This is a genomic window from Streptomyces sp. CNB091 (assembly GCF_000377965.1).
This window is the reverse complement of the sequence record NZ_KB898991.1, coordinates 56,031-113,701: the sequence shown is the minus strand read 5'-3', so window position 1 is coordinate 113,701 and position 57,671 is coordinate 56,031. Positions and strand designations below refer to the sequence as shown.

The window sequence follows — 57,671 nt, the reverse complement described above, 5'->3', positions numbered from 1 at the left end:
GGAGTCGGCGGCCTCGCGGAACCAGACGCCGAGCTTGTCGGCCTCGGTCTCGGGGAGGGAGTCGTAACCCTGCGCGCGGGCCAGCTCGACGATGGTGCCCGGCCGCAGGCCGCCGTCGAGGTGGTCGTGGAGCAGCACCTTGGGGGCGCGCCGGATCTGGTCGGAATCAGGGACGTTCGGGGTCTGGCTCGTCATCTTGGCACTCTAGCGCCTACGCGCGTAGAGCGCCCGGTGTCGATGCGTAACAGTGACCGCGAAGTCGGGTGGAGTACACCTCTCCTTCTGACACTGTTCTGTCATGGGACAGCGCGCACTCTCCTCGCCCGACGCCAGGCTGGGACGGGCCGTTCGGACGGCCGGAACGATGGACGAGGTCAGCGGCGTGGTGCTGCTGCTCCCGGGCGGCGGGGCCGACGCGCACCGTCGCCCCTCCCCCCTGTCGTACGCGGCACAGCTGCCGTTCGCCCGCTCCCTGGCCCGCGCCGGGGCGGGCGACGGGCTCGCGGTGCACGTGCTGCGCTACCGCCGCCGGGGCTGGAACGCGGGCGACGCGCATCCCGTCGAGGACGCCGCGTGGGCGGCCGACGAGGTCCAGCGCCGGTACGGCGACGTACCGGTCTGCCTGGCCGGCCACGGGATGGGCGGGCGGGCCGCGCTGCGGGCGGCCGGGCACGGCGCGGTCACCTCGGTCCTGGCGCTGGCCCCGTGGCTGCCGGAGCAGGCGTCGGCCGAACCGGAGCCGGTGAGGCAACTGGTGGGCCGACGGGTGCTGATCGTGCACGGCACCAACGACGAGCGCACCGACCCGGAGTTGTCCTACCGGCTGGCCGAGCGGGCGAAGAAGTCCAACCGGGACACCTGCCGCTTCGAAGTCCATTCCGACGGCCACGCGTTGCGCCAGCACCGTTCCGAAGTGATGGCGCTGGCCGCCGACTTCGTGCGTGGCTCGCTCTTCGCCCGGTCCTATGCCCGCCCGGTCGCGGACGCGCTCGCCGCTCCGCCGCCGCTGGGGCTGCGGATGCCGCTGGCCGCCGGGTTCGGCCGGTCGCTGCGGCACTGAGCGCACGCCCCGCCGGGCGTCCGCTCAGTCCGGCAGCAGGTGGCCGCGGCGCGAGAGCAGGAAGCGTTTGAAGGCGGCGACCGGCGGGGTGTCGGGGTGGCCGTCCAGCCAGGCGACCCCGATCTCGCGGGCGGCGCGCGGTGCGGTGACCGTCAGCTCGACGACGCCGGGGCGGGCGACCGCGGGCGGCGGCAGCAGGGCCACCCCGAGCCCGGCGGCGACCAGCCCGCGCAGGGTCTCCGCCTCCTCGCCCTCGAAGGCGACCCGGGGTGTGAAGCCCGCCTCCGCGCACAGGTCGTCGGTGATCCGGCGCAGCCCGTAACCGGGCTCCAGGGTGACGAACGTTTCGTCGGCGGCCTCCGCGAGCCGGATGCGCCGGCGGGAGGCCAGGCGGTGGTCGTCGGGGACCACGAGGCGCAGCCGCTGTTCGTCGAGGCGGCGGGCGACCAGGTCGGGGGCGTCGGGCACGGGTGAGGTGAGGCAGAGGTCGAGGCCGCCCGCGCGCAGCCGTTCGATCATCGCCTCGCCGTAGTTCTGCACGAGCTGGAAGCGGACCTTGGGGTGGTCGACCCGGAAGGCGCGGATCAGGGCGGGCACGGTCTCCGAGCCCATGGTGTGCAGAAAGCCGAAGGAGACCCGGCCCGCCGTCGGGTCGGCGTCCGCCCGGACCGAGTCGGCGGCCTTCTCCACCTCGGCCAGGGCCCGTTCCGCCGAGCCGAGGAAGGTGCGGCCCGCCGGGGTGAGCGAGACGGTGCGGCCCCTGCGGGCGAACAGTGCGACGCCCAGGTCCGCTTCGAGCCGGACCATGGCCCGCGAGAGCGTGGACTGCGGGACGCCCAGCTCCTGTGCGGCGCGGGTCACATGCTCGTGCCGGGCGACCGCCTCGAAGTACGCGAGGCGGGGCGCGAGCACGGCCCGGATGTCTTCTTCGTAACTACTGGGTGACAGCCGAGGCCCTGAGCTGCGTTCATGCGCCATGGGATTGATTATCGCAGTTCTGTGCATTGGACGCATGAAACGTCTCGCTCTACTTTCGACGTATGCCTCCCGCCAGTACCGGGGCATCCACCATCGTCGTGGATGCCTCTGCCCCGCAGTCCCCCGTCACCACCACCGCCGAGCCCGCCGCCGCCACCCATGAGCGTCTGGAGCCCGGCCGCCCCGGCTACCGCCGGATGAGCCTCGCCCTCTTCGCCGCCGGTGTCGCGGCCTTCGCCCTCCTCTACTCCACCCAGGCGCTGCTGCCCGCGCTCTCCGCTTCGTTCGACGCGAGTGCCGGGCAGGCGAGCTGGACGGTCTCGGCGGCGACCGGGGCGCTGGCCCTGTTCGTGCTGCCGCTGAGCGCGCTCTCGGAGCGGTTCGGGCGGCGGCAGCTGATGACGGCGTCGCTGGCGGTCGCGGTGCTCGTCGGGCTGCTGGTGCCCTTCGCCCCCTCGATGGGCGCGCTGATCGCGCTGCGCGCCGTCCAGGGTGCGGCGCTCGCCGGACTCCCGGCCTCCGCGATGGCGTATCTCGCGGAGGAGGTGCGGCCCAAGGCGCTGATCGCCGCGATCGGACTGTTCGTCGCGGGCAACAGCATCGGCGGTATGAGCGGGCGCATCCTCACCGGCTGGGTCGCCCAGGCCTGGGGCTGGCGCGCCGCACTGGCGGCGGTCGGGCTGCTCGCGCTGGCGTGCGCCGTCGCGTTCCACTTCCTCATCCCGAAGGCCCGGAACTTCCGTCCCGGTTCGCTGAACCCGAAGGCCCTCGCGAAGACCGTCGCCACGCATCTGGCCGACCCGCTGCTGGTCCGGCTGTACGCGATCGGCGCGCTGTTCATGACGGTGTTCGGCGCGGTCTACACGGTGATCGGCTACCGGCTCGTCGAGGAGCCGTTCAGCCTGCCGCAGGGCGTCATCGGCTCGATCTTCCTGGTCTACCTGGTAGGCACGGTCTCCTCCGCCGCCGCCGGACGTCTGGTGGCCCGCCTCGGCCGCCGGGGCGCGCTCTATCTGGCGGTCTCCACCACGGCCGCCGGGCTGCTGCTCTCGGTGGCCGACCGGCTGGCCGCCGTACTGCTGGGCCTGGTGCTGATCACGGCCGGCTTCTTCGCCGGGCACGCGGTCGCCTCGTCGTCGGTGAGCCGCACCGCGACGACGGGCCGGGCACAGGCCTCGGCGCTCTACCAGTCGGCGTACTACCTGGGCTCCAGCGCGGGCGGCACGCTGGGCGCGGTCGCCTTCCACGCCGGGGGCTGGACGGCGACGGTGGCGCTCGGGCTGCTCGCGGTCCTCGGGGTCGTCTCGATCACCTTGTACGGGACCCGGGTGGCGCGCGCGGAGCGGCGGGCGCTCGTCCCCGTCGCACGCTGAAGCACAGGCGGGCACTCGTCCCCGCCACGCGCTGAAGCACAACCGAGACATGCCGGCGCGCAACCACCGCCCCCCTTCGCGCGTCTACCATGCGTAACCAAGAACGCACTGTGGGCGAAGGGGAGTTGGCGCGCATGGGAGTCACGGCGAAGATATCCGGAAGACCTCTGCGACGAGGGGTGGCCCTGTCCGTCGCCGGACTGGTGGCCGCTCCGGCCCTGGTCCTGGGCACCGGCACCGCCGCCCACGCGGCATCCTGCACCACGTCGGTGGGACCGCACCAGAAGCAGGTCGAGAAGTTCCTGAAGCGGCCCGTGGACGGCAGGCAGTCGACTGCCGACTGCAAGGCGACCCAGAAGTTCCAGAAGAAGCACGGGATCACCCCCACCATCGGCTACGCCGGTCCGCTGACCTGGCGCACGATGAACACGATGCTCGCCCAGAAGGCGGCAGGGAAGAACCCCAACAAGGCGAAGAAGTGCCCCACCAACAAGGGGCGCATCGCCTGCGTCGACCTGACGCGGCAGCTGAGCTGGATCCAGGACGGCAAGAAGCTGAAGTACGGACCGGTGCCGGTGCGGACCGGCCGGAACGGCGTCGAGACCCGGACCGGGTCCAAGAAGATCTACTGGCGCAACATCAAGCACTGGTCGACCATCTACAAGGTCTGGATGCCGCACTCCCAGTTCTTCGACGGCGGCCAGGCGTTCCACTCGGTCACCAAGTCCATGTACAACCCGCCGGGCTCCGGCGGCTGCGTCAACATGCGCCCCGCCGACGCGAAGGCATACTGGAAACTGCTGAGGAACGGCGACGACGTCTACGTGTACGGGCGCAAGCCCGGGACCTGAGCGACGCGCCGGGAGCACTTCCCGAGGGGTGCCGGACTCCGTGGCCATGGCGTGGGGCACCCCTTGTCCTCTTTCCGCCCCGGCTGTCAGTGGCCTGCGGTAGCTTCCGACGTACCGGGTGACGGATGCCACAGCGCGGCTGCGCGCGACAGGGGTGGAGCGATGAGCGATCTGACCACGACGACGGCCACAGGAGCGGCGGCGGGCGCCGGGGGCGCCGCCGACGCCGCCGCGATCGACAGCCGCCTGGAAGGGCACCGGATCGAGCTGACGGGGTACTGCTACCGCATGCTCGGATCCGCCTTCGAGGCCGAGGACGCGGTGCAGGACACCCTGGTCCGGGCCTGGCGCAACTTCGACAAGTTCGAGGGCCGCTCCTCGCTGCGCTCCTGGCTCTACCGGATCGCCACCAACGTCTGCCTGGACATGCTGAACGCGGGCAACAAGCGGGCCCGCCCGGTCGACCTGACGGGCCCCACACCGCTCGCCCAGGCCGCGCTGAGCCCCCGCCCGGAGAACGTCTGGCTGGAGCCGATGCCCGACGGCCGGATCCTGCCCTCGGTCCAGGACCCGGCGGAGGCGGCCGTGGCGCGCGAGTCGGTGCGCCTGGCGTTCGTCGCCGCCCTCCAGCACCTGCCGCCCAAGCAGCGGGCCGTGCTGATCCTGCGCGAGGTCCTCGCCTGGAAGGCCGCGGAGGTGGCCGAGCTGCTGGAGACGTCCGTCGCCTCGGTCAACAGCGCCCTGCAGCGGGCCCGCGCAACGCTGACCGAGACGGAGGGCCGGGCGGGCGATGTGGCGAACCCCCTCGACGAGGAGCAGCAGAAGCTCCTGGAGCGCTATGTGAAGGCGTTCGAGGGATACGACATGACCGCCCTGACCGCGCTGCTCCACGAGGACGCGGTGATGACGATGCCGCCGTTCGACCTGTGGCTCCGGGGCACCGGGGACATCACGGGGTTCATGACCTCCATCGGCGCGGCGTGCGCGGGCTCCAAGCTGGTGCCCGTCCTGGCCAACGGCTCCCCCGGCTTCGCGCACTACAAGCCCGCCGAGGACGGGGACGGGTTCGTGCCGTGGGCGGTCCAGGTCATCGACATCCAGGACGGGGCGATCACCGGGATGCACTGCTTCCTGGACGTCCCGCGCTGGTTCCCGCTGTTCGGCCTGGCCGACCGGCTCCCGGCCGACGCGTAGCCGTAGCAGTCAGCGGCCGGGGCCCGGCACCCCGCGCCGCCCCGGGGCCCGGCACCCCGGGTCGGCGCACCCGGGGCGCCGGGCCTCCGCCGGCAGCCGTACGCGCGTAGGCGCGCGGCCGGCGGCGGTACGGGCCCGGCGCCCGTGCGCGCCCGACGTCAGCGCGGGTCGGGCACCCGTTCCTCCGGGCCCTCCTCCAGGGTCACCACGTCGGCCAGACCCACCAGGTCCAGCAGCGAGCGGAGTTCGGGGGGCACGCGGCGCAGCCGCAGCGTGCGTCCGGACCGGCGGGCGACGAGCGCGAGGCGGGCCACCGCCTCGACCAGGGTCAGATCAGGCCGGATCACCCCGCCCACATCGCACTCCACCGCCGCGCCCGGGGCGGGGGCAGCCCCGCGCGGCTCGGCGAGGGCACGCTCCAGCTCGCCGCAGAGGCCGGGTACGTCGGCGCGGCTGACCCGGCCGGTCACGGTCAGGGTGATCGGATTCTCGGTATCCACACCAGGCAGACCGGACCGGCGGGCGAAATTCATCGGCCCCTCCGTGCGCCCCCTCCGTGCGGCCCGCCACGGAGGGGCCGTTTTGCGACAACTGTGAACTGCTGACGCCTTGTGCGTGAACCAACTCACCCAGCCTTACCTCTAGTTCGGTGAACCGACGGGCCGCAGCCGTGGTTCCCGCGTCGCTGCGGACCGGCGGAACCGAGAAACCATCGAGTTCTCCAGGGGGAGAGTTGCGCAGACACGTGAGAACCGCGTGCATACCGGCGGTCGCCACTGCCGTGGCCGTGGCGCTGGCGGCGGGCATGACCTCGTCCGCCGTCGCCCAGCCGGATCCGAGGGCGTCGTCCGACGCCCGGGCCCAGGACCGTTCCCAGGACAGGGAGCTGCGTCGGCTGACCCTCGTCACGGGTGACCGCGTCACCGTCGACGGCCGGGGCAAGCCGGTCGCCTTCCGGCCCGCGAAGGGCCGGGAGAACATCCCGGTGCAGCGGATGAGCACCAAGGGGCACACACTCGTCGTTCCGGCCGACGCCCACCGGCTGATCGCCTCCGGCAAGCTCGACCGTCGGCTGTTCGACGTCACCGAGCTGAGCCGCCCGGAGAACCTCCGGGCCCAGCGCGACGGTCTGAAGCTGATCGTCGGCTACCGGGGCGAGCAGGCAGCCGCCGCGAAGGCGCAGGTCCGCGACGCGGGCTCCACCGAGGTGGGCCGGAGCCTGACATCGCTGAACGCCGAGTCGGTGACCACACCGACCGCCGACGCGCCGGCCATCTGGAAGGCGCTCACCGACCGGCGCGCGGGCGGTGAACGGGTCACCACCGCGGCCGGCATCGACCGGGTCTGGCTGGACGGGGTGCGCCGGGCGAGCCTGGACAAGAGCGTCCCGCAGATCGGCGCCCCGGCGGCGTGGAAGGCCGGGTTCACCGGCAAGGGCGTCAAGATCGCGATCCTGGACACCGGGACGGACGCCACCCACCCCGACCTCAAGGGCCAGATCCTCGCGGAGAAGAACTTCAGCGCCGCCAAGGACACCAAGGACCGGGTCGGCCACGGCACGCACGTCGCCTCGATCGCGGCGGGCACCGGCGCCAAGTCGGGCGGGAAGTTCAAGGGCGTGGCCCCGGACGCCAAGCTGCTCGCGGGCAAGGTGCTCGACGACGACGGGTACGGCGAGGACTCCGGCATCCTGGCCGGAATGGAGTGGGCGGTCGCCCAGGGCGCCGACATCGTCAATCTGAGCCTCGGCGGGACCGATACCCCGGAGGTGGACCCGCTGGAGGCCGCGGTCGACAAGCTGTCGGCCGAGAAGGGCGTCCTGTTCGCCATCGCCGCGGGCAACGAGGGCGGCGGCGCGGGCACGGTGGGCTCGCCGGGCAGCGCGGACGCCGCGCTGACCGTGGGCGCGGTCGACGACCAGGACAGGCTGGCGGACTTCTCCAGCCGGGGCCCGCGGGTCGGGGACGGGGCGGTCAAGCCCGACGTGACGGCTCCCGGCGTGGACACCACGGCGGCGATCCCGTCCGGCTCGCAGATCGCGAAGGAGGTGGGCGAGAACCCCGCCGGCTACGCGACGATCTCGGGTACGTCGATGGCCACCCCGCACGTCGCGGGCGCGGCCGCCCTGCTCAAGCAGCAGCACCCCGACTGGGCGTACAGCGAGCTGAAGGGGGCGCTGACCGCGTCCACGAAGCCCGGCGCGTACAACCCGTTCCAGCAGGGTTCCGGCCGGATCGCGGTGGACCGGGCGATCGCCCAGACCGTCGTCGCCGACCCGGTCTCGGTGAGCTTCGGTGTGCAGCAGTGGCCGCACACCGACGACGAGCCGGCCACCGAGAAGGTCACGTACCGCAACCTCGGCACGAGCGACGTCACCCTCGGCCTGAAGGCGACGGGCACCGGCCCGGCGGGCAAGCCCGCTCCGGCCGGCTTCTTCACGCTCGGCGCGGACAAGGTCACCGTCCCGGCGGGCGGCACGGCGGAGGTGACGCTGACCGCCGACACCCGGCTGGGCGGCACGGCCGACGGCACGTACTCCGCGTACCTGGTGGCCACCGGTGGCGGGCAGACCGTGCGCACGGCCGCCGCGGTCGAGCGCGAGGCGGAGAGCTACGACGTCACGATCAAGCACCTCGGGCGGGACGGCCGCCCCGCCGTCTACGCGGACAGCACGCTCTTCCGCTTCGACGCCGAGTCCGGCAACCCGTTCCTGAGCCCGCCGGTCGTCGACGGCACGGCGAAGATCCGGGTGCCCAAGGGCACGTACGTGGTCGACTCCATGGTCTACGACGACCCGGACGACGTGACCAAGGGCGCCGACTGGATCGCGCAGCCCAAGGTCGCGGTCACCAAGAACACCTCGCTGACGTTCGACGCCCGCAAGGCGAAGCCGGTGAACGTCACGGTGCCGGACGCGAAGGCGAAGGCTCAGCTGTTCGCCCCGAACTACGTGGTGGAGACGGCGAACGAAGCGGTCACCTTCAGTCGGATGACGGATTCGCCGGCCGGCCTCCGCACGCTGCACGTCGGTCCGCGGATCACCGACGGTTCGCTGGCCCAGCACTGGTCGGGCACCTGGACCAAGGGCGCGTCGACCGAGTACGGCATCGCGGTCGGCGGCAAGGTCAAGCAGCTCGCGACCGGCTACAGCCGGAAGTTCACCGCCGGACAGCTGGCCAAGGTGAAGATCGCCATGGGGGCGGCCGCGCCGAAGAAGAAGGGTTCGATCACCGCCTTCCCCCTCCTGCCCACACAGGGCGGCGGCTGGGTGACCTCGGTCGATCAGAAGCTGCCCGGCACCCGCACGCTGTACGTCTCCACCGCGGACAAGGTGGCCTGGAGCTTCGACTTCGACCAGAAGGGCCCGGCCGACGCGGACGGCTGGCCGACGTACGAGGCCAACTACCAGGTCGGCAAGGAGGCGACGTACAAGGCGGGCAAGACGTACACGAAGTCCGTGAACACGGCGGTGTTCGGCCCGCTGGTGGACAAGGACTACGGCATCGTCCGTGAGGGCAACGAGATCTTCGGCTTCCTCCCGCTGCTGGCCGACGGCCGGGGCAACGCGGGCGGGATGCTGTTCACGTCGGCCGAGACCGTCCTGTACCGCAACGGCAAGAAGCTCGGCCAGAACAGCGACCCCTTGGTCAGCGGCGAGCCCTTCCGGGTCCCGGCGGGCGCGGCCGACTACAAGCTGACGACCACGGTCCAGCACAGCGCGAGGGTCAACCCGCTCTCCACCCGGGTGGACGCGGCCTGGACGTTTCGCTCGAAGAAGACCGCGTTCACCATGCTGCCCGTCTCCACCGTCCGGTTCACCCCGGCCGTGGGCGAGGACGGCCGGGTCAAGGCGGGCAAGACCGTCTCGGTGCCGGTGAAGGTGCACGGCGCGGCCGCGGGCAAGAACCTGAAGTCGCTGAAGACGTACGTCAGTTACAACGGCGGCAAGAGTTGGAAGAAGGTCACGGTCAAGAAGGGGAAGATCTCCGTCAAGAACCCGGCCAAGGGTAAGGCGATCTCCTTCTCCGCCAAGGTCACCGACAAGAAGGGCAACACCTCGTCGGTGAAGATCTACAGCGCGTACTTCGGCAAGTGACCCGGTACGTCCGGTAGTTCACGCTCGCATGACGGCGGCCCGCCGCACGGATCCTGATCCGTGCGGCGGGCCGTCCGCGTGTCAGCTGACCGGGAAGACGCCGGTGTCGATGACCAGCCCGAACGGCTCGGGAAGGGTCAGCTTCCGCCCGTACTCGACCGTTTCCAGCACCCGGTACGTACCGCCCTCGGGATCGCCGTACAGCGTCGCGGTCGGGCGGCCGGAGTGCCAGGGATCGAGGAGCAGGAACAGCTCCACCCCGGCCTTGGCGTAGCCGTTCACCTTGCTGACGCGGTCGTGGTCGGCGTTGGCGCGGGAGGTGATCTCGGCGACGAGCCGGGCCTCGGAGGCGGGGACGGTGTGACCGGTCCCGACGAGCAGCGCTCGTTCCATGACCACGAGGTCGGGGATGTAGATGCCGCCCCGCCCCGGCAGCGCGAGGCCGAGGGTCTGGTAGATCCCCCAGTCCTCCGGAATGACGGTGTAGAGCCTGCGCTGGAGCAGGGCAACGGTGGTGTGGTGGTCCTTGGACGGCGGCGGCGACACGGTGACGATCTCCTCGATGATCTCCACCTTGCAGCCCCCGGGTGCGTCCGTCTCCTCCCAGATCCGGACGAGGTCGTCCCAGTCCTCACCTTGCCCCTGGCCCGGCACGGGTTCACCGGTGAGTGCGCTCATGACGGTCTCCTCCATCGGTACGTCACCTGGGCCTCGCGTCCGAGTCCAGCATGCCGAACGGGACCGGCGGCATTCCACCGGCCCCGTTCACCCGTACGAGGAAACCGCAGGTCAGGCGATACGTTCCCGCACCACCGGCAGCGGTGCGAACGACGTGCCGGCCGGGGCGATGTCGTACGCCTCGGGCAGCGCCTTCAGCGCGTAGTCGAACTTCTCGGGGGTGTCCGTGTGCAGCGTCATGAGGGGCTGGCCCTCGGTGACGGTGTCGCCGGGCTTGGCGTGCAGCTCGACGCCCGCGCCCGCCTGCACCGGGTCCTCCTTGCGTGCGCGGCCGGCGCCCAGGCGCCAGGCGGCGACGCCGACGTCGTAGGCGTCCAGGCGGGTCAGTACGCCGGAGGAGCGTGCGGTCACCACGTGCTGCTCGCGGGCGGTCGGGAGCGTGGCGTCCGGGTCGCCGCCCTGGGCGGAGATCATCCGGCGCCAGACGTCCATGGCGGAGCCGTCGGCGAGGGCCTTCTCCGGGTCGGCGTCCTTGAGCCCGGCGGCGTCCAGCATCTCGCGGGCGAGGGCGAGGGTCAGGTCGACGACGTCCCTGGGGCCGCCGCCGGCCAGCACCTCGACGGACTCGCGGACCTCCAGCGCGTTGCCCGCGGTGAGGCCGAGCGGGGTGGACATGTCGGTGAGCAGCGCGACCGTGCGCACACCGCTGTCGGTGCCGAGCGCGACCATGGTGGAGGCCAGTTCGCGGGCGTCCTCGATGGTCTTCATGAAGGCGCCCGAACCGACCTTGACGTCCAGGACGAGCGCTCCGGTGCCCTCGGCGATCTTCTTGGACATGATCGAGCTGGCGATCAGCGGGATCGCCTCGACGGTGCCGGTGACGTCGCGCAGCGCGTACAGCTTCTTGTCGGCGGGGGCGAGGCCGTCGCCGGCGGCGCAGATGACGGCGCCGGTGCTGTCGAGCACGTCGAGCATCTCCGCGTTGGAGATGTGGGCCCGCCAGCCGGGGATGGACTCCAGCTTGTCCAGGGTGCCGCCGGTGTGGCCGAGGCCCCGGCCGCTGAGCTGCGGCACGGCCGCGCCGCAGGCGGCGACCAGCGGGGCGAGCGGCAGGGTGATCTTGTCGCCGACGCCGCCGGTGGAGTGCTTGTCGGTGGTCGGGCGGGACAGCGCGTCGAAGTTCATCCGCTCGCCGGAGGCGATCATCGCTGCGGTCCAGCGGGCGATCTCGGTGCGGTTCATCCCGTTGATCAGGATCGCCATGGCGAGGGCGGACATCTGCTCGTCGGCGACCTCGCCGCGGGTGTAGGCGTCGATGACCCAGTCGATCTGCTCGGGGGTCAGCTCGCCTCGGTCCCGCTTGGTGCGGATGACGGAGATGGCGTCCATGGGAGTCCTTCCGGCCGGGTGCGTACGCAAGAGTAAGAGTCCCCATCGACTCTACGCGCATAGAGGGGGAGAGGAGCGGTGGCCCTTCCGGGAAAAGGGAAGGGCCACCGCCAGGAAATACGGGGTTCAGCCGAGGTGTTGCGGGCCGAAGGCCTGGGGCAGCATCTCGTCCAGCGTGCGCCGCCCGTCGGGCGTCTCCAGGAGCAGCTCCGGGCCGCCGAACTCGTACAGCAGCTGCCGGCACCTGCCGCACGGCACCAGGATCGCCCCGGTGCCGTCCACGCAGGTGAAGTGCGTCAGCCGGCCGCCACCGGTGGCGTGGAGCGCGGAGACCAGACCGCACTCGGCGCAGAGCGAGAGGCCGTAACTGGCGTTCTCCACGTTGCAGCCGGTGATCGTGCGGCCGTCGTCCACCCGGGCGGCGACACCGACCGGATAGCGCGAGTAGGGGACGTACGCGCGGGACATGACGTCCCGCGCGGCCTCCCGCAGGGCTTCCCAGTCGGCCTCGCCGAAGGCCGCGGCGGGCGGGCCCCCGGCAGCGGGCGGGCCCCCGGCGGCGGGCGGCGTCACTTGCCCTCGCCCTTGCGGTACGACACGCCGTTGGCCTTGGGCATCCGCAGCCGTTGCGCGGAGAGCGAGAGGACCAGCAGCGTGGTGACGTACGGGGCGGCGTCGACGAACTGGCTCGGCACCTGGTCGGTCAGGAAGTACCAGGTGAACAGCAGCGCCGAGACGGCCGCCGCGATCACCGCGGAGACGTACTTCTTCTTGTACAGCTGCCAGATCACCGCGATGACCAGCAGGATCGCCAGCAGGAGCAGCATCGCGTGGACGTTCTCCGCACCGCCGCGCAGCTTGAGGCTGTCGGTGAAGCCGAAGAGTCCGGCGCCGAGCGCCATGCCGCCCGGCATCCAGTTGCCGAAGATCATGGCGGCGAGGCCGATGTAGCCGCGGCCGCCGGTCTGGCCCTCCTGGTAGATGCCGGTGGCGACGATCGCGAGGAACGCGCCGCCCAGACCGGCCAGACCGCCGGAGACCGTGACGGCGATGTACTTGTACTTGTACACGTTGACGCCGAGGGTCTCGGCGGCCACCGGGCTCTCGCCGCAGGAGCGCAGCCGCAGCCCGAACGGGGTGCGCCAGAGGATCCACCAGGTGGCGGGGATAAGCAGCAGGGCGACGACGGTGAGCAGGGACAGGCCGGTGACGAGCCCGCCGATGATCCCCGCGAGGTCGGAGATCAGGAACCAGTGTTGTTGTTGCAGGTCCTGCATCCAGTCCGAGAGCCCTGGGACGGTGATCCTGTCGATCGGATCGATGCGCGGGGACTGCTTGGAGGAGCCGCCCTGGATGCCGTCGAAGGCGAAGTTGGACAGGTAGCGGGTGACGCCGACGGCGAGGATGTTGATGGCCACACCGGAGACGATGTGGTTCACGCCGAAGGTGACGGTGATGACGGCGTGCAGCAGGCCGCCGAGGCAGCCGCCGAGGATGCCGAAGAGGACACCCACCCACGGGCCCCACTGGAACCCGGCCCAGGCGCCGAACCAGGTGCCGAGGATCATCATCCCTTCGAGGCCGATGTTGATGACGCCCGCGCGCTCGGCCCACAGACCGCCGAGTCCGGCGAGGCCGATCGGGACGGCGAGTGACAGGGCGCCGCGGACCTGACCGACCGAGGTGATGTCGTCGGCGCCGCTGATGAGGCGCACCAGCGAGATGAGGGCGAGCGCGCCCGCGATGATCAGCAGGACGACGGGCAGGGAGAGCTTGCGGCGGCCGTTGCCCTTCTTGGGGGCGGGACGTGCGGCGATGGTTTTGCTGGTGCTCACAGGGCCGCCTCCTTCTCGGTCGTGAGGGCGTGTCCGGCGGCGAGCTCCTCGCCGACCTTCTGCTGCTGGCGGCGGATGCCGTAACGGCGGACCAGCTCGTAGGAGACGACGACCGAGATCACGATCAGACCCTGCATGATCGTGGCGATCTCCTTCTCGTACCCGTACTGGTCCAGCGAGGCCGAGGACTTGTCCAGGAACGCGATGAGCAGGGCGCTGAGGGCGATGCCGAGCGGGTTGTTCCGGCCCAGCAGCGCGATGGTGATGCCGGTGAAGCCGATACCCGTGGGGAAGTCGAGGCTGTAGGTGTGGGTGTCACCGAGCAGCGTCGGCATGCCGGCCAGGCCGGCGACCGCGCCGGAGATCAGCATCGAGGTGAGGATCATCTTCTTGGCGTCCACGCCGGATGCCTGGGCGGCGCTCTCACTGGCGCCGGTGGCGCGCAGGTCGAAGCCGAACCGGGTGCGGTTCAGCACGAACCAGTACAGGAGGCCGCAGCCGGCGGCGACGAAGGTGAAGCCGTAGATCTCCCCCGCCATGTCGCCCATCGGCAGCCCCGGGAACCAGCCGGACTCCGCGATCTCACCGGTGGTGAGGTTGTTGGAACCGGCCGGCTGTTCGCCGAAGTTCTTCGGCAGGATCAACCAGGCGACCAGCGCGGTGGCGATCGAGTTGAGCATGATCGTCGAGACGACCTCGCTGACGCCGCGGGTGGTCTTGAGGAAGCCCGCGATCCCGGACCAGAACGCGCCCACGAGCATCGCGACGATCACGATCAGCGCGATGTGCAGCGGTCCCGGCAGGCTGACGCTCGCGCCGACCAGGGCGGCCACCATGGCGGCGAGGCGGTACTGCCCGTCGACGCCGATGTTGAAGAGGTTCATCCGGAAGCCGACGGCCACCGCGAGTGCGGCGAGGTAGTACGTACCGGCCTGGTTGACGATCAGGACCTGTACGTCGGCGTAGCTGGCCGACTCGAACATGATCCGGTACGGCTCGAAGGGGTGCTGCCCGGAGGCGAGCAGCACCACGGTCGTCAGCACGAGGGCGACGACCAGGGCGAGCACCGGGCCGGCGAAGCCCAGGATCAGCCGGTCCTTGTCGATCTTCTTCATCGGGCCTCGTCCTCCGGGCTTTCGAGGTGACCGGCGGCGGCGCCGGTCATGGCCGAGCCCAGTTCCTCCGGGGTGATGGTGGCCGGGTCGGCGTCGGCGACCAGTCGGCCGCGGTACATGACGCGCAAGGTGTCGGAGAGCCCGATCAGCTCGTCCAGGTCGGCCGAGATCAGCAGGACGGCCAGTCCTTCGCGGCGGGCCTCGCGGATCTGGTCCCAGATCTGGGCCTGGGCGCCGACGTCCACGCCACGGGTGGGGTGGGCGGCGATCAGGAACTTGGGCGCGTGGCTCATCTCCCGGCCGACGATCAGCTTCTGCTGGTTGCCGCCGGAGAGCGAGGCCGCGGTGACCTCGATGCCGGGGGTGCGTACGTCGTACTCGCGCACGATCCGCTCGGTGTCGGTGCGGGCCGCACGGTTGTCCAGCAGCCAGCCGCGGCTGTTGGGCTTCTCGGTGACGTGGCCGAGGATGCGGTTCTCCCACAGCGGGGCGTCCAGCAGGACGCCATGGCGGTGGCGGTCCTCGGGGATGTAGCCGATGCCGGACTCACGCCGCTTGCGGGTCGGCGCGTGCGAGATGTCGTCCGTGCCGAGCGTGATCACTCCGGCGTCCGGGTCGCGCATGCCCATGAGGGCCTCGATGAGCTCGGTCTGGCCGTTGCCCTCGACTCCGGCGATCCCGAGGACCTCGCCCTGGTGGATGGTGAAGTCGATGCCGGCGAGCACGTCGCGGACGGTGCCGTCGGGGTCGGTGACGGTGAGCCTCAGGTCCTGGACCCGCAGCATCGGCACGTCGGTGACGGTGGACTCGCGGGTCTCCGGGGAGGGCAGCTCGCTGCCGACCATCAGCTCGGCGAGCTGCTTGGTCGTGGTGGAGGCCGGGTCGGCGGTGCCCACGGTCGTACCGCGGCGGATCACCGTGATCTCGTCGGCGACGGAGAGCACCTCGCCCAGCTTGTGCGAGATGAAGATGACGGTCAGTCCCTCGGCCTTGAGCTCGCGCAGGTTGGCGAAGAGCGCGTCGACCTCCTGCGGCACGAGGACCGCGGTCGGCTCGTCCAGGATCAGGATGCGGGCGCCCCGGTAGAGGACCTTGAGGATCTCCACGCGCTGCCGGTCGGCGACCCCGAGGTCCTCCACGAGCGCGTCGGGCCGGATGCCCAGACCGTACGCGTCGGAGATCTCCATGATCTTCTTCCGGGCGCCGGAGCCGATGCCGTACAGCTTCTCGCCGCCGAGGACGACGTTCTCCAGGACGGTGAAGTTGTCGGCGAGCATGAAGTGCTGGTGCACCATGCCGATGCCGCGCTGGATGGCGTCGCCCGGGTTGGAGAACGAGACCTGCTCGCCGTCGATCGCGATGGTGCCCTCGTCCGGCTTCTGCATGCCGTAGAGGATCTTCATCAGGGTGGACTTGCCGGCACCGTTCTCACCGACGAGCGCGTGGACCGTGCCCTTGCCGATGGTGATGTCGATGTCGTGGTTGGCGACGACGCCGGGAAAGCGCTTGGTGATGCCGTGCAGTTCTACGGCAGGGGGACTGCTGGACGCGTTGATGACGCACTCTCCTTGGCCGGACAGGAGCGGGGGCGGAGGGGCTGGGGGTGTCGGAGACCCCCCTGAGGGGCGGGGGTGAAGTTATCGCGCCGGAGGGCTGTCTACACGCGTAGCGCTGCCGAATCGTGAAACACGGGTGCACGTCACGGTCCGGACGCGCGGCCCGGGCCGGGTGGGAGAGCACTGCGAGAGGCGGATCTTCTTCGAGTGGCGCTGTGGGAGGCCCGGCCGTCGGGCGGGGATGGGCCCGGGCCCTGTCCCTCCGCCGGCCGGAGTGCGGCGCGGGGACGGACAGGGCCTGGGGAAACCAGCCGTTCGGCAGGAGGGGCCGCGTGCTTACGGAGCGGTCTTGACGGTGATCTTGCCGTCGATGATGTCCTGCTTGGCCTTGTCGACGGCCGCGATGACGTCCGTCATCTTGGTGAACGCCGGGTTGGACATCGACAGGCCGACGCCGTCCTTGTCCAGGCCGTAGCGGATCTCACCGGTGGTCGGCTTGCCGTCCTGGACCGACTTGATCAGGTCGAACACCGAGTCCTCGACGTCCTTGGTGACGGAGGTCAGGATGGACTCCTTGTAGGCCGCGAGGCCCTTCTGCTGGTACTGGTCGGAGTCGACGCCGATGTTCCACTTGCCCGCCTTGGAGACGGCCTCGATGGCACCGGAACCGGCCAGACCGGCGGCCGAGTAGATCACGTCGGCCTTCTTGTCGAGCTGCCCCTGTGCGGCGGCCTTGCCGAGGTCGGGCTTGGAGAAGCCCCCGAAGTCCGGCGGCTGCGTCAGGTACTGCGGAAGCACGTTGACCGAGGCGTCGGTGTCCTTGACGCCCTGGACGAAGCCCGCTTCGAACTTCTTGATCAGCGGGGTCTCGACACCGCCGATGAAGCCGACCGTCTTCGACTTGGTGACCTTGGCGGCCGCGACGCCGGCGAGGTAGGAGCCCTGCTCCTCGTTGAAGACGATGTTGGCGATGTTGTCGCCGGTCACCGAGGCGTCGTCGATGATGCCGAAGGTGGTCTTCGGGAACTTCGGCGCGACCTTCTTGATGGCGGGCGCGTAGGCGAAGCCGACGCCGATCACCGGGTTGTTGCCGGAGCGGGCCAGCTCGGTGAGGCGCTGGACCTTGTCCGCGTCGCCCTCACCGTCGGAGGGCTCGGCCTCGCTGCCCTTGACGTCGAGTTCCTTCTGCGCCTTGTCGAGTCCGGCGTAGGCGGCGTCGTTGAACGACTGGTCGCCCCGGCCGCCGATGTCGTAGGCGATGGCGGCCTTTTCGCCGCCCGAGTCGGAACCCGCATCCGACGACGATTTTCCGCCACAGGCGGTGGCACTGAGAGCAAGCGCCGCGGACGCGATGCCCACGGTGGTGATCCTGGTGATCCGGCGCAAGGGAAGGCTCCTTCAAACCTGACCGAAGCGCCTCTTCCGGCGCTGGTTTCGCGGCGATCGTAACGCGCGTAGATGTCAGATAAGAGCACGTACGGAAGCCGTTACCGGATCGTCGTGAACAGAAGGCCTCCCGCAGGTCCACGAACGGCCCACGAAGACTGTGTCAACGCTCCGCTAACGGTTCCCGTCGAACAGGGCCGCGGCGGTGAACAGCTCGACTCCCACGGTGATGGCTTCCTCGTCCACGTCGAAGTTGCCGCGGTGCAGGTCGAGCCCGCGCGTGTCGCCCGGGGTCCGGACGCCGAGGCGGGCCATCGCGCCGGGCACCCGCTCCAGGTACCAGGAGAAGTCCTCGCCGCCCAGGCTCTGCTCGGTGTCCTCGATCGCGTACGATCCGCGGCGCTCGGTCATCGCGGCGTCCAGCAGGCCGATGGACTCGGCGTCGTTCACCACGGGCGGCACACCGCGCACGTAGTTGATCACGGTCTTGGCCCGGTGCATTCCGGCCACCTCGTCGATGGCGGAGTGCACCAGGTCGGGGGCCGCGCGCCAGGCGTCCAGGTCCAGGCAGCGGACGGTGCCGGAGAGCTCGGCGTGCTGCGGGATGACGTTGGGGGCGTGCCCCGTCTCCAGCCGTCCCCAGGTCAGCGCGAGCCCGGAGCGGGCGTCGACCCGGCGGGCGAGCAGCGCGGGCACGTCGACGGCGATCCGGGCTGCGGCGGTGACCAGGTCGGTGGTCAGGTGCGGCCGGGCGGTGTGCCCGCCGGGACCGTCGAGCGTGACCTCCAGCCGGTCGCAGGCCGAGGTGATGGCCCCGATCCGCAGCCCGATCCGCCCGACGTCCACCTTCGGGTCGCAGTGCACGCCGATGATCCGCCCGACGCCCTCCAGGACCCCAGACTCGATCGCGTCGACCGCGCCCCCGGGCAGGACCTCCTCGGCGGGCTGGAAGATCAGCCGCACGGCGTGGGGCAGCAGCCCCTCCCGGTCGAGCCCGGCGAGCACGAGCCCCGCCCCGAGCACGGTGGTGGTGTGCACGTCGTGCCCGCAGGCGTGCGCCCGGTCGGGCACGGTGGACCGGTAGGGCACGTCCGCCTTGGTGTCCGGGATCGGCAGCGCGTCGATGTCCGCCCGCAACGCCAGCATGGGCGTCACCCCGTCCCACTCCCCCACGTCGCACATGAGCCCGGTCCCGACGGCGAGGACCTTCGGCTTGAGCCCGGCCTTCTCCAGCCGGTCCTTGATGGCCGCGGTGGTGCGGAACTCCTGGTTGCCCAGCTCGGGGTGCATGTGCAGATCCCGGCGGAAGGCGATCAGCTCGGCACGCAGTTCGTCGGAGAGCCTGCCGGGCAGCGCACCTCCCCCGGACTGGCCGGCCGGGTGGTGGGGGCGGGAGGCGCGGGACTTCAACTGGTTCACCTTATGAAGCGTAGGCCCCTTGCCCCCTCAACTGGCCACAGATCAACAAAACTTCAGCCGCTCAGGCGAACAAAGTTCCCGTGAGGACGTGTGACGCAGGGTGGTTGCGGGTATACCCGTTCGCCTTCCGGACCGGGGTCCGTGCGCCTTGCGAACAGGACCGGAGTGTCCCGAACCACAGTCGCTACTCATCCCACGACGCCTCCGGTTCCAGGACCTGCGGCACGCGACCGCCACCCAGCTCCTGGAGACGGAACATCACCTCACCGTCGGCGTCTACGCCCGCGCGATCTCGATCGCCTTCGCCGTCGGCAACGGCATCTGCTCCAGTTCCTCGTCTGTCACCGGGACCGTCTGGTCCTTCGCGATCTCGTAGCCCTTGCCGATCTCGTCCTGAGAGACGACCTGGTCGTCAAGCTCGCAGACCTTCCGGGTCCGCCCCCGGCCCATTTCCGCCGGGTAGGCAGGCTCGCCCGTCGGCGATTATTCGCCGGTTCCAGTCTCCGTTCTCCGGCGGCTGGAACGCAGCGGGGGCGATGCGGCTGTCCTGCAGCGCGACGGGGCGGCACCGGTGCTGCTGGTCCTGCGCGGCGTTTCGGCATCCTGCGCAAAGGGCTCCATCCGTGCGTGAAATCAAGTCCCTGTTTGGCGTGGACCGACTCATTGGCTTCTTTTCGGCATTCACTTATCGGCCCGCCTACTCGCGTGAATTTCCTTTCACGTGGCGACCCTCACGTCATTCTGGTCGGATCAAGCCGAACCCACAGGCTCGAGCAGCCGTCGGCCGGCGGAAATCCCGGGAGCGGAGAACACCCCTCCCCGGAGCCTGTCGCGTCCGGGAAAGCGGGGTAGCCAACTGCCTGGTGCCCGAGAACCCGCCTTGGGCGCCCCCCTGGCCTGTGGTGGCCAGAATGAGGTCACGCGGTCATGCGGGCTGCTTAGTGTCGGTCCACAGCGCGGGGCCGAACGCTGGTTCACCTGACCGCCGAGCGACTCCGGTCGGCGGTCAGGGCCCACCGGCGTTCGGTCTCACCGGGACGGCGATCCACCGCCCACGATGAAACACCCGCGTCCGTGACCGAGAAACGGAGTTCAAGAATGGAAACGCCATCGCCCCAGGGCGGCGGGCCCGACCGGCAAGGGTGCATGATCGGCCTGTTCTGGATAGAACAGGACAGGGTGTGCCTGGGCTCGCCTCCGACCGAGGAGGACCCCGGTGTATTCCTCTTCCCGGACCGGCTCTCGATCGGTGAAGGCGTTCAGCAACAAACATGGCCCTGGACCGATATCGCAGACCTGCAAGTCCTGGATGTTCCGGTCCGTTCATCCGCCGCCCGGTGGGCGACCCGAGTGACGAGCGTCGTCGCCGCAGCACTGAACGCCTGGGGCCCCGGCGGCCCGTCGATGATGACCGCAGTGGTGTGCGCCCGGGACGACCATCGCGTCGAAACGCCGGTCTTCTCCGGCGCGGCCACCGCGTACACCCAGAATGAGGTCGACCTCTCGCTCGGTCTGCTCTCCCACTTCGTGCGGGGCAGCGCCACACCAGCCCTGCTGACGCGGTGGTGGCAGGACAATCAGCCGTCCGACGTCCTGCACTCCCATGAGCGCGAAGCAGTCCTCGAAGACTGGATGTCACCCTTGATGTGAAACCCACGTACCCGCCGGCGCTTCCACACCCCGAGAACGGCCCAGCGGTGAAGGGCACGTCATGAACAACACCGCGGAGGGCGCCGACTGATGCCGGTCGAGCAGCGCGCCGACTTCCGCCAGCCGTCCGGCGAGATCTAGTGCTGCAACCGCGTTTGCTGTGACGATGTGACGTCGTGGTCGTTGCGCTTGTCATGGGTGGGGACCTCAAAATCAGTGCGGCTACGACGGCGGCAGCATCAAGACCTGGACGTGGTCGGCTCAGCCCAACCGCACCTTCGCCACATCCGTGAGCAGTCGGGGCGTGACCTCAGGGTTCAGCTTCGCCCGAGCCCACGTGCCGGAGCGGTACGGCAGCTGATCGACCAGGCCCGATCGATCAGCGTGTGAGGACGCATGGACCAAGATGTGACCACTGTGTGTTCGGACACATAGTGGTCACATCTCTATCCCGTGCTCTCCACACTCGTACGATGAGTGATCGTCGACAGGCATCACACGAACCTCTTGTGCTCCCCCCGTCGCACACGTATCGACGCGTGGGGCGCGAGGCCCGGCGTCCAGGCCTCGGAAGGTTCTTCCATGTCTTCTGTCTCGCGTCGTGCTGCCCTGGGCATTCTCGGGGTGGGGGCAGTGGGTGCCACCGGGCTGGTCTACGACTACGTGAACGATGACGTTCCGACCGATGTCCTGCCCACCCGCGCCGCCAGCCGCACCGGCACGAACCCCGTGGTCACCGAGAACGCCCGCAGCGGGACCCGCGCCTGGCAGATCGAGAGCGACGTGACGCGCGCGGCGAACGACCGGGACGGGCAGATCCAGGGGTACGCCTCGACCACTTCCGCCGCCGCCGGGGACTCGGTGGCGTTCCATGTGTCCGTCCGGCCGGCCCAGGAGTTCACGGTCACGGTGCACCGGATCGGGTACTACGGCGGGCAGGGCGGCCGTGAAGTGGCGCAGAGCCCCGCGTTGCGCGGTGTCGCCCGTGCCGTGCCGGAAGCCCATCCGGAGCACGGGATGATCGACTGCGGCTGGCCCGTCTCCTGGACCCTGGACATCCCGGACAACTGGGTCTCCGGTATCTATCTCGCCGTGTTCACGACGAAGGACGGGCACCGCGGCAGTACCCCGTTCGTCGTCCGGGAGACCGAGCGGGCGTCGGACATCCTGGTGGTTCTGCCCTTCACGACCTACCAGGCCTACAACGCCTGGCCGCAGGACGGGCGGACCGGCAAGAACCTCTACAAGGGGTTCGACGCCCGGGGGAAGAACGGCGGGAACACCGAGCGTGCCTTCAAGGTGTCGTTCGACCGCCCGTACTCCGACGGCGGACACCCTCTGTGGTTCGAGATGGACAGCAGTCTCGCCCGGTGGGCCGAGATGTCCGGCTACGACGTCACCTACGCCTCCAGCCTCGATCTGCACGAGGGCCGGGTCGATCCCACGAAGTACGCGGCCATGGTCTTCCCCGGGCATGACGAGTACTGGTCCCGGCAGATGCGTGACGTCGCCGAGAAGGCCGTCACCTCGCGCACCCATCTCGCGTATCTGGGCGCCAACAACATCTACTTCCACATCCGCATGGAGAAGTCGCCGTCAGGCACCGAGAACCGCGTCGTCGCCTGCTACAAGCAGGACCCCGACCCGACGCCGGACGAGCACGGTCCGACCGTGCGCTGGCGCGATCTGGAGAAGAAGCGCAAGCACGCCGAGCAGCGTCTGCTCGGCGTGCAGTACAACGGCATGCTCGCCAAGCCCGTACCGCTCGTCGTGCGCCGGTCCGACCACTGGCTGTGGAAGGGCACGGGACTCGCCGACGGCGACGAGATACCGGACCTCATAGGCGTCGAGGCCGACGGTCGCGACCGCAAGACCAAGCTGCCGCGCAGGGCGGCCCAGCAGTTGCTGTCCCACTCGCCCTACCCGGACAGCATGGGGCGCGGCGAGCGGATCCAGAACACCAGCCTGGTCCAGCACCGCGACGGGACCATGGTCTTCGTCGCCGGCACCTTCTTCTGGCCGCTGGCGCTCATCTCCCCCGACCACATCGACAGCCGGATACAGACGGCGACCAGCAACCTCTTCGACCGGATGCTGACCCGCACCGTACGGGCGTAGGTCCTGTCGTCGAACTCCCGTCGTCGCCCGGAGGGCGGCCCCGCGGGGAGTTCGACGACAGGGCCTGGCCCTCAGGTCGCCACCGACGACAGCCGCTGCACCCCCCGCGCCGTCTCCGTGACCCCGCTCAGGAAGCCCTGGGCGCGGGGCGAGGCCGTGGCGCGGAGCCACTCCGGGGCGATGTCGCAGACCGCGACGTTCACGCCCGTGCCGGCCAGGGCCAGCGGGAGGGTGTGGACGACCGTGGAGGGGAAGCTGACGATCGTGCGGCCGATGGGGCCGCGGCGGGCGATGAGCTCCAGGGGGAGGTCCGGGCGGACGATCTCCAGGCCGGTGGCGGCTTCCAGGGCGTGGAGCTTCTCGGCGGACTCGCGGCGGTGGGCGAAGTAGCGGGTGGCACCGTGGGCGCGGGCCAGGGCCGTGACCGCCTCCTGGTACGGGACGGGGTCGACGACGCCCGTCTCGACCAGGGAGGTGCCGACCAGGTCCGCGCCCTTGCCGATGCTGGGCGGGCCGAAGCGGGCGCGGGTCCAGGCGAAGGTGTTCGGGGTGACCGCGATGCCGGGCGGAGCCTCGACCGGCATCGCGGTGAACACCTCGACCGTGTGGTTCGCCGTCGGGGTGAAGCGGCGGCGGGCCGTCGCCGTGACCGGGGCCAGGACCAGCTCGCGCGGTCCTGTGCGGCCCCGGCGGTGCCAGCGCGTCAGCCGTTCGCCCCGGGCCAGTTGGGCGACGAACTCCATGGTGGCCGTGCCGTCGTCGACCACCGTGAGGCGGTCGGCGCGGACCAGGGTCAGCAGGAGTTGCACATAGCGGGAGAACGGGTCGCCGATCACTATGTGGTCCGCGCGCCGGACCAGGCCGGCCAGGGCGCGCAGGGCCTTCAGGGGCGCGCCGGACTCGCCGCGCGCCTCCTGCCAGCGGACGGTGACGCCCTCGTCGCGGGCCAGCTCCGCCATCCGGCGCAGCTGACCGCGCGACATCGGGTCGACCGGGGGGAGGACGACGACCGTGGTGTCGGCCGGATCGTCTCCCCCCTGGGTGTGAACCCACTCCAGGACGTTCAGGAGCTGGACCGGGCTCTCGACGAAGGCGAGGTTCACCGGTCGGCGCTCAGACCGCGACCGGCTCGGGGGCCGGCGCGTTCTCGGTCTCGGCGACGACGCCCGCGACCCGGCGGAGCTTCTTCATCGGGCCGAGCTCGGACTCGTACACCTTCTTGACGCCGTCACCGAGGGAGGCCTCGATGGTGCGGATGTCGCGGACCAGGCGGGTCAGGCCCTGCGGCTCGACGGAGGCGGCCTGGTCGGAGCCCCACATGGCGCGGTCCAGCGTGATGTGGCGCTCGACGAACGTGGCCCCGAGCGCGACGGCCGCGAGGGTGGTCTGGAGGCCGGTCTCGTGGCCGGAGTAGCCGATCGGGACGTTCGGGAACTCCTGCTGGAGGGTGTTGATGACCCGCAGGTTCAGCTCTTCGGCCTTCGCCGGGTACGTGGAAGTGGCGTGGCAGAGCAGGATGTTGTCGCTGCCGAGGACCTCGACCGCGTGGCGGATCTGCTTCGGGGTCGACATGCCGGTGGAGAGGATGACCGTGCGGCCGGTGGCGCGCAGGGCGCGCAGCAGCTCGTCGTCGGTGAGGGAGGCGGAGGCCACCTTGTGGGCGGGGACGTCGAACTTCTCCAGGAAGGCGACGGCCTCGGTGTCCCACGGGGAGGCGAACCAGTCGATGCCGCGCTTGGCGCAGTGCTCGGCGATGGCGGTGTACTCGGCCTCGCCGAACTCGACGCGGTGGCGGTAGTCGATGTACGTCATCCGGCCCCAGGGGGTGTCGCGCTCGATGTCCCACTGGTCGCGCGGGGTGCAGATCTCCGGGGTGCGCTTCTGGAACTTCACGGCGTCGCAGCCGGCTTCGGCGGCCGCGTCGATCAGCGCGATGGCGTTGTCGAGGTCGCCGTTGTGGTTGATGCCGATCTCGCCCGTGATGTAGACGGGGTTGCCGGGGCCGGCGGTGCGGGTGCCGAAGGTGCGCAGGCGGGAGGTGCTCATGGTGGTGCTTCCTTACTCGGTGGGGACTGTGGGGACAGAGGGAGTGGTGGTGAGGCTGGGGACAGAGGGAGTGGTGGCGAGGGTGGGGACAGAGGGAGTGGTGGTGAGGGTGGGGCCCAGCAGCCAGGCCGCGATCTCGCGGATGGCGCCGTAGCCCCCGGGGGTGGTCGTGACGGCGCGCGCCGCGGCGCGTACCGAGTCGTGGGCGCTCGCGACGGCGACGGGCCAGCCGGCAGCTACGAAACAGGGCAGGTCGTTGACGTCGTTGCCGACGTAGAGGACCCGCTCGGGGGCGATGGACTGTTCGTCGCACCACCGCTTCAGCGCCTCGTCCTTGCGGTCGATGCCGTGCAGGACGGGGATCTGGAGCTTGCGGGCCCTGGCCGCGACGACCGGGTTCTGCTCGGTGGAGAGGATCAGGAGGGGGACTCCCGCCTTGCGCAGCGCGGCGATGCCCAGTCCGTCGCCCCGGTGCACGGCGACCGTCTCGCGGCCCTCGGAGTCGATCAAGACCCGGTCGTCGGTCTGGGTGCCGTCGAAGTCCAGGACGACCGCGTCCACGTCCGCGAGGGAGGGCAGCGGAGAGGGGTCCAGGAGCGGCGCGAGCGCGCGGGCGCGGGCCAGGTCGTGCGGGTCGTCGATCTCCAGCACCCGCGCCGGGTCGGTGGGGACCAGGGCGGTGTGGCCGAAGAAGCGGTGGCGGTGGGTGCGGAAGCCCGCCGCGTCCATCGCGTAGGCGGCGCCGGTCTCCAGGTGGTCCTGGGGGCGGTCCTGTCGGCGGGGGCGTACGGACTTGTCATGGTTGACGCCGTACGTTCCCTCCTCGACCGCGTGCCCGTCGCGCCAGACGAAGCCGTGGAACGGGGCGACCGTGACGGCCGTGTCCGCGCCCTCGTGGGCCACCGCCCGGGCGACGCCGTCGATGTCCTCGCGGGAGACGAACGGGCTGGTGCACTGGACGAGGAGGACCACGTCGACGCTCCGGGCGCGCTCGGCCTCGTAGACGTCCATCGCGTGCAGCACGGCCGCTTCGCTGGTGGCGGTGTCGCCCGCGATGGCGGCGGGGCGCTCGACGCAGTGCAGCCGGTGGGCGGCCCGCAGGTCGGCGGCGGCGCTCCGGGCGGCCTCGGCGATCGCCCCGTCGTCGGTGGTGACGACGACGTCGGTGACCTCGGGGGCGGCGAGCGCGGCGCGGACGGCGCGGGCGACCAGGGGGATGCCGCCGACCTCGGCGAGGTTCTTGGCGGGAACGCCCTTGGATCCGCCGCGGGCGGGGATCACGGCGAGGACGGTCGGGGGCGGTCGCATCGTTGTCCCTGGGGTCATGGTGGCTGCTCCTGGAGTCGTGGGCCCCGAGGCCCCGGGGGATCCTGCGGCGGTGGTCACAGCTCCCCCATCCGGCGGATCACGGGGGCGACGCGCTGGACGCCCTGGCGGTAGGCGCCCCGGGCCGCGTTGCGGACGGTTTCGCGCACCGCGCCCCGGACCCGGCCGGGCTCCTGCGGTGCGGCGGCCCCGGGCAGGGGCGTGCCGTCGGGGGCCAGGTGGTGGCGGCCGAGGATGCCGGGGAGGTAGCCGGGGGCGGTGGCGGGTGTGTAGTAGGGGGCCAGTGGCGGGAGTTGGCCGGAGGCGAGGAGGGCGGTCACCTTGGCGCGGGCCGTGTCGTAGGCGGTGGCGTACGAGCCGTCGGCGGCGACGCCCTGGCCGGCCAGCCACGCCCCGTCGGGCCGGGGCCGGATCCCGCCGTCGAGCCGGTCCCAGGAGGTGAGGAGCCCGGAGCCGACGAAGTGGTGGTTGCCGAGCGTCTCGCGGACGCCGAGGTCGGTGAGGACCGCGGTCGGGATGCGGCGGTGCAGGGACTCCAGCGCGGCCGTCGAGGAGACCGTGACCAGGAGGTCGGTGCGGTCCAGCACCTCGCCCATGTGCCCGTACACCAGGCGGAAGTTGGGCGGCAGACCGCCGGGCAGCTTCTGCGCGAGCTTCTGGTAGGGCAGTTCCTCGATGTGCGTGGTGTGCTCGCCGGGCTTGGAGCGCAGCTTCAGCAGCACCTCCCGGCGCGGGTGCAGCCGGGCGTGCTCGACGAGCCTGCGGAGCAGGTACGTACGATCGGCGCGGGAGGCCGGCACGGAGGGCTGGGCGGCGAACACCACCGTGTCGCGGCCCTCTTCGGGGCGGTACGGGGCTCCGCCCAGGAAGGGGAGGGCGGCCTCCGTGACGGCCGAGGCGTCGGCGCCCACTCCCTCGTACACCGCGCGGAAACGCTCCGCGTCGTGGGCCGAGTTGGCGAGGACGACGTCCGCGCCGTGGCGGAGGAGGAGCCCGTCGGCGAGCTTCTCGTAGACGACGCCGACGTATCCGGTGACGACGACGGGCCGGCGCGGCAGGCCGAGGGCGGCGAGACCGTGCAGCATGGCCTGGACGCCGCCGCCGACGAGGGCGAGGACGACGAGGTCGTACCCCTCGTCGCGCACGGTGTGCAGGAACTCGACGGCGGTGACCTCGCGGACCCGCCCGGCGTCGATCCCGACCTCGCCGACCTCCGCGAGCTGGCGGGGCGTCGGGGTGGCCCGGCCGCGCAGCAGCAGCCCGCTGACCTCGACGGGCCGCGCGTCCGGGCCGTCCGCACCGGCGGTCAGGCGGCGCGCGGTGAGCGCGCCCCATTTCCACCGGGTGTCGGAGTCGGCGAGGACGGCGACCCGCAGCGCCGGTCGGGGCGCGGCGGGGGTTTCGGCCGGTACGGCCTCATTGCTGGTACGTGGGGGCACGTCCTAGAAGTTAGGAAGGCATTTCGATGCGCGGCCCAACGTGATGGCAACAGATGGTTAACAGCGAGCCGACGATTGGGGGGACGGACCGAAAAGGGCCTCAATTCCGGTTCCGGAAAAGGTGATTCACCTGAGCGACGGGCGTTGTTCACCTCCTGGGCGCATTACGGAAAAGGAATGAGCCGGAGCCGCACCTAACGTGATGCGCGTGGTTAAGCTCTCCGTCATCGTGCCGTTCTTCAACGTGCAGGCCTACGCGCCCGACACGCTCAGAAGTCTGCGGGCCAACGCCCGCGAGGACTTCGAGTTCCTTCTCGTCGACGACTGTTCGACCGACGGGACACCCCAGCTGCTGCGCCGGGCCGCCGACGAGATCCCCGGGGCCGTAGCCCTGCGGCACGAGGTGAACGGCGGTCTGGCGACCGCGCGCAACACCGGTCTGGAGGCCGCCCGCGGCGAGTACATCGCCTTCCTGGACGGCGACGACTGGCTGGCCCCCGGGCACTACGAGCGGCTGGTGGCCCGGACCGAGGCGCTGGGCTGCGACTTCGTGCGCACCGACCACGTCCAGGTGAACGGCAGGTCGCGGACCGTACGCCGGGTGCCGCACGGGCCGCACGGGGTGGTGAGCGACCCCCGGGCCGCGATCCTGCCCGCTCACCGCACCACGTCGGTGGACTACGCGTTCGCCTGGGCGGGCCTCTACCACCGGCGGCTGCTGGACCGCGGGCTGCTGCACTTCACCGACGGGCTGCGCACGGCCGAGGACCGGCCGTGGATCTGGCGGCTGCACCGGGAGGCGGAATCCTTCGCCGTCCTGGGCCTGCTCAGCCATTTCTACCGGCGCGGGGTGGCCACGTCGCTGACCCAGATCGGCGATGTGCGCCAACTCGATTTCCTGCGCGCTTTCGACCAGGTGATCGCCGAGACGGCCGCCGACCGGGACGCGGAAGCTCTGCTGCCGAAGGCCGTACGCACGTACTGCGCGGTCATAGCCCATCATCTGGGCGCCCTCGACAAATTCGAACCGGCCGTGGCCCGCGAACTGAAGTCGCGCGGCGCGACGGCCCTGGGACGCCTGCCGCAGCCGCTGCTGGACGAGGCTCTCGACGCCATGGACGTGACACGAGCGACCCGGGTGCGCAAGCTGCGCCGCCGCACGGTCGCCGCGAAGGGGGCCTCGGCCGCATGACCATCCGGATCTTCCACGCCTCCTCGCCCGCCGCGACGGTGCTGCTCGCCGCGGCGGTCGACGCGGGCTGCTTCACCGGGCCCGACCGCCGGATCCTGCTGCTGTCCCGGACGGGACCGGCCCCGGAGGCCGTCGCCGACGTCACGGAGACCGCCGGTTTCGAGCGGCTGCGCGCCCGGTTCGACAAGGTCCTCTCCTGGAACGACGCGATCTCCCCCTTCCACCCGGACGGCTGGAACCCCCGGGCCGACGACGCCCCGCTGTGGGAGCGCCACTTCCGGCGCGCCTGGGGTCTCGGCGACGAGGCGCTGGAGCTGGTCGTGGACTCCCCGCACGCCGGTCCCGCCCGCGCCCTCACCCAGATCTTCGCCGGTGTCCCGGTCGACGTGTACGCGGAGGGGCCCGGCGGCTACGGCCCGACCGGGGAGAAGATCCCCCCGCTGACCGGGGTCCGGGTGCGGCGCCTGCTCCATGCGGACCTGGTTCCCGGGGCGCGCCTGTTGTTGCTGGGCGAGTACGGGGTGGAGCAGCGGACCGTTCCGGCCGAGGCGATCACCAAGGTCGTCGCAGAACTGGCGGACGCGGCAGTGGAGTTGCCCGCCGTCGAGTCGCCCGCGCTGCTGCTCGGGCAGGATCTCGCGGGGGCCGGGCTGATCACGGTGGCCGAGGAGGCGGAGCTGCGGCTGGAGATGGTGCGCGGGGCCGCGGCCCTCGGCCACCGCCGGCTGGTGTTCGCGCCGGACCCGTACGCCCCCTGGGAGGACCCGGCGGGGCTGCGCGCCGAGGCGGACCTGCTGGGCGTCGAGCTGACCGTGCTGGACACCGCGCGGCCCGTCGTGGCCGATGTGCTGCTGCACCGGCTGCGGCCCGCGCTGGTCGTCGGCTGCACCTCGGCCGCCCTGTTCGGGGCGGCCCGGTTCCACGGCCTCCCGGTGGCGGCCGTCGGCACGGGGCTGCTCCTGGAGCGGCTGACCCCGTACGAGAACGCCGAGCGGATACCGGCGACGCTCGCCGACGCCCTGCTGCCGGGGCTCGCTGACGCGGAGGCGGTCGCCGCGCAGATGCCGTACGCCGGTGCGGAGTCTCCGTACTCCGGTGCGGAGATGCCATACACCGGCGCGGAAACGCCGTACGTCGTAGCGGAGTTGGACGGTCTGCTCGCGGCCGTCGGGTTCGCGATGCGGCCGAGGGTCCGCCCCGATCTGCGTCCGGCGGCCGAGCGCTATCTGTCCACGCACCTGGACGACCGCACCTGGCGCTACTTCAAGCGCCGCCGCCTGGCCTCGCTCGCGCTGCCCGGAGTGGTCCCGGCCCGGCTGGCGTTCCTGCGGAGCAGTCCGGCCCTGCGCCGGGTGGCGCGGCGGGCCAGGGCGTTGCGGAACGGGCGGGGCTGACCAGCGGCTGGCAGCGGCTGGGGGGTGAGGAGCCCCTCCCGGCGGGCGCGGCAGGTGCGCGGGGCGGTCAGCCCAGCACCTTGCTCGCGCCCGCGCGGCCCCACAGCATGGCCGCGCCGAACGACAGGGCCGTCGTGGCCACCGTGATCCCGGCCACGAGTGCGGCGGCGGCCGGGCCGCCCAGGTCCGCACGGACGAAGGCGTCGGTGAGGACGCCGAGCACGAGTACGTGCACCAGGTAGGCCCCGAACGACGCGTCGGCCAGCCGGGTCAGGATGGGGCGCAGCCGCTCCGGGACGCGCAGGCCGTGCAGGGAGATCAGGACGCCGCAGCTGAACAGGGCCACCAGGACGTGTGCGTACGGGATCGCGTAGTGCACCTCGTGCTGGTACGCGATCACCCCGGCCAGTCCGGCCGCCGCGAGCAGCAGCCACGGGAGCCGCCGTCGGCCGAACGTACCGGCAGGGGCGGCGAGCAGCAGCGCCCCGAGCACCGCGTAGATCAGCTGGTACGGACCGAACGCCCAGCCGAAGCGGGGCAGTTCGCGGCCGGTGGCCTCGGCCAGGTCGCCGAACAGCGACGGGGCGGACGCCAGGACCAGCAGGGCCGCGCCGAGGCCCCAGGGCCGCTTGCCCGACCTGACCAGCACGACCAGGCCCAGAACCATGATCACGGGGAGGTAGGCGTAGAGGTACCAGAGGTGGTAGGCGGGGCGGACCGAGGCGAACACGGAGTCCAGCGCCAGCTCGCCCACCGGGTCGTCGTTGGTGCCGCGCAGCCTGCCCCAGGCGAGGTAGAGCGCCGTCCAGACGGCGAGGGGTACCACGATCCGCACGATGCGCCGCCGCAGCCGCGCACCGTCCTTCGGCGGGGCCCCGACCAGGACCACCCAGCCGGCGATGGCGAAGAAGAGGGGCACGGCGAAGCGCCCGACGGAGTCGGCGGTCAGCCCGGCCCAGTAGGTGCCGGGCCCCTGCGAGGCCGTCCGGCCCACGGCGTTCACGAAGGCCGATCCGGCGTGCAGCCCGATCACGCCGAACGAGCAGAGCAGCCGGATGAGGTCGATGTCGTAGCGGTGGTCGCGGACGGGACGGGGCGTCTGGGGAACCGTCGGCGCCGGGGCGGGGGCTGGGGGTGTGGTCGGCATGGTCCTCAGGGGGTGGACGGGGCGCACAGCGGGGATACGGGCGGGGTCGGGCCGGGCGTCACGTCCGGCCCCCGGGGCGGGCGGCGTGGTCCCGGTCGGCGGCGGACCTGGGCGCGGGCACCGCGCGGCCCGCGCCCAGGTCACCGGACGGGTCGCCGCCCGGGTCGCCGAACGGGTCGCCGAACGGGTCCGGCAGGCCGGTGAGTTCACGCAGCCGGGCGAGATTGTCCCGGGTCACCGACCAGAGCAGGTCCTGCCGGTCGTGGACGTCGGCCACCGCCGCCGGGTGGTCGGCCAGGACCGCGCGGGCCCGTTCCGCGAGCCGGGCGCCGAGGGCGCGCTCGTGGACGGAGACACCCCAGTCGGGCCGGTCGATGTCGGCCAGGAAGTAGGCCAGTTTGGGGTGCGAGACCAGGCTGATGACGGGGGTGCCGCAGCCGAAGGGGATCATCCCGGCGTGCCCGCGCATCCCGATCACCAGCCGGGTGCGCCGGTAGAGGTCCCGGATGGCGTCGTTGGAGAGCAGGTACAGGGGCTCCACGGGAAGCGTGAGGCCGTGCTCCCGGCGCAGGTCGTCGACGAAGCGTTCGTCGGCGGGCATGTGCGCGGCGTAACGGACCTCGGCCGACGCCGACACGGCCCGGATCGCGGCGGCCATCTCGGCGAGGAAGTGCCCGTAGTCGTGGCCGAAGCGGAGCCCGGCCCGGTCGTAGGCGCAGTTGACGAGCACGGTGTCCTCACGCACGGCCGGTTCGGCGAGGCGGGGGTCCAGGTGGCGGGCGACCGTGGTGGGGCAGGGCTGGTAGCGCACCTTCTCGCGCAGCGCCTCGGGCAGCAGTTCCCTGACCCGGGCGACGGAGCCGTGGTTGCGCAGCCCGAAGAACGCGGACCGCTCGACCAGGGCCCGCAGGGAGGCCGCGAACCGCTCGCGACGGTAGCGCTGGCCGTCGAAGACGTTGTAGCCGACGGCGAAGACCGCCAGCGGGGCGGTGATCCGGGCGAGAACGTCGTCGGGGATGTTCCACTGCCAGCCGCTGTTGCCGTTGGGCGCGGTGTCGGGGAGGAAGAGCCCGCCGCCGCCCACGATCACCGCCCGCCGGGCGTTGAGGCGTTCGAGGGAGGCCTCGTCGACCAGCAGGTGCGCGTGCTGCTGGTGCCAGCGGTCCGGGCCGGTGTCGGCGGTGAAGCAGCTGCGGACCGCCTCGGGCAGCACCTTGTCGCCCGCGTTCTCCTCGCCGTCCGCGAACAGGGCTACGTGCGCGAGTTGTTCAGCGGGTCGATTACTGACGGGCTTGCGCTCGGCTGCGGTCGGCTCGACCGTACGGGCGTACCAGGAGCGGCAGTTGGCGTCGGTCGGGTCGGCCTCCAGGCCCGCGAGCGCATAGCCGCGGGCGACCTCGGTGCGTCCCAGCAGCCAGGCCAGCCTAGCCAGTTGGCCGAAGGCGCGGGGCGCGAAGTCCGGGGATGCGGTCGCCAGCAGCAGGTGCGTCTCGGCTTCCTCGTACCGGGACAGCGCCATCAGGCAGACGCCGAGCGTCTCGTGGCAGCGCGGCAGGTCGGGGCGGCCCACGACGGCCGCGCCCAGCAGGGCGACGGCCTCGTCGTGCCGGCCGCGTCCCCGGTGGATCTCGGCGAGCTGCCGGACCAGGTCGATCGGCGGCCGGGGCCCGGAGGGGAACGGAAGCGCGAGGTGCAGCAGCAGATCGGGGTGCTTGGGGCCGGGCAGGGCGAGGTAGGCGGCCCGGAACGCCTCGTCGGCCAGGTCGAAGCGCGCCCTGGCCGCCTGGGCGGGGGCGAAGCCGGTACGGGTCGTGGGGACGCCCGCGAAGTTCAGGACGACGACGTCCTCGGGGACCGGCAGGTCGTCGTGGAGCCGCCGCGCCCGGAAGTCGTCGCGGGAGTCCAGGGGTACGAGAGGTACGAGGAGGCCTGCCGGGACGTCCTTCGCGGCAGGCGGCACCGGACCGAGGTCCTGGCGCTGGATCACCAGCAGCCCGTCGTCGGGGACGCCGCCGCGCGGGTCCGGGGCGCCGTCGGGTCCGGGGCGCGGCACGGCGGCCACGCCCGTACGGAGTCTCAGCAGGGCGTCGAGCCGGCCGAGGACGACCATGGCGGGGGTGAGGGCGATCACGGTGTCGTACCCGACGACGCGGAACACGTCCTCGCGTCCGCCGGCCGGGCGCGGGATCAGCCGGGGGTGCAGTCGGCGCGCGGCGTCGAAGGCGGCGTCCGGCAGGCCGGGGTGCAGGACGACGACGTCCTCGCAGAGGGCCGGGTCGCTCAGCGCGAGGCTGCGCAGGAGGGCGTGGAGCCCGGGCAGTTCGTCCGCGCCGGCGACGTACACGGCGAAGGCGATCCGGCGCTTCCCGGTGACGGCGCGGCGGTCGTCGGCGGCTGCGGTCGCCGCGGTGGAGTCGGCCACCGTCGCGGATGCGGTCGCCCTGGCCACAAGGCCCGTTGTGGGGCCGGTCGCGGAACCGGGCGTGGAGTCGTGCGTCGCCGCGGGGTCGGGGTGTGTCATCGCAGGGTGATCCTCACCGCGGTGTCGTCCGTGTTCGCGGTCCGTGTCCCGACCCATTCCCGTTCGCGCGGGGACAGCGCCGCCGGTCCTTCGAACCCGATGAGGTCCACCCGGGCCGGGGTGCCCAGGAAGTCGAGGAGCCGCAGCACGGTGTACGCGGTGCTCGCGGGTCCCGCGCCGCCGGGCTCCTCGCCGAGCAGCGCCGGGTCGTACAGCGGGCGGCGCAGCGTGGCGTCGCCGACCCGGTCCTGTGCGCCGGCGACGAGCCGGCCGCGCAGGGCGAGCCGCCAGTGCGGGAGCGGGTCGCCGAAGACCAGCCGGGCGCCCGCCCGCCGGTCCCAGCGGGGGCCCTTCCACGGGGTGTCGCCGCGCAGGGTGCAGGCGTGCAGGTCGGTACGGGCGGCGGGGGCGGTGTGGCGCGGCTCGTCGCAGCGCACGACGAGGTCGTAGCCCTCGATCAAGGCGGCCAGCGGGCTGCCGGGCCGCCGCTCCTGCTCAGCGGTGCGCGGCGTGTCGGCGACCAGGCACACCGTGCGGCCCGCGACGAGCCGGCGCAGCCCGGGTACGCCGATGGGCTCGGCCCCGCCCAGCAGCGGGTCGGCCATCGGGTCGCGGTCGGAGAGGCGGCGGTGCTCGGCGTAGAGCGCGGCGAGCCGGCGCACCGCCGGGTCCCCGGCCCCGAGTTCGGCGGTACGGAGCCGGACGAGGCCGGTGAAGGCGGCGCGGGCCTCGGCGGCGGGCAGGTGGCGCGAGAGGCGGGCCGCGGCGCGGGACGCCTCCGTGTCCGCGCCGGACGCCTCCGTGCCGGTGGCCCCCGCCGTCTCCCGGAACAGCGTCAGCGCCTCGTCGATGCGGTCCCCGGCGGCGCGGAGGGTGGCGATCCGGCGTTCGACGTCGCGGGAGGCGGCGGTGTTCTGCTGGAGCGCGAGGTGGCGTTCGTAGGCGGTGATCGCCTCCTCGCCCCGGCCGAGCGCGTCCAGGGCGTTGCCGCGCAGCCGCCAGGCGCCCTTGGAGCGGGTGCGCACGGCGGTCGCCTCGTCGGCCAGGGCCAGGGCGAGGCGGGCCTCGGCCTCGCCCCCGCTGTCCAGGGCCTGCTGCCCGGTCCGCAGCAGCGCGTCGAAGGCGTCGGCGCCCGGCGTGGAGCACGCGGTGGTCAGGGCGCCGATCGACGCGATGAGCCGGGTGCGGCGGGCGTCGGTGAGGGGGCCGGCGGCGGCGAGGGCGGCGAGGTGGTCGCCGCAGAGCCGCAGGGCGGCCAGGAGCGCCGGGTCCGGTCCGCCGCCGGGGCGCCCCTGGGCCGGTGCTCCCGGCCGTCCCGCCAGGGCACGTACTGACGTGAGCAGCCCGGTGAGGGTCTGGCCCATGCTCGTTCCGCCGTTCTGTGAGTCGGGCTGAGGGTCGGGCTGTGAGTCGGGCTGTCGGTCGGACTGTGGATCGGACGCCGGCCCGGGTCCGCGCCCCGGCCCCGGGTCAGAGGCCCAGGGTGCTGCGGGTGCGCCGTACGGTGCGGCGCAGCCGGACCGCCGCTCCCCGGGGGCCGCCGCCGGGCAGGGTGAGGCTCTGGAGGCGGCGGCGTTTGAAGTAGTGCTGGGTCGTGGGGTCGAGCCGCTCCCGCAGCCAGGTCTCGGCGTCGGGGCGCAGCCCGGGGTTGAGCTTGGCCTGCATGCAGTAGCCGACGGTCCTCACCAGCGGGGCGAGGGTGTCCGGGGCGGTGCGCGGCAGCAGGGGGACGGCCCCGGCGCCGTGCGCGTCCAGGTCGGGCACGAGGTGGTCGGTGATCGTCAGCGGGACGCGGTTGCTGTTCTCGTACGGGGTGATGCGGTCGAGGACCAGGCGGGTGCCGACGCGGGCGACGGGGATGCCGTAGTAGGCGGCGGCGGTGAACATCGCGGTGGAGAAGCAGCCGACGACCAGGGTGGGCACGCACCGCTCGTACAGCGTCTCGGCGAGCAGGGGGCCGTCCAGGGTGGTGAGCCGTACGCCGGCCTCGGCGGCGGCCTCGTCCAGGGCGCGGGAGTAGGTGGCCGGGGCGGTGGGATGGGGCTTGAAGAGGATGGAGGTGTGCCCGGCGCGGGCGGCTCCGCGCAACATCCGCACGTGCAGGTCCTCTTCCTCCTCGGGGGTGAGGATGTTGAGGGCGGCGAGGTACTGGCCGAGCAGCATCGCGGTGGGGGCGGCGGCCGCTGCGGCGGCGAGCTGCTTGTCCCCGTCGGCGGCGGCGGCGATCTCGGAGAGGACGGCGCGGAAGGCGTCGTCGGGGACGAGTTCCGGTTCGACGTCGGCCTCGGCGAGGAGGAGCGGGCGCAGCCCGGTGACCAGGTCGAGGTGGAGGACCCGCCGGATGCGGCAGGCGATGGACTGCGGCAGCCGGTTGCGGGTGGGGCCGTAGCTCATCAGGCCGTCGGCGTAGACGTGGACGGCGCTCTCGGAGAAGATCGCGGCCAGCGCGCGGGCCGGGTTGACCTGGATGGACTCGACGGCCAGGTCCACAGGGGCGTCGGGGGCGATGTCCCAGGCCAGGCGGAAGGCCCGCTGCCACAGGACGGTCTCCTCGGAGCGGGGGCCCCAGCCGCTGGGGTGGTGCGGGCTGATCGCCTCGTTCCAGTCGACGACGGCGTCGAAGCGGGCGGCGAGGGAGCCGTAACCGCGCATCTCCTCCAGGCGCAGGGCCGTTTCGGGGACGGCCGCGTTGTTGGAGACCAGCAGGATGCGGTGGCTGTCGGTGGCCCGGCCGAACTGTCCGGCGTCGAGCGCGGCGGCGAGCGTGGCCGCCCCGTACAGGGTGGACACCTGGAAGATCTGGGTGCGCGGGGGCGTACGTACGGGCGTGGGTACGGGCGTGGGTACGGGCGTGGGTACGGACATCGGTCAGGCGGCCTTCTGCTTGGTGCGCAGACGGCTGAGGAGCGTGCCGCGCTTGTCGTCGATCATCGTCAGGGTGCGGTCGAGCACGTCCTGCGGCATCCGGTGCAGTGCGGCGGCCGACTCGGAGCGCAGCCGCCGGGCGGTGGCGGGCTCGTAGTCGTCGGCCTTCTCGTTGTGGAAGGCGATCATCGCGCAGTAGGTGCGGACGGCCTTGGGCAGCAGGGTCTTCGCGTCCCGGTCCGTGCGCAGCTGGTCGAGCAGCGTGTCGTAGGCGGGGAAGAAGTCGAGCTGGCGGGAGTCCTTGATCTGGGTCAGGGAGGTGGTGACCCCGCGCCGGTAGAAGATGCCGTACAGCCCGAGCGACGCGTAGGTGCGGGCGCGCAGGTGGAGCTGCCAGATCCACAGCCGGTCCTCGGCGGTGCGCAGTTCGGTGGCGAAGCGCTGGGCGCCGTCGGTGAAGAGCCGCCGGTGGTAGATCCCGGCCCAGACGAACGGGTAGTCGACCATGGTCTCGCGCTCGGGCGCCCCGATCCCGTCGCGGGGGTCGAGCAGGGTGTCCCGGAGGGGCGCGGGGGCGCGCCGCACGACGCGGGTGGTGCCGGTGGACTGGACGTGGTCGGTGCGGGCGAAGTCGCAGTCGAGGTCCTGGGCGGCGCGCACGAGCCGGTCCAGATGGCCGGGGGCGTACCAGTCGTCGCCGTCGAGGAAGGTGAGGTAGTCGCCCTCCGCGGCGTCGATTCCGCTGTTGCGGGCGGCCGCGATGCCGACGTTCGTACCGTGTCTGATCACCCGGGTGCGCGGCAGCCGCTCGGCCCAGTGGTCGATGATGTCCTGCGTGCCGTCGGTGGACGCGTCATCGACCAGCAGGAACTCGATGTCCGGGTCCGCGTTGCGGGCCAGGCTGCCCAGCGTGGTCGGAGCGTAGGCCGCGACATTGTGGAGCGGTACGACAACGGACAGTTTCGGCACGCGTGCCCTCGCCTTCGATCATGGTCCCGACAACCTAGTGAGACGGCGGGAGGATCGGGTGACGCCCGCCACGACAGCGGGTGAACTCTGCGCGTCCGCGGAATGACCGGGCACGGGTGCCGGAGGCCTTACGAGGAGGGCTTGACCTCAATCTTGGTGCAATGCACTGCTCCACGATGCTCAGCGGTGCCCCGCCCGCCGACCCGGCGAAGCAGGAGCCGGACCAGAGTTCGTTGGCCCGGTAGTGCTGGACGAGATCGGGGAACTCCTTGCAGAGCCTGCGGAGTCGAGTGCCGGTCGACGACTGCCTGATGCAGAGATGTCCGCCCCTTCGCCTTCCATTCGAACGAGTGTTCCCTGTCTCCCTCGCGGGGGTGAACGGCAGTTATGACAGGGGCAGTTGTCGTGTGCCGTGAGTACGTTGATCGGTATGAAGGCGGATGCGGGGCGCAGGTACCGTGCGTACCCCACCGAGGAGCAGGAGTCGGTCCTGACCGGGTGGGGGCGCACCGGGCGTGCTCTGTGGAACGTAGCCCTGGAACAGCGGGTGTACCTGTACCGGCAGCGGGGGTACACGTTGCGCTCCGTCGAGCAGTGCAAGCACCTCACTGCGGCCCGCGCCGATATGGAGTGGATGGGAGACCTGCCCGCGCAGGCCGGGCAGCAGATCCTTCGCCATCTCGACGCCGCGTACGACAACTTCTGGAACCCTGACCACCCGGCGAAGTTCCCGGCACGGAAGAAGCGCGGCCACAGCCTGTCCATCCCGTTCCCCGGACAGGCTGTGGAGGTGCGCAAGCTCAACCGCAAGTGGGCCGAGGTGCGTATTCCGAAGCTGGGGCGGCTCAGGTTCCGGTTGTCCCGTGCCATCGGGGGGACGATCCGTAACGCCACCGTCTCACGGGACGGCAACGGATGGCACATCTCCTTCGGCGTCCACACCGGGACCAGGCCCGCCGCCCCGAACGGCAAGCCCGGCTGTGGTGTGGACTTCGGCGTCTCCGCGTCCGCGTGCATCTCCACCGAGTCCGCACCGCGCCACATGCCGCCGTCGCTGACGGACAGCGAGAAGAAGCGGCTCAAGCACCTGGAACAGAGGATGGCCCGCCAGATCACGTACGCCAAGAAACGCAGCGGAGGGAAGTACGGCCGCCGCCTGCGCAGGACGATCGCGGGCATTGGCAAAATCAGGACCAGGCAGGCCAACCGCCGTCAGGACTTCACGCACAAACAGTCCCGGCCACCGGCCGGAGGCGGATGCGTGAAGCCCCGAAGCCCGCTCACACGAGCTGAAGGGAATCGCCCTCATGCATGAGGGCGAGCATGGTCAATGGAGCTGGGCCGCGCACGAGGCGACCGTCACCCACATCCGGTCCGCGCTGGCCGAGCACGGACTCGTCCAGCCTCCCTGGTGGATGCTCGACCAACTGGACGAGGCGGGCGAGGAGGGCCTGGGCCGGACCGAGCTGGTCACCATGCTCAGCGGCTACCTCGACACCGGGGCGGACGGCATGGAGGAAGCGGTCGAGGGCCTCCTCGAACGGGGGCTGGTCACCGAGGACTCCGGGGCCCGGCTGCGGGCCGCACCCGAGGGGCGGGCGCTGCGCGAGATGGCGTACGCCCGGGTCTCACGGGCGAGCGCGGAGATCCACGAGGGCATCCCGGAGGCGGAGTTCGTCGCCGCGCTGAAGGTGCTGCAGCGGATGATCCAGAACGTCAGGGGAAAGGCCTGGCACCACTGAGGCCCCCGCACCGCTGAGGACCTGGCACCACTGAGGGCGCGCCGGGCTCTCCCCTCTTGTGCGCGTCTACACGCTGCTGAGCGAGAGCTTGGCCGCGAACCCGAGGAACAGGACACCCGCCACCGAAGTGGCCCCCGCCGACAGTCGCTTACGGCGACGGAAGGCGGCGGCCAGGCGGGTGCCGCCGAAGATCAGCACCGAGAGGTACGCGAAGCTGGCGAGCTGGAGCAGCGTGCCGAGCACCAGGAACGACAGCGCCGGGTAGGCATAGCCCGGGTCGACGAACTGGACGAAGAAGGAGATCAGGAACAGGATCGCCTTCGGGTTGATCAGGCTGACCACCAGGGCCCGACGGTAGGGCCTCTCCACAGGAGCCTTCGCTCCGGGGGCCCCAGCCGTCTCGGCCGTGCCAGTCGTGGCGACCGTCTCCACCAGCTCGGCGGTGCGCCGGTACCGCTCGCGCCACAGCGACACGGCCGCCCGCAGCATCCCGATGGCCATCCAGGTCAGATAGGCCGCGCCCGCGTACTTGACGATCGCGAAGAGCAGGGGCGTGGTCTGGAGGAGGGACGCTGCGCCGAGCGCGGAGAGCGTCATCAGGATGGCGTCCCCGGTCCAGACGCCCGCGGCGGCCGAGTAGCCGGTGCGCACGCCGCGACGGGCGGCGACGGAGAGCACGTACAGCGAGTTCGGCCCCGGCAGAAGAACGATCAGCGCCAGACCGGCGAGATAGGTCGGAAGATCGGTGACACCCAGCATGGACGGAGTCTCGCACGTCTGTACGGGGTGTCGTCCAGGGGGTTTCACCAGGCGGTATCGGCGGCCCGGCGGCGCCCGGGAGAGGGGGGCGCCGTGCGCGCCGGACCCGGCCATGATCCGCCGGGCGACCCCTCGGGGGGCTGGACGCGCGGCCGGGGCCCGACAGAGGATTCGGTGACCGGGCCGGACGGGAATCCCGTACAGGAGGCGCCGGGCGGGCGGTGAGCCAGGGGGGACCGAGCATGGCGGACACGAACAGCGGGTGGGACGGCCGGGGAGCGAGCGACCCAAGCGGGTCGCGGTCGTCGGAAGCGATGACCGGACCGGATCCGGAGCCGGGCATGGCCGCCGGGGGGTGTGCGGGCGGAAAACCCCGGGGGCGTCGCGTCGCCGCCGCTTCCCTCGTCGCGCTGGCGGCCCTCGCGACGGGATGCGAGCCGGGGACCGCCGAAGGGGCGCAGGACGTGCCGCCGCCGGTGCGCGCCACGCAGGCGGCCGCGCCGACCCCGAGCCCCTTCCTCACGGCCCCCGCGCCCACGACCGAGGACGCGAAGCCGCGCACCGCACCCAGCCCGTCGGCGTCCACCGCAGCCCCGGCCCCGGCCCCGACGAGGGCCCGGCCGGCCCCGGAGCCGAGCTCCGCACCGCCGCCGCGCGTCCTGATGCGTACGGGGTCCGAGAGCGACCGGGTGCGGGAACTCCAGGCCCGGCTCCGCCAGATCGGCCACTTCGGGCGCAATCCCACCGGCTACTACGGCTCCGTCACCGCCGACTCCGTACGGTCCTTTCAGGCCAAGCGGCGGCTGCCGGTCACCGGAAGCACCGACGCGGTCACCTGGCAGCGGCTGCTGGCCATGACCCGGGTGCCGACGGCCGCGGAGCTGGACCCGCCGACCGAGCGGCCGGTGGCCGCGCCGGACGAACGGTGCCTGAAGGGCCGGGTCCTGTGCATCAGCAAGAAGAGCCGGACCCTGGCGTGGATGAACGACGGCAGGGTCGTCTCCGCGATGGACGTGCGCTTCGGCTCGGAGTACACGCCCACCCGGGAGGGCGTGTTCGAGGTGTTCTGGAAGTCCCGGGATCACGTGTCGACGCTCTACGACACCCCGATGCCGTACGCCCTGTTCTTCAGCGGCGGCCAGGCGGTCCACTACTCCGCCGACTTCGCGGCCAACGGCTACGGCGGCGCCTCGCACGGCTGCGTCAACGTACGGGACAAGAAGAAGGTCGCGGCCCTCTTCGACCAGGTGAAGAACGGCGACAAGGTCGTCGTCTCCTGGTGATCCGGAACAGATGGTCCGCTGCCTGCCGGTGATCCGGCGTAGGCGGGCACGTGGAGGAGGAGAGGGCGCGGGCGGGACCGGGGGAACGTGTCCCGCCCGCGCCGATGCGCTGAGCCGAAGGTACGGGGGGAACCCCGGCTCGTTGCGCGGCCGATGACCAGTCGGCTCACTCTGTACTGCGCCCGGCCTCCGGAAAACGTCACACCCGGCCGCCCCGGCCGCTCGCGAGGCACCTGGAACCGAAGGTCAGCGGGTGGTCCGGGCCAACAGCGAGCGGTCCGGACCAGCAGCGGAAGGTTCTGTCGCCAACGGACGATTCAGGCAATCAGCGCGGCGGCGGTTCGTAAGCAGCGGGGCCGGCGGTTCAGGTAGTCAGGTACTCAGCAGGACGGCGGTTCAGGTCGTCACGGAGCGGTTCAGTCCGTCAACGGGCGAGCACGGAGGCCACGCCGGAGCTCTTCGGGAGCGGCGGGGCCTCGGTGTCCGTCCCGGCGTCCGTCTCCGGGGCCACACCGGAGCGCGGTACGGGGTGGAAGGAGACGGGCGGCAGCGCGCCGCCGTCACCGTCGCCCGGCCTGTTCTGACCGTCGTCGTCACCGTCACCGTCACCGGAACCGCCGGAGCCGCCGTTTCCGCCGCTCCCACCGTTTCCCCCACTCCCGCCGTTTCCGCCGTTTCCGCCACTCCCGCCGTTTCCGCCGCTGCCGCCGCCCTCGTCGAGGAGGCGGTCGCAGAAGCGCTCCAGGTTCTTCTCGCCCTTCGCGAACCGGATCAGCTGCCGTCGGCTCCGGTCGTCCAGGCTGCCGTCACGGAAGGCCTTGCAGGCCTTGACGGACTGCTCGTACCAGTCCCCGGGCTCCGTGTCGTCGCCGGAACCGCCGGGCTTCTCCTCCTGGCCCGCGCCGCCCCCGGCCGTCTCCTCGCGGCCGCCGCCGCCCGGCTTGTCCGGACTGCCCGGGCGGTCCTCGCCGGGCTCCCGGGCGGTGTCGCCGGTTCGCGCGCTGTCGGGATGCTCGGGCCCGTCGGACTCCCGGGCCCCGGGCGAGGAGGGCTCCTCCGACGCGTCGGGCGGGGGCGGGTGCGCCGGGTCAGCCGGGTCGTCCGCGGGCCCGCCGGGGATCAGCGGGCCCGGGGTCACGGCGGCCGACACGGAGGTGGCCGGCGCGGGCGAGCCCTGTCCGCCGAACGTTCCGGCGAACACGCCGGTGCCGGCGGCCACCGCCACCCCGCCGAGCGCACAGCCCGCGAGCGAGGCGACCAGGCCGAAACGGACCGGCCGGCTCCAGCGCGGGCGGCGGGCCGGGGTGTCGGGGGCGGAGCCGATGTGGACGGCGCGCAGCAGACCGGGCCGGCCGGGGACGGCGGCGGAGAGGCCGCCGAGCCGGTCCTCACCGTTGCCGTGGCCGGCCTGCCGGAACGCGGCGAGGACCGCGTCCTCGCCGGGGAGTTCGCCTGCCGGGGGCCGGGACCCGGCGCGGGCCGCGCCGAGTGCTTCGGCGAGCCGGAAAGCGTCGGTGCGGGCCTCGTCGCCGACGGGGACGACCGGTTCGCCGCGGAGCAATCTCTCCGCCGCGTCCTTGTCAAGCCACTCGTAGTGCTCGTCGGCCATCACATGTCCTTCTGCGTCCACGGTCGCGAATGCGTCACACCGGGAGTGATCCCGGCGGGCGCCACCGGACCGCTCCGCCCGGGGCGCTGCGCGGGTACGGCGCCGAGGCCGGCGCCACCGGCCGCACCCTGCCCCGCACCGTCGTCGGCACCCTGCGCCGGGTCCGGGGCGCCGCCCACGGAGGCGCCATCCACGGAGGCGCCGTCCGTCCGGTTCGCCCCGGGGTGCTCCGCGCCGAGGAGTTCGGCCAGTCGTTTGAGGCCCCGGTGGGCTGCGGTGCGTACGGCGCCGGGCCGCTTGCCGAGGGTCTGCGCAGCGCTCTTCGCGTCGAGCCCGACGACCACCCGGAGCACGACGGCCTCGGCCTGGTCCTGCGGCAGCTGGGCGATGAGGGACATGGTGCGGTCCGTGTCCAGCGCCTCGATGGCGTCGCCCGCGGTGTCGGACTCGGCGGCCCGCGCGGTCAGCTCGGTCTCGTCGCCGCCGATCGCGGGGCGGCGGCTGCGCATCCGCAGATGGTCCAGCGAGCGGTTGCGCGCGATCCGGGCGGCCCAGCCCCGGAACCGGTCGGCGTCACCGCTGAACCGGTCGAGGTCGCGCGCTATCTGCAGCCACGCCTCGGACGCCACGTCCTCGGCGTCCGGCTCCCCGACCAGCGTCCGTATGTAGCCCAACAACCGTGGCTGCACCGCGCGGTACACAGCACGGAAGGCGTCCTCGTCCCCGTCCTGTGCCGCGAGCACCGCGGCAGTCAGCTCCGCGTCGTCCCCCAGCACTCCCTCAACCCGCTCTGCCGTCCTCGATCGCAGCTGGTCAACTGCTGCGCAACCCTGCGCGAACCAGCACGCTACGTGCTCGGCGGGGGCCACGTCCATGACTTGTACAACCCGCAACAATTCGTCGGCGGGCTCACGGTGTGACAGAAAACGCAGTCACGGCGCTGAGATGAGTACGGGGTCGTGCTGCGACCCCGTGGAAGACGGCCGGGGCCTCTCCTGTGGGGGGTGGCGGCCCCGGTCGTCGCTCCCACGTGTGGCCCTCTTTGGCCTGGCGCTTCGTAGGCCGCTTACCCCCTCCGTGACCAACGCGCCGGCGATTTTTTCCGGGTGAGCGCGCTATCGGACGCCAGGTACCCCAGCGACCAGCACTTTCCCGCGCTCAGTCGCAGCGTGAGCTCAGAACCGACTCGCACCTTCTCTTCGGCCCTGGGGCCGACCGACTCGACTCGAAGAGGGCGCTCGAAAGCGCGATGCACGCGCCTCCGTTGCCGAGAAGATCGGGAATGATCACCGGAAAGCAGCCACTAGAGTGCCCAGCGTGAACACCGCGCCTCAGCAGACGACCGTCTTCCGCCTGATCGTGACGGGCGGTGGCACCGGCGGTCACACGTACCCCGCGCTCACCGCGATCCGCACCTTGCAGGCACGCCTGGCTGCTTCCGGTCGCACCCTCGACGTCCTGTGGATCGGTACGGCGGAGGGCCTGGAAGCCCGGGTCACCAGCGCGGAGGGCATCCCCTTCACCACCGTCGCCACGGGCAAGGTCCGGCGTCACGCGAACCCGCTGAAGATGGTGTCGCCCGCCAACGTCCGGGACATGGCGCGCGTGCCGCTCGGGGTCGCCCAGGCGCGCAGCGCGGTCTCCGCCTTCCGGCCGGACGTCGTTCTCGCCACGGGCGGCTACGTCGCCGTGCCGGCCGGGCTCGCCGCCAGGATGTGCCGGGTCCCGCTGGTCCTCCACGAGCAGACCGTCCGCCTCGGCCTCGCCAACCGTAAGCTCGCCGGCTCCGCCGCGCGGATCGCCGTTTCCTCGGAGTCGACCCTGCCGCTCCTGCCGGAGAGCGTGCGGTCGGCTGCGGTGGTCACCGGCAACCCCGTACGGCCGGAGGTGTTGACCGGCCACCCGGACAAGGCCGTGACCACCCTCGGCCTCCACAGCTTCGACCGGCGGCTCCCGACGGTGTACGTCACCGGAGGCGCGCAGGGCTCACAGCAGATCAACGACGTGGTCGGCCGCGAACTGCCGTGGCTGCTGGAACGCGCCAACGTTGTGCACCAGTGCGGTCCGGCCCATGCCGCGGCACTGTCCGCCCGCGCTGCAGGAATGCCCGCCGACGTCGCCGCCCGGTACCACCTCACCCCGTTCGTCGGACCGGAGCTGCCGGACGTCCTGGCCTTGGCCGATCTCGTGATCTCGCGCAGCGGTGCGGGCACCCTGGCCGAGCTGACCGCCCTGGGCAAGCCCGCGGTGTTCGTCCCGCTCGCCTCGGCGGCCGGCAACGAGCAGGCGCACAACGCCCGCCACCTGGAGGAGTCCGGGGCAGCGGTCGCCCTCCTCGGCGAGATCACCGGCGGCCACCTGCGCGAGGCGGTCGGCCCGCTCCTCGACGATCCGGAGCGCCGGGCCACGATGGCCGCAGCGGCCAGGGCCCACGGTCGCCCGGACGCTGCGGAAAGGCTCGTGGACGTGATCCTGTCCGCAGCGTCCCGGTAACAGCTTGGCCAGCAGTGGGCTACGTGATCCGTCCACCGGTATGGAGTGCGGTGCCGATTTCAATGAGCACAGCGCACTCATGGAACGCAGCGTCGTCCTGGCCCATCGGGTCGGGCACGTCCCGGCCAGCCAGGTAGAGGCGCAGTTTGTTCTCGTTCTCCGGACCGCAGACGACCTGGAGGGCGGCAAGAACGGAGACGTCCATGGCGAGTACTGTGTCCGCCCACTCCAGCATGTCGAGGCTGATCTGCTGGGCGCGGTGGGCAGTGAGGTCGTAGCCCAGCCGCCGCGCGGCGTTGATCATGGCGGAATGGGCGGGCCGGTCCTGCCACTTGCCGATCAGCCCGGCCGAGCGGACGGCCAGACCTGGTCCGCCGCGTCGAGCGAGAGCGAGCTGGGCGAAGGGGCTGCGACAGTAGTTCCCCAGACACACGGCGAGCAGATTCGCCATCAGGCGCCGCCCGTGGCCTTGAGCGCGTGTCCGAGGGCGGTCACCACTCGGTGGACATCTGCCTCGGTGAGGTGTTGGTGGAAGGGCAAACTCAGGATTTCCCGGCTGACCCGCTCAGTAGCGGCCAGGTCGCGCCTCCAGCGTGCGAAGGCGGGCTGAAGGTGGTTGGGCGGGTAATGAACGCCGACGCCGATGTTCCTGGCCCGTAGGTGAGCGAATACGTGGTCCCGGTGCGGTACGCGGACCTGACACAGGTGCGGCACCGTGTGGTCGAGGTCGACGTCGACGAGCGTGGCAGAGCACAACCCGCACCCCCGTGGGTGTCCTGGATGTCATCCGCCGACCTCGCCGTTGATGCGGGGCGCTGCTGGCTGGACCTGGGAGACCCCCGGCGAGCCACCGCCGCGTTGGAGGAGGGCCTGGGCTTGCTGGTTCCCGAACGGGAGAGGACCCGCGCCATCATGCTTACCTACCGTGCCCACGAAGCGCTCGCCAACCATGACGTAGATGCTGCCGTGGCAGACACTCGAACAGCGCTGGACACCGCTGCGGGAACAGGTGTTTCACGGTGTCTCGACCTGGTGCGCAGCACACTGCGGGAGTCGCTTGAACCGCACAAGGGCGAAACCGCCGTTCGAGACCTGCGCTCGTACGCACACCAGCAGCTGACGTCTGTGCGTGCATGAACAGCCTGCCCGGGCACGGACACGCTGGGCGGATCGCATGAACAACGCGTGACCGACGCATCTGGGCCTTCACCTGATCGCCCCGGGCCAACGCGTCGCACCGTCCCGGATGCGCGTTTACGAGCACCGCGCTTCGACGCTGTCCGTACCGGGCCATCACACGCTGCGGAACCATGTATGCCGGAACGCGGGGTAGCCAGATAGTGACCAAGCGCAGGAAGAGGCTGCCTACGCATTGGCGGTATGGCGGCCCTCCTCGCCAGTAGGCTTGTTGGAACCGCTCGACGAACTTCCGGAGGCCGCATGCTGACACGCATCGAAGTCCACGGGTTCAAGAACCTACTGGACTTGTCTATCGACTTCGGCCCCTTCACCTGCATCGCAGGGGAGAACGGCACCGGCAAGTCGAACGTTTTCGACGCCATCCAGTTCCTCTCCCTCCTCGCCGACCAGTCGATGATGGAGGCGGCCCAGGAGGTTCGAGGCGTACATGGCGAGCGTCAAGGCGACCCGCGTGACCTATTCTGGAAGGGCTTCGAGCCCGGCAACCACCGGATGCGGTTCGCTGCCGAGATGATCGTTCCGTTGCACGTGCAGGACGACTTCGGCCGGGCCGCGAAGGCCACCAGCACCTTCTTGCGGTACGAACTGGAAGTCGGCTATCAGGAGCCCTCCGGACTCGACCGCTTCGGGCGCCTCACGCTCCTCCACGAGACGCTGGCCCACATCACCAAGGGCAAGGCTCCGCAGCACCTTCGCTTCCCTCACAGTGCGAAGCAGTTCCGCGACACCGTCATCCAGGGGCACCGTAGCGGCGCGCCGTTCATCTCGACGACCACCGAAGCCGAAGAGTCGATCGTCAAGATTCACCAGGACGGTGGCAGCCGAGGCCAGCCCAAGCCGGCTGCGGCATCCCGGGCGCCAGCGACAGTCGTCTCCACCATCACCAGCAGCGATGACCCGACCATCCTCTCGGCTCGCCGTGAAATGCAGTCCTGGCGACGGCTTGCCCTGGAACCATCAGCTCTGCGCCGGTCCGACCGATACGTGGACCCGCACGTGATGGGCGCCGACGGCTCTCATCTGCCAGCGACCCTCTTTCGCGTGGCCCACGACACACCCGGAGCGGATCCCAGCCAGGTATACGCCCGGGTTGCGGGACGCCTTTCGGACCTGACCGGTATCCATGTCCGTGATCTTGATGTCGATCAGGACGAGGTTCGGCAACTCCTCACGGTCAACGTGCACGAGGTGGCTGGCATGACGCTGCCTGCGCGCAGCCTCTCCGAAGGCACCCTGCGCTTTCTGGCACTTTGCGTTCTGCTCGAAGACTCGTCCGTACGTGGACTGGTCTGCATGGAAGAACCCGAGAACGGCATCCACCCAGCGAACCTCAACGCCATGGTCGACTTGGTACAGGACCTTGCCGTGGATCCGTCGGAAGAACCCGGCGCAGACAACCCGTTCCGGCAGGTGCTGATCAATACGCATTCACCCGGTGTCGTACAACTCGTCGGCAACGAGGATCTCCTGTTCGCCGACACTGCAATGCACAGAGGCGAGAATGGCACTCTGAACCGCGCCTTGCGCCTGCGTCCACTCGCCGGTACCTGGCGGGCCAATAAAGTGACGAGCGGCAGCTTCGTGACGAAAGCCGACATCCTTCCCTATCTCACCACGCCCGTCGGAGCGCAACTCACGCTGAGCGGGGACGCCGCGTGACCGCTCGTGTCCTGTTCATCGGCGAAGGCAGCAGCGACAACGGCCTCGTCCCACATATCGAGTCGATTGCCGTTCGTAAAGGACTCGACGTCTCGGTCACAGTCCCCGACTTCGGTCTGCTCCGACTGCCGACCGGGCACTCCGTACCAGACAAGCTCCGGGCCGCCCGCGCACTCGGAGGGAGCTACGACTTGGCAGTGGTACAACGGGATGCTGACCGCGGTCCTGCCCAGGACCGCGAAGACGAGATCGAGAAAGCGGTCGACGTCGAGTGGCCCGGCCTTCGGCACGTCGCCGTTGTGCCCGTCCGCATGCTGGAAGCCTGGCTCCTCCTCGACGAAGCGTGCCTGCGTCAAGTCGCCGAGAACCCTCGTGGTCGCGTCGGCCTTGATCTCCCCAAGGGTATGGCGGCGGAGAATATCGCCGACCCGAAACAGCTCCTCAAAGATTCGCTCGCGCGGGCGAGCGAGTACAAGGGGCGCCGCCTCGCCCAGTTCCAGAAGCGCTTCTCGCAGCACCGGCTGCGCATGTTGGAACTCCTGGACCCCGAGGGATCCGTCACCTGCCTTCCATCGTGGCGTGCTTTCGTAGAGGACCTCGACGCTGCATTCGAGGTCCTCAACGAATGACCCACACGAGCACGTTCCGCTATTCGGTTGCTTCACGGTGCCTCGACCTGGTGCGCAGCATCCTGCGGGAGTCACTCGAACCCCACAAGGGCGAAACCGTCGTTCGAGGCCTGCGCTCGTACGCACACCATCGGCTGACGCCCGTGCGTGCGTGAACAGTCTGCCCGGGCGCCGGACGAGCTGGGCGCATCGCATGACCAACGCGTGACCAACAGCGCCCAGGAACAGACAGAAACACCTGGAAACAGGCCGAGGCAGTCGGAAGTCATGAACCCGCGCCTAGACAGCAAACTTGCAGCTCAGAGGGATGCTTCGATTGGGTACGACCAGGGGTGGCGGCCCCGGTCGTCGCTCCAACACGTGGCCCTCTGGCCAGGCACTTTCCACGCCGCCAAAAGCCCTCGTTACCAACGGCGTGACCAACACGCCTGGTGTTCACCCGATGCGCCCCACGACACCAGGCTTGAGAAGGCGTTCGAGCTCGACATGGGGTGCCCTTGTCCGGGCAGCGGACGCTGCCCGGACAGCGTCCGCTAAGCGGTGGGCATGGCGTAGGGGCAGGGGCGTTCCATCGGGTGGCTCGGGGTCGGGAGGCTGTGGGGAACCGGCGGGGGCCGTCGCATACGGCCGGCGCACGGCACCACCTCGTGCGGGCTCGGCCTGCTCCGCCGGCCGGATCAGGACCTGGCCGCCGGCCTCCCGCGCCGGGCCCTCACCGCCCCTGACCACGCAGATTCACGCATACGGGGTACATGACGCTCCCGCGTGCCGGACATACTCCGACCAGAGCCGTTCTGGCCGTCCCCCGCCTCGTTGTTCCGTGTACCGCACGGCCGAGGTCGCCGGGCGGGAAGAAGAGCAGAAGGAGGGCCGGCCGTGGACACGGACGCACGCCAGCAGGGGAAGGACACGCAGGGAGGCGCGGGGCTCCTGGAGATCGCCTCGGGAGGGTCCTTCTCGCGCGCACTGGCCGTGGCGGCCAGGCTGGGGATCGCGGACGTCCTCGACGGCGGCTCCATGACGTCCGTCGACATCGCGGGACGGACCGGCAGTGACCCGGAGGTGATGCTCCGCCTCCTTCAGACCCTGGCCATGCGGGGAGTCTTCGTGCACGACGGGGACGGGCGGTTCCGGCTGGCGGAGAGCCACGCCGCCCTGCGCGGCGACCATCCCCGGTCCCTGCGTCACCACTGCATCCTGCTGGCCGAGACCTACGACGACGCCTTCGCCGGACTGTTCGGCACGGTCACGACCGGGCGCTCCGGGTTCGAGAACGTCTTCGGCCTGCCGCTGTACGCGTACCTCGGCCGGACACCGGAGGCGGAGCAGGTCTTCGACGCCGCGATGGCGGAGCTGGCGCGACCGACGGCCGCGGCGCTCGCCGAGAAGTTCACCTTCTCCGGGCCGGGGCGGCTGATCGACGTCGGCGGCGGGAACGGCACGCTGCTCATGTCGCTCCTGGCCCGCGATCCGGGCCTCGAAGGGACCTGTGTCGACCGGCCGGGCGTCTGCGCCCGGGCGGCGGCCGGCCTGGCGCAGGCCCCGGACCGTTCGCTCGCCGACCGGCTGCGCTTCCAGCCGGCGGACATCTTCGAGGAAGTACCCGAAGGCGGTGGGATCTACCTGCTCAAGAACGTGCTGCACGACTGGTCGCCCGAGCAGGGAACGCGCATCCTCACCGCGGTACGGCGGGCCATGGAACGCACCGCGCACGCCGCCGACCGCACAGGACGTCGGCCCAGGCTGATCGTGCTGGAGCCCCTGCTCGACCAGGAGTCGGACGGTGCCCATGCCCTGTACCAGATGGTGCTCTGCGGAAAGGAGGTCCGCGGGTTCCGGACCGCCGACGACGTCTGGCGGCTGCACAGGGCCGCCGACCTCGAACCGCTCTCCGTCACGCGCCTGTCCGACGGGCACCACGCCTTCGAGAGCCGATGCCCGGAGTGATCTGGCTGCTGATCAAACTGCTGATCGGGCCGTCGTTCCCGGTCTTCGCGCGTGTCGGCGGTCTCGCACGTCGAGCACGGCCGACGGTCTCGCACGTCGAGCACGGCCAGCGGTCTCGCACGTCGAGCACGGCTTCCCCTGCTTCGCCGAGCGCCACCCGGGTCACGCCCCGGGTGACGCTCGGCAATCCGGACCCCACCGTGTCCCGCACGTCCCTCAGCCCCGGGTCAGATCCCTGAGCGCGGTGTTCAGCTCCAGGACGTTCACCCGGGGCTCGCCCATGAAGCCGAGCAGTCGGCCGGTGGTGTGATCGGCGACGAGGTCCTCCACTTTCTTGACGTCGAGGTCGTTCTTCTCGGCGACCCGGTTCACCTGGAGTGCGGCGTACGCGGGGGAGATGTGGGGGTCCAGGCCGGAGCCGGAGGAGGTGACGGCGTCGGCCGGCACGTCCGCGGGCTTCACCTGGTACGTGGGGGTGGAGTTGTCCTCGACCACGGCGGCCTGGGCTTCGGTCACCCACTGGACCAGTTCCTCGTTGTCCCCGGAGCGGTTGGTGGCCCCGGAGAGGATCAGGGAGTACCGCGTGTTGACGCTGTTGCTGCCGAGGCCGTTGGAGGGGCGCGGCTGGAACCACTTCAGGTCCGGGGCGGGCGACTCCTCGCCGTCCTTCAGCGGGAGGTCGTACCGCTGGCCGATGAGGGAGGAGCCGACGACCTGCCCTCTCCTGTCCTTGATCTCGGAACCGTTGGCCTGGTCGCGGAACAGGGCCTGGGCGACGCCGGTGACGGCGAGCGGGTAGAGCACCCCGCACACCAGGGTGAGGACGAGAAGGGCTCGCAGTCCGGCCCCGAGCACGCGCGCGGTGCTGCTGACGGAGTTGTTGGTCATGGCGGATCAGCCGATTCCGGGAAGGAGGGAGAGGAGCAGGTCGATGATCTTGATACCGACGAACGGGGCGACGATGCCGCCGAGTCCGTAGACGCCCAGGTTGCGGCGCAGCATCCGGTCCGCGCTCGCGGGCCGGTAGCGCACGCCCCTGAGGGCGAGCGGCACCAGCGCGACGATCACCAGGGCGTTGAAGATGACCGCGGACAGGATCGCGGACTCGGGCGAGGTGAGCCCCATGACGTTGAGCTTGTCCAGCGACGGGTACGCCACGGCGAACATCGCGGGGATGATCGCGAAGTACTTCGCGACGTCGTTGGCGATGGAGAAGGTGGTCAACGCTCCTCGGGTGATGAGGAGTTGTTTGCCGATCTCGACGATCTCGATGAGTTTGGTGGGGTTGGAGTCGAGGTCCACCATGTTCCCGGCCTCCTTGGCGGCCGAGGTTCCGGTGTTCATCGCCACGCCGACGTCGGCCTGGGCCAGGGCGGGGGCGTCGTTGGTGCCGTCGCCGGTCATCGCGACGAGCTTGCCGCCGGCCTGTTCCCGCTTGATGAGGGCCATCTTGTCCTCGGGCGTCGCCTCGGCCAGGAAGTCGTCGACCCCGGCCTCCTGGGCGATCGCCTTCGCGGTCAGCGGGTTGTCACCCGTGATCATGACCGTACGGATGCCCATGCGCCGCAGCTCGTCGAACCGCTCCCGCATCCCCTCCTTGACCACGTCCTTGAGGTGGACGACCCCGAGGACCCGAGCACCGTCCGCGTCCTCCACCGCCACCAGCAGTGGCGTACCGCCGGCCTGGGAGATCCGGTCGGTGAGCGCCTGCGCGTCCGGGGAGACGCTGCCGTCGCGCTCCTTCACCCAGGCGATGACCGAGCCGGTCGCGCCCTTGCGGACCTTCCGTCCGTCCAGGTCGACGCCCGACATCCGGGTCTGCGCGGTGAACTCCACCCACGCGGCTCCGGTCAGCTCCCCCTGGGTCCGCTCCCGCAGCCCGTACTTCTCCTTGGCGAGCACGACGATCGACCGGCCCTCCGGGGTCTCGTCGGCGAGCGAGGAGAGCTGCGCCGCGTCCGCGAGCGCGCCCTCGGTGACGCCCTCGACCGCGAGGAACTCGGCGGCCTGGCGGTTGCCCAGGGTGATGGTTCCGGTCTTGTCGAGGAGCAGGGTCGACACATCGCCCGCCGCCTCGACCGCGCGCCCCGACATGGCCAGGACGTTGCGCTGCACCAGGCGGTCCATGCCCGCGATGCCGATCGCGGACAGCAGAGCCCCGATCGTGGTGGGGATCAGGCACACCAGCAGGGCGGCGAGCACGATCAGCGAGGTCTGGTCGTCCGCGCCCGCGTAGATCGCGAAGGGCTTCAGGGTGACGACGGCCAGCAGGAAGACGATCGTGAGGGACGCCAGCAGAATGTTCAGGGCGATCTCGTTGGGCGTCTTCTGCCGGGAGGCGCCCTCCACCAGGTTGATCATGCGGTCGATGAAGGTCTCGCCGGGCTTCGTCGTGATCTTGATGACGACGCGGTCGGACAGCACCTTCGTACCGCCGGTGACGGCCGAGCGGTCGCCGCCGGACTCGCGGATGACCGGGGCGGACTCGCCGGTGATCGCGGACTCGTCGACGGAGGCGACGCCTTCCACGACATCGCCGTCACCGGGGATGGTGTCGCCGGCCTCGCAGACCACCAGGTCCCCGATGCGCAGGTCCGTCCCCGCGACCCGCTCCTCGTTGGGGCCGATGACCCGGCGGGCGACGGTGCCGGTCTTGGCCTTGCGCAGGGTGTCGGCCTGGGCCTTGCCCCGTCCTTCGGCGACGGCCTCGGCGAGGTTGGCGAAGACGGTGGTCAGCCAGAGCCAGGCGGTGATCGCCCAGCCGAACCAGTCGGTCGGGTCGGTGAGCGCCAGCACGGTGGTGACCACCGAACCGACCAGCACGACGAACATCACCGGCGACTTGACCATCACGCGCGGGTCGAGCTTGCGCAGCGCGTCGGGGAACGACTTCAGCAGCAGCTGGGGGTCGAACAGCCCGCTGCCGACCCGGTTGGCGGCCCCGTGGCCTTCGGCCGGCGGTATGTCTCCGTGCGGCGCGCGCGTGGGGGTCGGGGTGACGGTGCTCATGAGGCGAGCCCTTCGGCGAGCGGACCCAGCGCCAGGGCCGGGAAGTAGGTGAGTCCGGTGATGATGAGGATCGTGCCGACGAGCAGCCCCGAGTAGAGGGGCTTGTCGGTGCGCAGCGTGCCCGCGGTCTCCGGCACCGGTTTCTGCCCGGCGAGCGAGCCGGCCAGGGCCAGGACGAACACCATCGGCAGGAACCGGCCGAGCAGCATCGCGATGCCGATGGTCGTGTTGAACCACTGGGTGTCGGCGTTGAGCCCGGCGAAGGCGGAGCCGTTGTTGTTGGCGCCGGAGGTGTAGGCGTACAGGATCTCGGAGAAGCCGTGCGCGCCCGAGTTGGTCATCGAGTCGGCGGGGGTCGGCAGGGCCATGGCGACGGCGGTGAAGCCGAGCACGAGGGCCGGGGTGACGAGGATGTAGCAGGCCGCGAGCTTGATCTGGCGGGTGCCGATCTTCTTGCCGAGGTACTCCGGGGTGCGTCCGACCATCAGCCCGGCGATGAACACCGCGATGATCGCCATGATCAGCATGCCGTAGAGGCCGGAGCCGACACCGCCGGGAGCGATCTCGCCGAGCTGCATGCCGAGCATGGTGATGCCGCCGCCGAAGCCGGTGTACGAGGAGTGGAAGGAGTTCACCGCGCCGGTTGAGGTCAGCGTCGTGGCCACCGCGAACATCGACGAGCCGGCGATCCCGAAGCGGGTCTCCTTGCCCTCCATGGCGCCGCCGGCGATCTCGAACGCGGGCCCGCGGTGGGCGAATTCGGTCCACATCATCAGCGCCGTGAAGCCGATCCAGATGACGGCCATCGCGCCGAGGATCGCGTACCCCTGCTTCAGCGATCCGACCATCCGGCCGAAGGTCCGCGTCAGCGCGAACGGGATCAGCAGGATGAGGAAGATCTCGAACAGGTTCGACAGGGGGTTGGGGTTCTCGAAGGGGTGGGCGGAGTTGGCGTTGAAGTAGCCGCCGCCGTTGGTGCCCAGCTCCTTGATGACCTCCTGGGAGGCGACCGCGCCGCCGTTCCACTCCTGCGTGCCGCCCATGAACTGTCCGACCTGGTGGATGCCGGAGAAGTTCTGGATCGCCCCGGCGGCGACCAGGACGATCGCGCCGAGCACCGAGATCGGGACCAGGATGCGGACGGTCCCGCGCACCAGGTCGGCCCAGAAGTTGCCGAGTTCACCCGTACGCGACCGGGCGAAGCCCCGTACGAGTGCCACCGCGACGGCCATGCCGACGGCCGCGGACAGGAAGTTCTGCACCGCGAGGCCGCCGGTCTGCACGACGTGGCCCATGGCCTGTTCGCCGTAGTACGACTGCCAGTTGGTGTTGGCAACGAAGGACGCGGCGGTGTTGAACGCCTGGTCCGGGTCGATCGAGGAGAAGCCGAGCGAACCGGGCAGCGAGCCCTGCGCCCTTTGCATCAGGTACAGGAAGAGAACGCTCACCGCCGAGAAGGCGAGCACTCCGCGCAGATAGGCGGGCCAGCGCATCTCGGCGGCCGGATTGGCGCCGATGGCCTTGTATATCCACTTCTCCGGTCGGTGGTTCTTCTCGGAGGAGTAGACCCTGGCCATGTAATCGCCCAGCGGACGGTAGGCGAGGGCGAGGGCGGCGATCAGGGCTGTGAGCTGGAGCAGACCAGCGACCTGGGAAGTCATATCCTTGGCTCAGAACCTCTCCGGGTAAAGGAGAGCGAGGATGAGATATCCGAGCAGGGACACGGCCACGACGAGGCCGACGACGTTTTCGACGGTCACAGCTTGGTCACCCCCCGGGCGATGAGAGCCACCAGCGCGAATACCGCGATCGTGGTGGCGACGAAGGCCAGATCGGCCATCGCGAGCTCCTGATTGACGTGAGGAAGAAAATCGGCCGTTTGGCCAATACGAGCAAACCGCGTCTTCATCAGGGCGATAAGCCGCCTTGACGGGGTCCATACGAATACCGGGAAACCCTTGACGCCGATCTGACGCGGCCGACCGGGCCGTGCGCACGCGGCCGTATGCCTGCCGTGCCCAAGGGCTGTCGGGACAGCCCTCAGGCGCCGATGTCGCGCAGCCGGAGATCCTCCTGTGTCTCGCGCCGGATCAGCAGGCGTGCCGTGCCTGCGCGCACCGCGACGACCGGCGGCCGGCCGACGAGGTTGTAGGCGGAGGCCATGGAGACCTGGTAGGCCCCTGCCACGGGCACCGCGAGCAGGTCGCCGGAGCGGATGTCGCCGGGCAGGAGGACGTCGCTCGCGAGGACGTCACCGGCCTCGCAGTGCCGGCCCACCACCGTGGCCGCGAGCGGTCCGGCGGTGGCCGCGCGGCCGATCAGGCGCGGCGCGTAGCGGGCCCCGTACAGGGCGGGCCGGGGGTTGTCGCTCATGCCCCCGTCGACGGCCACGAACGTGTTCGGGCCGGTGTGCTTGACGGAGAGGACGCGGTAGAGCGCCACCCCGGCCGGGGCCGCGATCGCCCGCCCTGGTTCGATGGCCAGCCTCGGCACGGGCAGGCCCGACGCCGCACAGCCGGTGGCGAGTTCCGCGCCGAGGCGGCGCGCGAGGGCGGTCAGGTCGAGGGCGGGCTCCCCCGGCCGGTAGGCCACCCCGTGCCCGCCGCCCACGTCGAGCTCCGGGAAGGTGACGCCGTGGCTGTCCTTGACCCGGGCCATCAGTCCGACCATGCGCCGCACGGCCACCAGGTACGGCTTGACGTCGGTGATCTGCGAGCCTATGTGGCAGTGCAGGCCGGTCAGTTCGAGCTGCGGCTGGCCGAGCACACGGGCGATGGCGTGCTGGGCGGACCCGTCGGTGAGGGACAGGCCGAACTTCTGGCCGTCGGTACCGGTACGGATCTTCTCGTGGCCGCCCGCCGACACTCCGGGCACCACCCGCACCATCACCTTCTGCCGCCCCGCGGGGCCGGTCAGCGCGGCGATCCGGGCGATCTCCGACGGGCTGTCGACGACGATCCGCCCGACCCCGAGCCGTAGCGCCGTCTCGATGTCGCACGGTGTCTTCGCGTTGCCGTGCAGCACCATCCGCTCCGGCGGGAACCCCGCGGCGTGGGCGAGTTCGAGTTCGCCGACGGAACAGACGTCCAGCCCCAGGCCCTCCTCGTCGATCCACCGCGCCATCGCCCGGGACAGGAACGCCTTGGCCGCGTACAGCACCTGGGCGTCGGGGAAGGCGGCCCGGTAGGTCCGGCAGCGTGAACGCACCTCGTCCTCGTCCAGGACGTACGCGGGAGTGCCGAACCGGTCGGCGAGGCCGGCGAGCGAGACCCCGCCGACGCTCAGGTCGCCGCCCGGGAGCCGGGCGGTGGAGGCGGGCCAGACGGACAGGTCGTCCAGTCCTGCCGGGGGCTCGGTGAGAACGGGAGCGGACATGGCGGCGTCTCCTCGGGAGGCGTGGGACGGGGCGCGGGTCACCGGGCGCGCGCGGGCTCTTCGGCCGCGCGCACCGGCACCGCGGTGACGGCCGGGGCCGAGAGGACCGGGTCGACGACGAGCCGGTCGACACCGAGGGGCTCCGTGAGGGAGCGCAGGGCCGGTTCGGCGAGCCTGATCGCGGCCTGGCCGGCGCCGAGGGCCGCGGTCAGCAGGCCGAGGCCGGTGAAGCCGACGGCGGTGCGCTCGCCCAGCGGCGTACGGAACATCCGCAGCGCGGGGCCGGCGGCTTCCGGCCGGACGGGCACGTACAGCAGCACGGCCCGGGCCTGTTCGTCGGGGTCGGAGTCGTCGTCGTACGAGAAGAGG

Annotated in this window: 49 protein-coding genes and 1 pseudogene (2 of these 50 cut by a window edge); 17 read left to right on the top strand and 33 right to left on the bottom strand. The window is 71.3% G+C overall.

All coding sequences use genetic code 11. The annotated features are described in order from the left end of the window. On the bottom strand, positions 1–195 hold the 5' portion of the coding sequence (locus tag D581_RS0104445) for an adenosine deaminase (protein ID WP_018956029.1). It extends 960 nt beyond the left edge of the window; 195 of the gene's 1,155 nt are visible here — the first part of the coding sequence; it begins with the start codon at positions 193–195; its stop codon lies off the left edge, out of view. A 103-nt stretch (positions 196–298) separates the two neighbouring features. Between D581_RS0104445 and D581_RS0104440 the strand changes: the two genes are divergently transcribed. After that, positions 299–1,060 carry an alpha/beta fold hydrolase gene (locus tag D581_RS0104440; RefSeq protein WP_051114538.1) on the top strand — a complete coding sequence of 254 codons (762 nt, stop codon included), beginning with the start codon at positions 299–301 and terminating at the stop codon, positions 1,058–1,060. A gap of 24 nt (positions 1,061–1,084) precedes the next feature. Here D581_RS0104440 and D581_RS0104435 read toward each other — a convergent pair whose 3' ends face one another. Further along, positions 1,085–2,038 carry a LysR family transcriptional regulator gene (locus D581_RS0104435; protein ID WP_026290197.1) on the bottom strand — a complete coding sequence of 318 codons (954 nt, stop codon included), beginning with the start codon at positions 2,036–2,038 and terminating at the stop codon, positions 1,085–1,087. A 62-nt stretch (positions 2,039–2,100) separates the two neighbouring features. On the opposite strand from D581_RS0104435, the gene D581_RS0104430 reads away from it, so the two are divergent. The 3 genes from D581_RS0104430 (at position 2,101) to D581_RS0104420 (ending at position 5,456) form a co-directional block, all read left to right on the top strand. After that, positions 2,101–3,411 carry an MFS transporter gene (locus tag D581_RS0104430; protein ID WP_018956026.1) on the top strand — a complete coding sequence of 437 codons (1,311 nt, stop codon included), beginning with the start codon at positions 2,101–2,103 and terminating at the stop codon, positions 3,409–3,411. A 134-nt stretch (positions 3,412–3,545) separates the two neighbouring features. Continuing rightward, positions 3,546–4,262, top strand: coding sequence for a L,D-transpeptidase (locus D581_RS0104425; RefSeq protein ID WP_026290196.1), 717 nt, complete (start codon positions 3,546–3,548; stop codon positions 4,260–4,262). A gap of 162 nt (positions 4,263–4,424) precedes the next feature. Further along, positions 4,425–5,456: a sigma-70 family RNA polymerase sigma factor gene (locus D581_RS0104420; RefSeq protein ID WP_018956024.1), complete on the top strand. Its 1,032-nt coding sequence runs from the start codon at positions 4,425–4,427 to the stop codon at positions 5,454–5,456. A gap of 158 nt (positions 5,457–5,614) precedes the next feature. Here D581_RS0104420 and D581_RS0104415 read toward each other — a convergent pair whose 3' ends face one another. Then, entirely contained in the window at positions 5,615–5,989 is a 375-nt protein-coding gene (locus D581_RS0104415) for an STAS domain-containing protein (RefSeq protein WP_026290195.1), read from the bottom strand. Positions 5,990–6,201: 212 nt separating this feature from the next. Between D581_RS0104415 and D581_RS0104410 the strand changes: the two genes are divergently transcribed. Continuing rightward, positions 6,202–9,552, top strand: a complete 3,351-nt coding sequence (locus tag D581_RS0104410; RefSeq protein ID WP_486585794.1) for a S8 family peptidase — start codon at positions 6,202–6,204, stop codon at positions 9,550–9,552. 81 nt (positions 9,553–9,633) lie between these two features. Here the strand turns inward: D581_RS0104410 and D581_RS0104405 are convergent, their stop codons facing one another. From D581_RS0104405 to D581_RS1000000139350, 9 genes and pseudogenes are all read right to left on the bottom strand, one after another. Further along, complete coding sequence (locus D581_RS0104405) at positions 9,634–10,230, bottom strand: Uma2 family endonuclease (RefSeq protein WP_026290193.1); 597 nt, start codon at positions 10,228–10,230, stop codon at positions 9,634–9,636. Between the two features lie 111 nt (positions 10,231–10,341). Further along, positions 10,342–11,619 (bottom strand): thymidine phosphorylase, encoded by a 1,278-nt coding sequence (locus D581_RS0104400; RefSeq protein ID WP_018956020.1) that lies wholly within the window; start codon positions 11,617–11,619, stop codon positions 10,342–10,344. Positions 11,620–11,745: 126 nt separating this feature from the next. Next, positions 11,746–12,192, bottom strand: coding sequence for a cytidine deaminase (locus D581_RS0104395; RefSeq protein ID WP_018956019.1), 447 nt, complete (start codon positions 12,190–12,192; stop codon positions 11,746–11,748). Continuing rightward, on the bottom strand, positions 12,189–13,454 hold the full coding sequence (locus D581_RS0104390; RefSeq protein WP_018956018.1) for an ABC transporter permease: 1,266 nt from the start codon (positions 13,452–13,454) through the stop codon (positions 12,189–12,191). The genes D581_RS0104395 and D581_RS0104390 overlap by 4 nt, the downstream gene beginning before the upstream one ends. Then, positions 13,451–14,569 carry an ABC transporter permease gene (locus tag D581_RS0104385; protein ID WP_018956017.1) on the bottom strand — a complete coding sequence of 373 codons (1,119 nt, stop codon included), beginning with the start codon at positions 14,567–14,569 and terminating at the stop codon, positions 13,451–13,453. Before D581_RS0104385 ends, D581_RS0104390 begins: the two co-directional genes overlap by 4 nt. Then, positions 14,566–16,149, bottom strand: coding sequence for an ABC transporter ATP-binding protein (locus tag D581_RS0104380; RefSeq protein WP_051114537.1), 1,584 nt, complete (start codon positions 16,147–16,149; stop codon positions 14,566–14,568). The genes D581_RS0104385 and D581_RS0104380 overlap by 4 nt, the downstream gene beginning before the upstream one ends. A 312-nt stretch (positions 16,150–16,461) precedes the next feature. Continuing rightward, a complete protein-coding gene (locus tag D581_RS0104375; protein ID WP_018956015.1) occupies positions 16,462–17,511 on the bottom strand; it encodes a BMP family lipoprotein in 1,050 nt (349 codons plus the stop codon). A 174-nt stretch (positions 17,512–17,685) separates the two neighbouring features. Then, positions 17,686–18,921 carry an amidohydrolase gene (locus D581_RS0104370; protein WP_018956014.1) on the bottom strand — a complete coding sequence of 412 codons (1,236 nt, stop codon included), beginning with the start codon at positions 18,919–18,921 and terminating at the stop codon, positions 17,686–17,688. A 297-nt stretch (positions 18,922–19,218) separates the two neighbouring features. After that, positions 19,219–19,383, bottom strand: a pseudogene (locus tag D581_RS1000000139350) (Ku protein); the annotation flags it as partial. Between the two features lie 693 nt (positions 19,384–20,076). Here D581_RS1000000139350 and D581_RS0104360 point away from each other — a divergent pair. Together D581_RS0104360 and D581_RS0104355 are read left to right on the top strand one after the other, a co-directional pair. Continuing rightward, complete coding sequence (locus tag D581_RS0104360; protein WP_106434346.1) at positions 20,077–20,580, top strand: hypothetical protein; 504 nt, start codon at positions 20,077–20,079, stop codon at positions 20,578–20,580. Between the two features lie 582 nt (positions 20,581–21,162). Next, positions 21,163–22,698 (top strand): N,N-dimethylformamidase beta subunit family domain-containing protein, encoded by a 1,536-nt coding sequence (locus D581_RS0104355; protein WP_032752531.1) that lies wholly within the window; start codon positions 21,163–21,165, stop codon positions 22,696–22,698. Positions 22,699–22,769: 71 nt separating this feature from the next. Here D581_RS0104355 and D581_RS0104350 read toward each other — a convergent pair whose 3' ends face one another. The 4 genes from D581_RS0104350 to D581_RS0104335 all read right to left on the bottom strand — a co-directional run bounded on the left by D581_RS0104350 (position 22,770) and on the right by D581_RS0104335 (position 27,509). Continuing rightward, entirely contained in the window at positions 22,770–23,801 is a 1,032-nt protein-coding gene (locus tag D581_RS0104350; RefSeq protein ID WP_018956010.1) for a hypothetical protein, read from the bottom strand. Positions 23,802–23,811: 10 nt separating this feature from the next. Further along, entirely contained in the window at positions 23,812–24,744 is a 933-nt protein-coding gene (locus D581_RS0104345; RefSeq protein ID WP_018956009.1) for an N-acetylneuraminate synthase family protein, read from the bottom strand. A gap of 12 nt (positions 24,745–24,756) precedes the next feature. Then, positions 24,757–26,052, bottom strand: a complete 1,296-nt coding sequence (locus D581_RS01000000136855) for an N-acylneuraminate cytidylyltransferase (protein ID WP_018956008.1) — start codon at positions 26,050–26,052, stop codon at positions 24,757–24,759. Positions 26,053–26,126: 74 nt separating this feature from the next. Beyond that, the gene (locus tag D581_RS0104335; protein ID WP_018956007.1) at positions 26,127–27,509 is read right to left on the bottom strand and encodes a DUF6716 putative glycosyltransferase; all 1,383 of its coding nucleotides are present in this window, start codon (positions 27,507–27,509) and stop codon (positions 26,127–26,129) included. A 208-nt stretch (positions 27,510–27,717) separates the two neighbouring features. Between D581_RS0104335 and D581_RS0104330 the strand changes: the two genes are divergently transcribed. Together D581_RS0104330 and D581_RS0104325 are read left to right on the top strand one after the other, a co-directional pair. After that, positions 27,718–28,701, top strand: coding sequence for a glycosyltransferase family 2 protein (locus D581_RS0104330; protein ID WP_026290190.1), 984 nt, complete (start codon positions 27,718–27,720; stop codon positions 28,699–28,701). Further along, a complete protein-coding gene (locus tag D581_RS0104325) occupies positions 28,698–30,095 on the top strand; it encodes a polysialyltransferase family glycosyltransferase (RefSeq protein ID WP_018956005.1) in 1,398 nt (465 codons plus the stop codon). Before D581_RS0104330 ends, D581_RS0104325 begins: the two co-directional genes overlap by 4 nt. A gap of 67 nt (positions 30,096–30,162) precedes the next feature. On the opposite strand, the gene D581_RS0104320 is transcribed toward D581_RS0104325, so the two are convergent. The 5 genes from D581_RS0104320 to D581_RS0104300 all read right to left on the bottom strand — a co-directional run bounded on the left by D581_RS0104320 (position 30,163) and on the right by D581_RS0104300 (position 37,597). Next, positions 30,163–31,242, bottom strand: a complete 1,080-nt coding sequence (locus tag D581_RS0104320; RefSeq protein WP_026290189.1) for an acyltransferase — start codon at positions 31,240–31,242, stop codon at positions 30,163–30,165. A gap of 58 nt (positions 31,243–31,300) precedes the next feature. Next, on the bottom strand, positions 31,301–33,763 hold the full coding sequence (locus tag D581_RS0104315; protein WP_018956003.1) for a polysaccharide pyruvyl transferase family protein: 2,463 nt from the start codon (positions 33,761–33,763) through the stop codon (positions 31,301–31,303). Then, positions 33,760–35,127 carry a tetratricopeptide repeat protein gene (locus D581_RS0104310; RefSeq protein ID WP_018956002.1) on the bottom strand — a complete coding sequence of 456 codons (1,368 nt, stop codon included), beginning with the start codon at positions 35,125–35,127 and terminating at the stop codon, positions 33,760–33,762. The genes D581_RS0104315 and D581_RS0104310 overlap by 4 nt, the downstream gene beginning before the upstream one ends. Positions 35,128–35,233: 106 nt before the next feature. After that, positions 35,234–36,628: a polysialyltransferase family glycosyltransferase gene (locus D581_RS0104305; RefSeq protein ID WP_018956001.1), complete on the bottom strand. Its 1,395-nt coding sequence runs from the start codon at positions 36,626–36,628 to the stop codon at positions 35,234–35,236. A gap of 3 nt (positions 36,629–36,631) precedes the next feature. Continuing rightward, complete coding sequence (locus tag D581_RS0104300) at positions 36,632–37,597, bottom strand: glycosyltransferase family 2 protein (protein WP_018956000.1); 966 nt, start codon at positions 37,595–37,597, stop codon at positions 36,632–36,634. A 430-nt stretch (positions 37,598–38,027) separates the two neighbouring features. On the opposite strand from D581_RS0104300, the gene D581_RS0104290 reads away from it, so the two are divergent. Then, positions 38,028–38,912, top strand: a complete 885-nt coding sequence (locus D581_RS0104290) for an RNA-guided endonuclease InsQ/TnpB family protein (protein ID WP_018955999.1) — start codon at positions 38,028–38,030, stop codon at positions 38,910–38,912. Next, complete coding sequence (locus D581_RS0104285) at positions 38,905–39,339, top strand: winged helix DNA-binding protein (protein WP_018955998.1); 435 nt, start codon at positions 38,905–38,907, stop codon at positions 39,337–39,339. Before D581_RS0104290 ends, D581_RS0104285 begins: the two co-directional genes overlap by 8 nt. A 66-nt stretch (positions 39,340–39,405) precedes the next feature. Here the strand turns inward: D581_RS0104285 and leuE are convergent, their stop codons facing one another. Further along, positions 39,406–40,098: a leucine efflux protein LeuE gene (gene leuE / locus D581_RS0104280; protein ID WP_018955997.1), complete on the bottom strand. Its 693-nt coding sequence runs from the start codon at positions 40,096–40,098 to the stop codon at positions 39,406–39,408. 314 nt (positions 40,099–40,412) lie between these two features. Here leuE and D581_RS0104275 point away from each other — a divergent pair, with 314 nt between their 5' ends. Continuing rightward, a complete protein-coding gene (locus tag D581_RS0104275; protein ID WP_018955996.1) occupies positions 40,413–41,381 on the top strand; it encodes a L,D-transpeptidase family protein in 969 nt (322 codons plus the stop codon). Positions 41,382–41,805: 424 nt separating this feature from the next. On the opposite strand, the gene D581_RS0104270 is transcribed toward D581_RS0104275, so the two are convergent. Beyond that, a complete protein-coding gene (locus D581_RS0104270) occupies positions 41,806–42,990 on the bottom strand; it encodes a hypothetical protein (RefSeq protein WP_018955995.1) in 1,185 nt (394 codons plus the stop codon). Beyond that, on the bottom strand, positions 42,990–43,766 hold the full coding sequence (locus D581_RS0104265; RefSeq protein ID WP_018955994.1) for an RNA polymerase sigma factor: 777 nt from the start codon (positions 43,764–43,766) through the stop codon (positions 42,990–42,992). Before D581_RS0104265 ends, D581_RS0104270 begins: the two co-directional genes overlap by 1 nt. A 541-nt stretch (positions 43,767–44,307) precedes the next feature. Here D581_RS0104265 and D581_RS0104260 point away from each other — a divergent pair. After that, entirely contained in the window at positions 44,308–45,483 is a 1,176-nt protein-coding gene (locus tag D581_RS0104260; protein WP_018955993.1) for a UDP-N-acetylglucosamine--N-acetylmuramyl-(pentapeptide) pyrophosphoryl-undecaprenol N-acetylglucosamine transferase, read from the top strand. Positions 45,484–45,502: 19 nt separating this feature from the next. On the opposite strand, the gene D581_RS0104255 is transcribed toward D581_RS0104260, so the two are convergent. Both D581_RS0104255 and D581_RS0104250 read right to left on the bottom strand, forming a co-directional pair. Next, the gene (locus D581_RS0104255) at positions 45,503–45,934 is read right to left on the bottom strand and encodes an arsenate reductase/protein-tyrosine-phosphatase family protein (protein WP_032752529.1); all 432 of its coding nucleotides are present in this window, start codon (positions 45,932–45,934) and stop codon (positions 45,503–45,505) included. After that, positions 45,934–46,197 (bottom strand): DegT/DnrJ/EryC1/StrS family aminotransferase, encoded by a 264-nt coding sequence (locus D581_RS0104250; protein WP_469222241.1) that lies wholly within the window; start codon positions 46,195–46,197, stop codon positions 45,934–45,936. The genes D581_RS0104255 and D581_RS0104250 overlap by 1 nt, the downstream gene beginning before the upstream one ends. Before the next feature lie 66 nt (positions 46,198–46,263). Here D581_RS0104250 and D581_RS1000000141925 point away from each other — a divergent pair, with 66 nt between their 5' ends. The 4 genes from D581_RS1000000141925 (at position 46,264) to D581_RS01000000136850 (ending at position 50,918) form a co-directional block, all read left to right on the top strand. Further along, the gene (locus D581_RS1000000141925; protein ID WP_486585793.1) at positions 46,264–46,620 is read left to right on the top strand and encodes an NsdA family TPR-like regulatory protein; all 357 of its coding nucleotides are present in this window, start codon (positions 46,264–46,266) and stop codon (positions 46,618–46,620) included. A gap of 303 nt (positions 46,621–46,923) precedes the next feature. Then, the gene (locus tag D581_RS0104245; RefSeq protein ID WP_018955990.1) at positions 46,924–48,342 is read left to right on the top strand and encodes an AAA family ATPase; all 1,419 of its coding nucleotides are present in this window, start codon (positions 46,924–46,926) and stop codon (positions 48,340–48,342) included. Next, entirely contained in the window at positions 48,339–48,971 is a 633-nt protein-coding gene (locus tag D581_RS0104240) for a DUF4276 family protein (RefSeq protein WP_018955989.1), read from the top strand. The genes D581_RS0104245 and D581_RS0104240 overlap by 4 nt, the downstream gene beginning before the upstream one ends. 876 nt (positions 48,972–49,847) lie before the next feature. Continuing rightward, positions 49,848–50,918 (top strand): methyltransferase, encoded by a 1,071-nt coding sequence (locus tag D581_RS01000000136850; protein ID WP_018955988.1) that lies wholly within the window; start codon positions 49,848–49,850, stop codon positions 50,916–50,918. Between the two features lie 216 nt (positions 50,919–51,134). Here the strand turns inward: D581_RS01000000136850 and D581_RS0104230 are convergent, their stop codons facing one another. From D581_RS0104230 to D581_RS0104200, 7 genes are all read right to left on the bottom strand, one after another. Further along, positions 51,135–51,806: a potassium-transporting ATPase subunit C gene (locus D581_RS0104230; protein ID WP_018955987.1), complete on the bottom strand. Its 672-nt coding sequence runs from the start codon at positions 51,804–51,806 to the stop codon at positions 51,135–51,137. 6 nt (positions 51,807–51,812) lie between these two features. Next, positions 51,813–53,927, bottom strand: coding sequence for a potassium-transporting ATPase subunit KdpB (gene kdpB / locus D581_RS0104225; RefSeq protein ID WP_018955986.1), 2,115 nt, complete (start codon positions 53,925–53,927; stop codon positions 51,813–51,815). After that, positions 53,924–55,588 (bottom strand): potassium-transporting ATPase subunit KdpA, encoded by a 1,665-nt coding sequence (kdpA, locus tag D581_RS0104220; protein WP_018955985.1) that lies wholly within the window; start codon positions 55,586–55,588, stop codon positions 53,924–53,926. The genes kdpB and kdpA overlap by 4 nt, the downstream gene beginning before the upstream one ends. A 9-nt stretch (positions 55,589–55,597) precedes the next feature. Next, positions 55,598–55,687 (bottom strand): K(+)-transporting ATPase subunit F, encoded by a 90-nt coding sequence (kdpF, locus tag D581_RS1000000139110; RefSeq protein WP_018955984.1) that lies wholly within the window; start codon positions 55,685–55,687, stop codon positions 55,598–55,600. Then, complete coding sequence (locus tag D581_RS1000000141560) at positions 55,684–55,836, bottom strand: hypothetical protein (RefSeq protein ID WP_199787770.1); 153 nt, start codon at positions 55,834–55,836, stop codon at positions 55,684–55,686. Before D581_RS1000000141560 ends, kdpF begins: the two co-directional genes overlap by 4 nt. Positions 55,837–55,967: 131 nt before the next feature. Further along, positions 55,968–57,302, bottom strand: a complete 1,335-nt coding sequence (gene lysA, locus D581_RS0104205; RefSeq protein ID WP_018955982.1) for a diaminopimelate decarboxylase — start codon at positions 57,300–57,302, stop codon at positions 55,968–55,970. A 38-nt stretch (positions 57,303–57,340) separates the two neighbouring features. Next, on the bottom strand, positions 57,341–57,671 hold the 3' portion of the coding sequence (locus D581_RS0104200) for an SAV_915 family protein (protein WP_018955981.1). Its footprint extends 5 nt past the window's final position; only the last 331 of its 336 coding nucleotides appear in the window; its start codon lies beyond the right edge, outside the window; its stop codon occupies positions 57,341–57,343.

Coding starts and splice junctions, on each gene's coding strand:
- D581_RS0104440 (WP_051114538.1), top strand. CDS start 299: ATGGGACAGCGCGCACTCTCCTCGCCCGACGCCAGGCTGGGACGGGCC.
- D581_RS0104435 (WP_026290197.1), bottom strand. CDS start 2,038: ATGGCGCATGAACGCAGCTCAGGGCCTCGGCTGTCACCCAGTAGTTAC.
- D581_RS0104430 (WP_018956026.1), top strand. CDS start 2,101: ATGCCTCCCGCCAGTACCGGGGCATCCACCATCGTCGTGGATGCCTCT.
- D581_RS0104425 (WP_026290196.1), top strand. CDS start 3,546: ATGGGAGTCACGGCGAAGATATCCGGAAGACCTCTGCGACGAGGGGTG.
- D581_RS0104420 (WP_018956024.1), top strand. CDS start 4,425: ATGAGCGATCTGACCACGACGACGGCCACAGGAGCGGCGGCGGGCGCC.
- D581_RS0104415 (WP_026290195.1), bottom strand. CDS start 5,989: ATGAATTTCGCCCGCCGGTCCGGTCTGCCTGGTGTGGATACCGAGAAT.
- D581_RS0104405 (WP_026290193.1), bottom strand. CDS start 10,230: ATGAGCGCACTCACCGGTGAACCCGTGCCGGGCCAGGGGCAAGGTGAG.
- D581_RS0104400 (WP_018956020.1), bottom strand. CDS start 11,619: ATGGACGCCATCTCCGTCATCCGCACCAAGCGGGACCGAGGCGAGCTG.
- D581_RS0104385 (WP_018956017.1), bottom strand. CDS start 14,569: ATGAAGAAGATCGACAAGGACCGGCTGATCCTGGGCTTCGCCGGCCCG.
- D581_RS0104360 (WP_106434346.1), top strand. CDS start 20,077: ATGATCGGCCTGTTCTGGATAGAACAGGACAGGGTGTGCCTGGGCTCG.
- D581_RS0104355 (WP_032752531.1), top strand. CDS start 21,163: ATGTCTTCTGTCTCGCGTCGTGCTGCCCTGGGCATTCTCGGGGTGGGG.
- D581_RS0104345 (WP_018956009.1), bottom strand. CDS start 24,744: ATGAGCACCTCCCGCCTGCGCACCTTCGGCACCCGCACCGCCGGCCCC.
- D581_RS01000000136855 (WP_018956008.1), bottom strand. CDS start 26,052: ATGCGACCGCCCCCGACCGTCCTCGCCGTGATCCCCGCCCGCGGCGGA.
- D581_RS0104325 (WP_018956005.1), top strand. CDS start 28,698: ATGACCATCCGGATCTTCCACGCCTCCTCGCCCGCCGCGACGGTGCTG.
- D581_RS0104320 (WP_026290189.1), bottom strand. CDS start 31,242: ATGCCGACCACACCCCCAGCCCCCGCCCCGGCGCCGACGGTTCCCCAG.
- D581_RS0104315 (WP_018956003.1), bottom strand. CDS start 33,763: ATGACACACCCCGACCCCGCGGCGACGCACGACTCCACGCCCGGTTCC.
- D581_RS0104310 (WP_018956002.1), bottom strand. CDS start 35,127: ATGGGCCAGACCCTCACCGGGCTGCTCACGTCAGTACGTGCCCTGGCG.
- D581_RS0104305 (WP_018956001.1), bottom strand. CDS start 36,628: ATGTCCGTACCCACGCCCGTACCCACGCCCGTACCCACGCCCGTACGT.
- D581_RS0104290 (WP_018955999.1), top strand. CDS start 38,028: ATGAAGGCGGATGCGGGGCGCAGGTACCGTGCGTACCCCACCGAGGAG.
- D581_RS0104285 (WP_018955998.1), top strand. CDS start 38,905: ATGCATGAGGGCGAGCATGGTCAATGGAGCTGGGCCGCGCACGAGGCG.
- leuE (WP_018955997.1), bottom strand. CDS start 40,098: ATGCTGGGTGTCACCGATCTTCCGACCTATCTCGCCGGTCTGGCGCTG.
- D581_RS0104275 (WP_018955996.1), top strand. CDS start 40,413: ATGACCGGACCGGATCCGGAGCCGGGCATGGCCGCCGGGGGGTGTGCG.
- D581_RS0104270 (WP_018955995.1), bottom strand. CDS start 42,990: ATGGCCGACGAGCACTACGAGTGGCTTGACAAGGACGCGGCGGAGAGA.
- D581_RS0104255 (WP_032752529.1), bottom strand. CDS start 45,934: ATGGCGAATCTGCTCGCCGTGTGTCTGGGGAACTACTGTCGCAGCCCC.
- D581_RS1000000141925 (WP_486585793.1), top strand. CDS start 46,264: ATGTCATCCGCCGACCTCGCCGTTGATGCGGGGCGCTGCTGGCTGGAC.
- D581_RS0104245 (WP_018955990.1), top strand. CDS start 46,924: ATGCTGACACGCATCGAAGTCCACGGGTTCAAGAACCTACTGGACTTG.
- D581_RS0104230 (WP_018955987.1), bottom strand. CDS start 51,806: ATGACCAACAACTCCGTCAGCAGCACCGCGCGCGTGCTCGGGGCCGGA.
- kdpB (WP_018955986.1), bottom strand. CDS start 53,927: ATGAGCACCGTCACCCCGACCCCCACGCGCGCGCCGCACGGAGACATA.
- kdpA (WP_018955985.1), bottom strand. CDS start 55,588: ATGACTTCCCAGGTCGCTGGTCTGCTCCAGCTCACAGCCCTGATCGCC.
- D581_RS1000000141560 (WP_199787770.1), bottom strand. CDS start 55,836: ATGAAGACGCGGTTTGCTCGTATTGGCCAAACGGCCGATTTTCTTCCT.
- lysA (WP_018955982.1), bottom strand. CDS start 57,302: ATGTCCGCTCCCGTTCTCACCGAGCCCCCGGCAGGACTGGACGACCTG.